The 57,671-nt window shown below is 73.3% G+C and carries 35 protein-coding genes and 4 pseudogenes; 22 read left to right on the top strand and 17 right to left on the bottom strand.

Translation table 11 applies throughout. From position 1 onward, the window contains the following. From LCH29_RS01840 to LCH29_RS01850, 3 genes are all read right to left on the bottom strand, one after another. On the bottom strand, positions 1-9,156 hold a 9,156-nt coding region (locus tag LCH29_RS01840), incomplete at its 3' end, for a type I polyketide synthase (RefSeq protein WP_446459895.1). Between the two features lie 237 nt (positions 9,157-9,393). Beyond that, positions 9,394-12,174, bottom strand: coding sequence for an AAA family ATPase (locus tag LCH29_RS01845; RefSeq protein WP_446459896.1), 2,781 nt, complete (start codon positions 12,172-12,174; stop codon positions 9,394-9,396). A gap of 390 nt (positions 12,175-12,564) precedes the next feature. After that, on the bottom strand, positions 12,565-13,416 hold the full coding sequence (locus LCH29_RS01850) for a calcium-binding protein (RefSeq protein WP_446459897.1): 852 nt from the start codon (positions 13,414-13,416) through the stop codon (positions 12,565-12,567). Between the two features lie 341 nt (positions 13,417-13,757). Here LCH29_RS01850 and LCH29_RS01855 point away from each other — a divergent pair, with 341 nt between their 5' ends. Continuing rightward, positions 13,758-16,163, top strand: coding sequence for an ATP-binding cassette domain-containing protein (locus tag LCH29_RS01855; protein WP_446459898.1), 2,406 nt, complete (start codon positions 13,758-13,760; stop codon positions 16,161-16,163). Positions 16,164-16,183: 20 nt separating this feature from the next. Here the strand turns inward: LCH29_RS01855 and LCH29_RS01860 are convergent. Beyond that, positions 16,184-16,438: pseudogene (locus LCH29_RS01860) on the bottom strand (MFS transporter); the annotation flags it as partial. Position 16,439: 1 nt separating this feature from the next. Between LCH29_RS01860 and LCH29_RS01865 the strand changes: the two are divergent. Further along, positions 16,440-17,099, top strand: a pseudogene (locus tag LCH29_RS01865) (LacI family DNA-binding transcriptional regulator); the annotation flags it as partial. 8 nt (positions 17,100-17,107) lie between these two features. On the opposite strand, the gene LCH29_RS01870 reads toward LCH29_RS01865, so the two are convergent. Beyond that, complete coding sequence (locus tag LCH29_RS01870) at positions 17,108-17,800, bottom strand: haloacid dehalogenase type II (RefSeq protein ID WP_446459899.1); 693 nt, start codon at positions 17,798-17,800, stop codon at positions 17,108-17,110. Positions 17,801-17,898: 98 nt separating this feature from the next. Between LCH29_RS01870 and LCH29_RS01875 the strand changes: the two genes are divergently transcribed. Beyond that, the gene (locus tag LCH29_RS01875) at positions 17,899-18,471 is read left to right on the top strand and encodes a CGNR zinc finger domain-containing protein (protein WP_446459900.1); all 573 of its coding nucleotides are present in this window, start codon (positions 17,899-17,901) and stop codon (positions 18,469-18,471) included. 183 nt (positions 18,472-18,654) lie between these two features. After that, positions 18,655-19,524 (top strand): MBL fold metallo-hydrolase, encoded by an 870-nt coding sequence (locus tag LCH29_RS01880; protein ID WP_446459901.1) that lies wholly within the window; start codon positions 18,655-18,657, stop codon positions 19,522-19,524. Between the two features lie 15 nt (positions 19,525-19,539). Here the strand turns inward: LCH29_RS01880 and LCH29_RS01885 are convergent, their stop codons facing one another. Continuing rightward, entirely contained in the window at positions 19,540-20,412 is an 873-nt protein-coding gene (locus LCH29_RS01885) for an SAM-dependent methyltransferase (protein ID WP_446459902.1), read from the bottom strand. Between the two features lie 164 nt (positions 20,413-20,576). On the opposite strand from LCH29_RS01885, the gene LCH29_RS01890 reads away from it, so the two are divergent. From LCH29_RS01890 to LCH29_RS01905, 4 genes are all read left to right on the top strand, one after another. After that, a complete protein-coding gene (locus tag LCH29_RS01890) occupies positions 20,577-20,966 on the top strand; it encodes a VOC family protein (RefSeq protein ID WP_446459903.1) in 390 nt (129 codons plus the stop codon). 77 nt (positions 20,967-21,043) lie between these two features. Beyond that, positions 21,044-21,172 (top strand): serine hydrolase, encoded by a 129-nt coding sequence (locus LCH29_RS01895; protein WP_446459904.1) that lies wholly within the window; start codon positions 21,044-21,046, stop codon positions 21,170-21,172. Between the two features lie 369 nt (positions 21,173-21,541). Further along, a complete protein-coding gene (locus tag LCH29_RS01900; RefSeq protein ID WP_446459905.1) occupies positions 21,542-21,982 on the top strand; it encodes a DUF6234 family protein in 441 nt (146 codons plus the stop codon). An 87-nt stretch (positions 21,983-22,069) separates the two neighbouring features. After that, positions 22,070-23,005 (top strand): D-alanyl-D-alanine carboxypeptidase family protein, encoded by a 936-nt coding sequence (locus tag LCH29_RS01905; RefSeq protein ID WP_446459906.1) that lies wholly within the window; start codon positions 22,070-22,072, stop codon positions 23,003-23,005. 82 nt (positions 23,006-23,087) lie between these two features. On the opposite strand, the gene LCH29_RS01910 is transcribed toward LCH29_RS01905, so the two are convergent. The 3 genes from LCH29_RS01910 to LCH29_RS01920 all read right to left on the bottom strand — a co-directional run bounded on the left by LCH29_RS01910 (position 23,088) and on the right by LCH29_RS01920 (position 37,293). Continuing rightward, on the bottom strand, positions 23,088-34,997 hold the full coding sequence (locus LCH29_RS01910) for an amino acid adenylation domain-containing protein (protein ID WP_446459907.1): 11,910 nt from the start codon (positions 34,995-34,997) through the stop codon (positions 23,088-23,090). Positions 34,998-35,119: 122 nt separating this feature from the next. Then, positions 35,120-36,382: an MFS transporter gene (locus LCH29_RS01915; protein WP_446459908.1), complete on the bottom strand. Its 1,263-nt coding sequence runs from the start codon at positions 36,380-36,382 to the stop codon at positions 35,120-35,122. A 125-nt stretch (positions 36,383-36,507) separates the two neighbouring features. Continuing rightward, positions 36,508-37,293, bottom strand: coding sequence for a DeoR/GlpR family DNA-binding transcription regulator (locus tag LCH29_RS01920; RefSeq protein WP_179938246.1), 786 nt, complete (start codon positions 37,291-37,293; stop codon positions 36,508-36,510). Between the two features lie 115 nt (positions 37,294-37,408). Here LCH29_RS01920 and LCH29_RS01925 point away from each other — a divergent pair, with 115 nt between their 5' ends. From LCH29_RS01925 to LCH29_RS01945, 5 genes are read left to right on the top strand one after another with little or no spacing between them, the layout of a single operon-like run. After that, positions 37,409-38,077: an HAD family hydrolase gene (locus LCH29_RS01925; RefSeq protein ID WP_446459909.1), complete on the top strand. Its 669-nt coding sequence runs from the start codon at positions 37,409-37,411 to the stop codon at positions 38,075-38,077. A gap of 5 nt (positions 38,078-38,082) precedes the next feature. Further along, positions 38,083-39,153: a 2-hydroxyacid dehydrogenase gene (locus tag LCH29_RS01930; protein ID WP_446459910.1), complete on the top strand. Its 1,071-nt coding sequence runs from the start codon at positions 38,083-38,085 to the stop codon at positions 39,151-39,153. Further along, positions 39,150-40,610, top strand: a complete 1,461-nt coding sequence (locus tag LCH29_RS01935) for an FGGY family carbohydrate kinase (RefSeq protein WP_446459911.1) — start codon at positions 39,150-39,152, stop codon at positions 40,608-40,610. The genes LCH29_RS01930 and LCH29_RS01935 overlap by 4 nt, the downstream gene beginning before the upstream one ends. Beyond that, on the top strand, positions 40,607-42,364 hold the full coding sequence (locus LCH29_RS01940; RefSeq protein ID WP_446459912.1) for a dihydroxyacetone kinase family protein: 1,758 nt from the start codon (positions 40,607-40,609) through the stop codon (positions 42,362-42,364). Before LCH29_RS01935 ends, LCH29_RS01940 begins: the two co-directional genes overlap by 4 nt. Then, the gene (locus LCH29_RS01945) at positions 42,361-42,825 is read left to right on the top strand and encodes a ribose-5-phosphate isomerase (RefSeq protein ID WP_446459913.1); all 465 of its coding nucleotides are present in this window, start codon (positions 42,361-42,363) and stop codon (positions 42,823-42,825) included. The genes LCH29_RS01940 and LCH29_RS01945 overlap by 4 nt, the downstream gene beginning before the upstream one ends. A gap of 94 nt (positions 42,826-42,919) precedes the next feature. Here LCH29_RS01945 and LCH29_RS01950 read toward each other — a convergent pair. After that, a pseudogene (locus LCH29_RS01950) lies at positions 42,920-43,118 on the bottom strand (amidase family protein); the annotation flags it as partial. Between the two features lie 17 nt (positions 43,119-43,135). Between LCH29_RS01950 and LCH29_RS01955 the strand changes: the two are divergent. The 3 genes and pseudogenes from LCH29_RS01955 to LCH29_RS01965 form a co-directional block, all read left to right on the top strand. Continuing rightward, positions 43,136-43,378: pseudogene (locus LCH29_RS01955) on the top strand (YeeE/YedE thiosulfate transporter family protein); the annotation flags it as partial. Positions 43,379-43,470: 92 nt separating this feature from the next. Further along, the gene (locus LCH29_RS01960) at positions 43,471-44,421 is read left to right on the top strand and encodes an NAD-dependent epimerase/dehydratase family protein (protein WP_446459914.1); all 951 of its coding nucleotides are present in this window, start codon (positions 43,471-43,473) and stop codon (positions 44,419-44,421) included. A gap of 62 nt (positions 44,422-44,483) precedes the next feature. Then, positions 44,484-47,885 (top strand): aminotransferase class I/II-fold pyridoxal phosphate-dependent enzyme, encoded by a 3,402-nt coding sequence (locus LCH29_RS01965; RefSeq protein WP_446460274.1) that lies wholly within the window; start codon positions 44,484-44,486, stop codon positions 47,883-47,885. Between the two features lie 10 nt (positions 47,886-47,895). Here the strand turns inward: LCH29_RS01965 and LCH29_RS01970 are convergent, their stop codons facing one another. From LCH29_RS01970 to LCH29_RS01990, 5 genes are all read right to left on the bottom strand, one after another. After that, a complete protein-coding gene (locus tag LCH29_RS01970) occupies positions 47,896-48,474 on the bottom strand; it encodes a toxin (protein ID WP_446459915.1) in 579 nt (192 codons plus the stop codon). Further along, on the bottom strand, positions 48,471-48,941 hold the full coding sequence (locus LCH29_RS01975; RefSeq protein ID WP_446459916.1) for a helix-turn-helix domain-containing protein: 471 nt from the start codon (positions 48,939-48,941) through the stop codon (positions 48,471-48,473). Before LCH29_RS01975 ends, LCH29_RS01970 begins: the two co-directional genes overlap by 4 nt. Before the next feature lie 352 nt (positions 48,942-49,293). After that, positions 49,294-50,454, bottom strand: a complete 1,161-nt coding sequence (locus LCH29_RS01980) for an MAB_1171c family putative transporter (protein ID WP_446459917.1) — start codon at positions 50,452-50,454, stop codon at positions 49,294-49,296. A 54-nt stretch (positions 50,455-50,508) separates the two neighbouring features. Then, positions 50,509-51,246 carry a TetR/AcrR family transcriptional regulator gene (locus LCH29_RS01985; protein ID WP_446459918.1) on the bottom strand — a complete coding sequence of 246 codons (738 nt, stop codon included), beginning with the start codon at positions 51,244-51,246 and terminating at the stop codon, positions 50,509-50,511. A gap of 144 nt (positions 51,247-51,390) precedes the next feature. Further along, positions 51,391-52,329 carry a GlxA family transcriptional regulator gene (locus LCH29_RS01990; RefSeq protein WP_446459919.1) on the bottom strand — a complete coding sequence of 313 codons (939 nt, stop codon included), beginning with the start codon at positions 52,327-52,329 and terminating at the stop codon, positions 51,391-51,393. A gap of 211 nt (positions 52,330-52,540) precedes the next feature. On the opposite strand from LCH29_RS01990, the gene LCH29_RS01995 reads away from it, so the two are divergent. From LCH29_RS01995 to LCH29_RS02015, 5 genes are read left to right on the top strand one after another with little or no spacing between them, the layout of a single operon-like run. Further along, positions 52,541-53,053 carry a DJ-1/PfpI family protein gene (locus LCH29_RS01995; RefSeq protein ID WP_446459920.1) on the top strand — a complete coding sequence of 171 codons (513 nt, stop codon included), beginning with the start codon at positions 52,541-52,543 and terminating at the stop codon, positions 53,051-53,053. A 21-nt stretch (positions 53,054-53,074) separates the two neighbouring features. Continuing rightward, the gene (locus tag LCH29_RS02000) at positions 53,075-53,539 is read left to right on the top strand and encodes a hypothetical protein (RefSeq protein WP_446459921.1); all 465 of its coding nucleotides are present in this window, start codon (positions 53,075-53,077) and stop codon (positions 53,537-53,539) included. Further along, on the top strand, positions 53,536-53,829 hold the full coding sequence (locus LCH29_RS02005) for a hypothetical protein (protein WP_446459922.1): 294 nt from the start codon (positions 53,536-53,538) through the stop codon (positions 53,827-53,829). The genes LCH29_RS02000 and LCH29_RS02005 overlap by 4 nt, the downstream gene beginning before the upstream one ends. Continuing rightward, positions 53,826-54,281 carry a DUF6010 family protein gene (locus tag LCH29_RS02010; protein WP_446459923.1) on the top strand — a complete coding sequence of 152 codons (456 nt, stop codon included), beginning with the start codon at positions 53,826-53,828 and terminating at the stop codon, positions 54,279-54,281. Before LCH29_RS02005 ends, LCH29_RS02010 begins: the two co-directional genes overlap by 4 nt. A 29-nt stretch (positions 54,282-54,310) precedes the next feature. Then, positions 54,311-55,177, top strand: coding sequence for an AraC family transcriptional regulator (locus LCH29_RS02015; RefSeq protein ID WP_446459924.1), 867 nt, complete (start codon positions 54,311-54,313; stop codon positions 55,175-55,177). Positions 55,178-55,181: 4 nt separating this feature from the next. Here LCH29_RS02015 and LCH29_RS02020 read toward each other — a convergent pair whose 3' ends face one another. After that, on the bottom strand, positions 55,182-56,099 hold the full coding sequence (locus LCH29_RS02020; protein ID WP_446459925.1) for a class I SAM-dependent methyltransferase: 918 nt from the start codon (positions 56,097-56,099) through the stop codon (positions 55,182-55,184). Between the two features lie 65 nt (positions 56,100-56,164). Next, positions 56,165-56,698 carry an EF-hand domain-containing protein gene (locus tag LCH29_RS02025; RefSeq protein WP_446459926.1) on the bottom strand — a complete coding sequence of 178 codons (534 nt, stop codon included), beginning with the start codon at positions 56,696-56,698 and terminating at the stop codon, positions 56,165-56,167. A 209-nt stretch (positions 56,699-56,907) separates the two neighbouring features. On the opposite strand from LCH29_RS02025, the gene LCH29_RS02030 reads away from it, so the two are divergent. Continuing rightward, on the top strand, positions 56,908-57,390 hold the full coding sequence (locus LCH29_RS02030; RefSeq protein WP_446459927.1) for a hypothetical protein: 483 nt from the start codon (positions 56,908-56,910) through the stop codon (positions 57,388-57,390). Positions 57,391-57,671: the final 281 nt, after the last annotated feature.

Below are 57,671 nucleotides of genomic sequence, written 5' to 3' on the forward strand. Positions count from 1 at the left end.
GATGACGGCCAGGACGGTGTGTCCGTTGGCCTGGGCGTCGGAGAGGCGTTCGAGGAGCACCATGCCCGCGCCCTCGGCCCAGATCGTGCCGTCGGCGGCCGCGGAGTAGGACTTGGCCCGGCCGTCGGGCGCCAGCCCGCGCTGGCGGCTGAACTCCAGGAACATCCCGGCGTTGGCCATCACGGTGGCGCCACCGGCGAGGGCCATGGAGCATTCGTCGCTCCGCAGCGACTGGCAGGCCATGTGGAGGGCCACCAGCGAGGAGGAGCACGCGGTGTCGACGGTGACCGCCGGGCCCTCGAAGCCGAAGGTGTACGCCACCCGCCCGGACGCCACGCTCGCCGTCGTACCCGTCAGCAGGAAGCCGTCGACGGGCTCGCTGCCCTCGTGGACGAGGGAGCCGTACTCCTGGGTCACGACTCCCGCGAAGATACCGGTGGCGCTGCCGTCCAGGGTGTCGGGGCGCAGCCCCGCGTCCTCGAAGGTCTCCCACGCCGTCTCCAGCAGCAGCCGCTGCTGGGGGTCGAGCGCGAGGGCCTCGCGGGGGCTGATGCCGAAGAACTCGGCGTCGAACTCGGCCGCGTCGTAGAGGAAGCCGCCCTCGCGGGCGTAGGTCTTGCCGCGCACATCGGGGTCGGGGTCGTACAGGTCGTCGAGGTTCCAGCCCCGGTTGTCCGGGAACGCACCGACCGCGTCGCGGCCCTCGGCCACCAGCCGCCACAGCTCCTCCGGTGTGCTCGCCCCACCGGGGAAACGGCACCCCATGCCGATGACCGCGATCGGCTCGCCGTCGTCCGTGGCGGGCGCGGGCGCGGTGCCCTTGGCGGCCGCGGTGTCGGCGGCGCGCGGGGTGCTCGCGGTGTCCGTCGCCTCGGCGGGGGCCACCGGCAGCGGGGCGTCACCGACCAGTTCGTCCCTGAGGTGGGTGATCAGGGCGGCGGGCGTGGGGTGGTCGAACAGCATGGTGGACGGCAGATGCAGCCCCAGCGCCTCGCCCAGGACGATGAGCAGTTCGATGCCCGCGAGCGAGTCGAACCCCAGGTCCTTGAACGACGTTCCGGGGTCGATGGCGGGCGGCGAGCTGTGGCCCAGGACGGTGCCGATGTGCAGGCGGAGGACGTCCAGCAGCAGGTCGCGCTGTTCGGCCTCGGGCAGCCCGGCCAGCCGACCGCGCAGCGAGGTGTCCTGGCCGGTGTCGCCCGCCCGGTCGGCGGGCGCGGGCTGGGCGGGGAGCAGGTCGGCGAGCAGCGGGGACAGCGGGCTCGACGCCCGCTGGGCGCGTGCGCCGGTGAGATCGAGCCCGGTGGGTACGAGCGCCGAGCGCCCGGTCGCGAGGGCCGCGTCGAAGAGCGCGAGCGCCCGTGCGGTGGGCATCGGCGCCAGCCCCTCGCGGCTCATCCGGGCCAGGCCCCGCCGGTCCAGGGTGCCGCCCATGCCGCCGTCCTCCGCCCAGAGACCCCAGGCGAGGGAGATGGCGGGCAGACCCTGTTCGCGGCGGTGGTGGGCGAGCGCGTCGAGGAACGCGTTGGCGGCGGCGTAGTTGGCCTGTCCCGCCGTGCCCAGGGTGCCCGCCACGGAGGAGAACAGCACGAACGCGGTCAGGTCGGCGTCCCGCGTCGCCAGGTGGAGGTTCCAGGCGCCGTCGGCCTTGGGGCGCAGCACCGTACCCAGCCGGTCCCGGTCGAGTTCGGTGACCACGCCGTCGTCCAGGACGCCCGCGCAGTGCACCACCGCGCCGAGCGGATGGTCCTCGGGCAGCGTCGCCAGCAGCGCGGTCAGGGCCTCGCGGTCGCCGACGTCGCAGGCGGCGACGGTAACGTCGGCGCCGAGCGCGGTCAGCTCGTCGGTGAGGGCGCCCGCCGCGTCGGGGCCGCTACGGCTGGTCAGCAGCAGCCTTCTGACACCGTGCCGGGTGACCAGGTGCCGGGCGAGGAGTGCGCCGAGGGCGCCGGTGCCGCCGGTGATGAGCACCGTTCGTCGCGCGTCGAATGCGGCGGCGGGCTGAGGCGGTTCCGACGCGAGCGGGGTGAGGCGGGGGACACGTAACCCGCCTTCCCGTACGGCGAGTTGGGGTTCCCCGGTGGACAGGGCCGCCTCGATGGCCTCGTCGGAGGCACGCGAGCCGTCGACGTCGAGGAGCGTGAACCGGTCGGGGTGCTCGGTCTGGGCCGAGCGGATCAGGCCCCACACCGAGGCCGCGGCCGGATCGGCACCGCTTCCGGTGTCCGGCTCGGTGGACACCGCACCCTCGGTGAGGACCACCAGGCGGGTGTCCGGCGCGCCGTCGGCCAGGACCGTCCGGAGCAGGTCCAGGGCGTGGCGCGTCGCGGCGTGTGCCGCCTCGGCCGGGTCGGCGCCGCCTTCGGCCGCCCCGGCGCACCGGGCGACGACCGTCTCCGGCCGGGCCGCGCCGGACCGCAGCGCCGCGCGCAGGGCGTCGGCGTCCGGGTACGCCTCGGCCGCGGGGCCGAGCGCGGCCAGCGCCGCCGCGACCAGCCGGTCGCCCGCGTCCCCGACCACGGCCCACCCCGCGCCCTCGGCGGACACGGCGGCGTCCGGTGGCGTGGCCACCGCCCGCCAGGTCACCTCGTGGAGCGCGCCGCCGTGGTCGGGCCGGGCCGCGGCGAGCTGCTCGGCGCCGACGGGGCGCAGGACGAGGGAGTCGACGGTCAGGACCGGCGCCCCGGCGGAGTCCATGACCCGCAGCGCGACCGCATCGGGCGCGAGGCGCGCGAGCCGGACCCGCAGGGCGCGTGCGCCGGTCGCGTGGAGGGCCACACCGCTCCACGAGAACGGGACTTGGAGCGTGCCGTCGTCGGAGTCTCCCGCGGCCAGGGCGAGTGGATGGAGCGCCGAGTCGAGCAGCCCGGGGTGGACGCCGTACGGGCCCGGGGCCGTGCCCGCGGGCAGGGTGACCTCGGCGTACAGAGCATCGTCACCGTCCCGCCAGGCGGCCTTGAGCCCCTGGAACAGCGGGCCGTAGCCGAAACCGGCGTCGGCGATCCGCCGGTAGAACCCGTCGGTGGCGAGGGGTTCGGCGGAGGCCGGGGGCCAGGCCGCGTCGTCGGGGGCGCTGAGGGATTCCGTGGTGGCGCCGAGCGCGCCGGTGGCGTGGCAGGTCCAGTCGGTGCCCGGCAGGGCGTCCTCGGGCCGTGAGTGGACGGCGAAGGGCCGCCGCCCCGCGTCGTCCGCCGCCCGGACGAGGACCCGCAGCTGGAGGGCGCCGTGCTCGGGCAGGGCCAGGAAGACGTGGTGGGTGAGCTCCTCGACGCGAGCACACCCCACCTGCCTCGCGGCGTGCAGCAGCATGTCCACGAACGCCACGCCCGGCATGACGGGCGTGCCGAAGACGGCGTGGTCGGCCGCCCAGCCGGGGGTGGTGGCGTTCACCCGGCCGGTCAGGAGCAGACCGCCCGGGTCGGGGAGTTCGGCCGCGGTGGTCAGGATCGGATGGCCGGTCGCCGTCAGCCCCAGGCCGTCGGCGCCCACGGTGGGCTTCGGCGCCTCCAGCCAGTAGCGCTCGCGCTGGAAGGCGTACGTGGGCAGGTCGACGGCCGGGGGCGGGGTGTCGCCGAACAGGCGGGCCCAGTCGAGGGCGACGCCGTGGGTGTGCAGCCGGGCGAGGGCGCCCAGCAGCGCCTGCGACTCGTCGCGGTCGCGGTGGAGGGTGGGGACGAGGACGGCGCCGTCGGGGTCGGTGAGGCTGTGGCGGACCATGGCGGTGAGGACCCGGTCGGGCCCCAACTCCACGTAATGGGTGGCGCCTTCGGCCTCCAGCCGGGTCACCGCGTCGGCGAACCTGACCGTCCCGCGCACATGCCGCACCCAGTACTCCGCGGTGGCCACGTCGCCGTCCGCCACCATCGGGATGCGTGGCTCGGCGTACGTCACCGTCTGGGCGACCCAGCGGAAGTCGTCCAGCATCGGGTCCATCAGCGGCGAGTGGAACGCGTGGGACACCGTCAGGCGGTTCGTCCTGCGCTCACCGAGCCGTTCGAGGACCGCGGCGACGGTGTCCTCGGCGCCCGAGAGCACCACGGAGGTGGGGCCGTTGACGGCGGCCAGGTCCACCCGCTCGGTCAGATACGGCGCCACCTCGTCCTCGGTGGCCTCGACCGCCACCATCGCCCCGCCGGGCGGCAGCGCCCCCATCAGCCGCCCCCGGGCGGTGACCAGCGCGGCGGCGTCATCCAGCGAGAACACCCCGGCGACATGTGCGGCGGCCAGCTCGCCGATCGAGTGACCGGCCACGAAGTCGGGCCGTACGCCCCAGGACTCCAGCAGCCGGAACAGCGCCACCTCCACCGCGAAGATGGCGGGCTGGGTGAACTCGGTGCGGTGCAGCGCCTCCTCGTCGCCCCACATCACCTCGCGCACCGCGGGGTCGAGGATGCCGCACACCTCGTCGAAGGCGCGCGCGAACACCGGGAACGCCTCGTACAGCCCCCGGCCCATGCCGAGGCGCTGGCTGCCCTGCCCCGTGAACAGGAAGGCGGTCCTGCCGGGGCGGGCGGTGCCGCGCACCAGCGCGGGCGACGGCTCACCGCGGGTGAGGGCGTCCAGGGCCTGGTCGAACGCCTCGCGGTCGGCCGCCACCACCGCGGCCCGGTGGGCGAAGTGGGCGCGCGTGGTGGCCAGGGAGCGGCCGATGGCGGCGGGCGGGAGGCCGGGGTGGCCGGCCAGGTGGCCGCGCAGCCGCCGGGCCTGGTCCCGCAGCGCCTGCTCGGACTTGGCGGAGAGCACCCACGGGAGCAGGGTGTCCGGCTCCGACTGGTCCTCTGTGTCCTCGGGCGTGGGCGGGGCTTCGAGGATGAGGTGGGCGTTGGTGCCGCTGATGCCGAACGAGGAGACGGCGGCGCGGCGGGGGTGGCCGCTCTCGGGCCAGGGCCGGGCCTCGGCGAGGAGCTGGATGTTGCCGGTGGTCCAGTCGATGTGCGGGCTGGGCTCGTCGACGTGGAGGGTTCGGGGCAGGGTGGCGTGGCGCATGGCCTGGATCATCTTGATGACGCCGCCGACACCCGCCGCTGCCTGCGCGTGGCCGATGTTGGACTTCAGCGAGCCCAGCCACAGCGGCTCCTCGCGCCCCTGTCCGTAGGTGGCGAGCAGGGCCTGCGCCTCGATGGGGTCGCCGAGCGTCGTGCCGGTGCCGTGGCCTTCGACGGCGTCCACCTGGTCCGGGGTGAGCCCGGCGGCGGCCAGCGCGGCGGTGATGACGCGCTGCTGCGACGGGCCGTTCGGCGCGGTCAGGCCATTGCTGGCACCGTCCTGGTTGACCGCCGAGCCGCGGATGACGGCCAGCACGGGGTGCCCGTTGGCCCGGGCGTCCGAGAGCCGTTCGAGCAGGACCATGCCCGCGCCCTCGGCCCAGATCGTGCCGTCGGCACCGGCCGCGAACGACTTGCACCGGCCGTCCGCGGCCAGCCCGCGCTGCTGCCCGAACTCCACGAACATGCCCGGGGTCGCCATGACCGTGACGCCGCCCGCCACCGCCAGCGAACAGTCCCCGACGCGCAGCGCCTGCACCGCCTGGTGCATCGCGACCAGCGACGACGAGCAGGCCGTGTCGATCGTCACCGCCGGGCCTTCGAGCCCGAAGGTGTAGGCGAGCCGTCCCGAGGCGACACTCGCGGTGTTGCCGGTGAGCAGATAGCCGCCCAGCCCGTCGTCGCCCTCGTGCAGCCGCGGGCCGTACTCCTGGGACATCGCGCCCACGAACACCCCGGTGCGGCTGCCGTGCAGCGTGCCCGGATCGATCCCGGCGCGCTCGAACGCCTCCCAGGTGACCTGCAACAACACTCGCTGCTGCGGGTCCATCGCGGTGGCCTCGCGCGGGCTGATGCCGAAGAACTCCGCGTCGAACTCGGCGGCGTCCTCCAGGAACCCGCCGTGCCGGGTGTAGGTCTTGCCCCGCACACCGGGCTCGGGGTCGTACAGCGCGTCCAGGTCCCAGCCCCGGTCGGAGGGGAACCCCGAGATGGCGTCCACGCCGCCGTCGACCAGCCGCCACAGCTCCTCGGGCGAACCGGCGCCCCCCGGGTAGGAGCAGGCCATGCCGACGACCACGATCGGGTCCTCGGCGTCCACCGCCCGCACAGCGGACGAAACGACGGGCAACACGCTCTCGCCCAGGGCCAGTTCGCACAACTGCCGCGCCAGCCGGGCCGGGCTCGGGTGGTCGAAGACGACGGTCTCCGGCAGCGCCAGCCCGGTGGCGTCCGCCAGGTTCTGGCGCAGCTGGACCGCCATCGTGGAGTCCATACCCAGCTCACGGAACGCCCGGTCGACGTCCACCGTGTCCGTGCTCAGGTGGCCGAGGACGATGGCCGTGCGCAGCCGCACCAGCTCCAGCGCCGTACGGCTCCGCTCGTCCTCCGGCAGCCCGGCGAGCCGCTCCGCCCACGTCGCCGTCCCGGAGTCCGCCGCGGCGCCCCGCGCGCGCTCGACCTCCGCATCGGGGACGGCCGTCCGCGCGGCGGGCTCGAACGCGGCGGACACCTCCGGCCAGTAGCGCTCGCGCTGGAACGCGTACGTCGGCAGCGCCACGCGACGCGGCGCCCGCCCCGCGAAGACGGCGGACCAGTCCACGGACAGCCCGTGCACATGGAGCTCCGCCAGTGAGGTCAGCAGCGGCGGCCACGGCGCCTCGTTCCGCCGCAGCGACCCCACGACCAGCGCCTCCGGCAGCGTCTCCCGCAGCCCGAGCGTGAGCACGGGATGCGGGCTCGACTCCAGATACGTGCCGAACCCCGCCTCCGCCATGGCCCGGAGCGTCGCCTCGAAGAGAACCGGCTGACGGAGGTTGGTGTACCAGTACCCGGCGTCCAGCCCGGCGGTGTCGATGGCGCTTCCGGTGACCGTCGAATAGAACGCGATGTCACACGAACGCGGCGTCACCCCCGCGAGCTCCTCCAGCAACCGCTCCCGGATGGCCTCCATGTGCCGCGAGTGCGACGCGAAGTCCACGGCGGGGACGGCCTTCGCCCGGATCCCGTCCGCCTCGCAGCGGGCCAGGAGCGCGGCCACCCCCTCCGGGGCCCCGGCCACCACCGTGGTGCCGGGCCCGTTGACCGCGGCGATGCTCAGGCCCTCGCCGAAGGGGGCGATGTACGCGGCGACCCGGTCGGCCGGCAGCGGCACCGACGCCATGGCCCCGGTGCCCGCCAGCGTCATGATGGTCCGGCTGCGCAGCGCCACCACCCGGGCGGCGTCCTCCAGGCTGAGCGCTCCCGCGATGTGCGCCGCGGCAACCTCGCCCTGCGAATGCCCGACCACCGCGTCCGGCCGCACGCCCAGCGACTCCCACACCCGGGCCAGCGACACCATCACCGCGAACAGCACCGGCTGGACGACATCCGCGCGCGTCAGGGACGGCGCGCCGGACTCGGCGGTCAGCGTGTCCAGCAGCGACCAGTCGACGTACGGGGCGAGCGCCGCGTCGCACGCCTCGATCGACGCGCGGAACACCGCGGACGTACGCAGCAGCTCGCGCGCCATGCCCTCCCACTGCGAGCCCTGCCCCGGGAACACCAGCGCCACCTTGCCGTGGTCGCCCGTGACCCCCGTGACCAGCCCGGGCAGCTCGGCCCCGGTCCGTAACGCCTCCAGCTGCGCGTCATGGTCGAGCCCGAGGGCCACGGCGCGGTGCTCGAAGTGGGTGCGGGTGCGGGCGAGCGACCAGCCGATGTCGTACGCGTCCACGGCCCCGTCGCCGTCGGCAGCCCGCCGCTCCCGCAGCCGTCCGGCCTGGTCGCGCAGGGCCGCCTCGGTACGTCCGGACACCAGCCACGGCGCCAGCGGGATCCCCGGTTCGTCGCTCTCCGGAGCGTCCGGCGCGCTCTCCTCGGGCCCCTCGCCGAGCACGACGTGGCAGTTCGTTCCGCCCACGCCGAAGGAACTCACCCCGGCCAGCAGCGGCGCGTCCGGCCACGGGCCGCACGCGGTCCGGACGCGCAGGTTCAGCGCCTCGGGGTCGATGCGGGGGTGCGGCTTCTCGTAGTTCAGGCTCGCCGGGATCTCCCGGTGGCGGATGCTCAGCGCCGTCTTGATGAGCCCGACGATGCCCGCCGCGCCCTCCAGGTGCCCCACGTTGGTCTTGGCCGAGCCGACGAGGACCGGCGAGCCCGCGGGCCGTGCGCTGCCGTACGCGGCGCCCACGCCCGCCGCCTCCAGCGGATCGCCCGTCGGCGTGCCCGTCCCGTGCAGCTCCACATAGCGCACCTGCGCCGGGTCCACCCCCGCGTCCTCGCACGCCTGCCGCGCCACCGCCGCCTGCGCCTCCGCGCTGGGCACGGTGAGCCCGTCCGTGGCGCCGTCGTTGTTGACCGCGCTGCCGAGGATGACCCCGTACACCGGGTCCCCGTCGCGCACCGCGTCCACCAGCGGCTTGAGTACGACGACCCCGCCGCCCTCACCGCGCACATAGCCGTTGGCCCGCGCGTCGAAGGTGAAGCAGCGCCCGTCCGGCGACAGCCCGCCGAACCGCCCGGCGACCTCGGCGCTCTCCGGCGCGAAGTTGAGCGCCACACCGCCCGCCAGCGCCAGGGTGCACTCGCCCTTGCGCAGGCTCTCCACCGCCAGGTGCACCGCCACCAGCGACGACGACTGCGCGGTGTCGACCGCCAGGCTCGGGCCGCGCAGACCCAGCGCGTACGAGACCCGGTTGGCGATGACACCGCGGTTCAGCCCGGGCAGCGAGTGCTGGGTGATCGCGCCGCCGCGCTGCGCCAGCGCCGCGTAGTCCGCGGCGATCGCCCCGACCATCACGCCCGTCGCGGTGGAGCGCAGCGTCTCCGGGACGATGCCCGCGTCCTCCAGCGCCTCCCAGGCCAGTTCGGCGAAGAGCCGCTGCTGCGGGTCGATCGCCACCGCCTCGCGCGGGGAGATGCCGAAGAACGCCGCGTCGAACGCGTCCACCCGGTCGAGGAATCCGCCGTGGCGCAGCCCGGCCCGATGCCGTTCGTCCTCGTCCGGCAGCACCGCGTCCGGGTCCCAGCGGTCCGGTGGCACCTCGGTGATCGCACTGCGGCCCGCGCGCAGCAACTCCCAGAAGGCACCGGGGTCGGACGCCTGGGGGAGGCGGCACGACACGCCGGTGATTGCGATGGCATCAGTACCGTGAACAAGATCACTCGTCATGGTGGCGAGTGCCTCCCTCATCGCGCGCTGTCGAAAACGCCGGGCTGGCGTTCGTCCTGAGGGTCGATCGTCGGCTCCGCCACCCGCCCCTAGCTACCCGTAGAGCCCCCTAGGGCCCTTCTGCCCGTGTCCTGGGCGACGACGCACTGGGCGACGGCGGACGCGACGGAACCGACAGCAGTCCGCCCGCCCCGTCGGGAAACGGGGCGGGCGGACGACGGCCCCCGCCGCGGCACGGCGGAGGCATGACGGACGTGATCAGGCGGACTCGTAGCTGACGGCGTGCGCTCCCTGGAGCAGCTGTTCGCGGTTTCTGATGCCCATCTTGCGGTAGACGCGGGTCAGATGCTGCTCCACGGTGCTGACCGTGATGAACAGCCGATCGGCGATCTCACGATTGGCGTACCCCTGGGCGGCCAGCATGGCGACGCGCCGCTCGGATTCGCTCAGCCCGCCGAAACCGCCCTGGTCCGTACGGTCGCCCTCGCGGGCCCCCGCGCCCCCGCGTGTGCCGATGCTCCGTGGCATGGACGTCGGCAGCAACTCCTGGCACAGGGGTTCCGCCTGGCAGCTCTTGGCGAGCCGCCACGCCCGCCGCGCGGTCGGACGGGCCCGCTTGTCCCCCAGCTGCTGGTACGCCCGGCTCAGGTCGGCCAGCACGGCGGCCGCCTCGTACCGTGCGCCACTGCTCTCCAGCAGGCGGAACGCGTCCCGCAGAACGGGGGGCTGCTGAGCGGTCGGCTGGACCAGGGCCAGGCCGTGCAGCGCCATCCCGCGCGACCGGGCGAGCCCGGTGTCCGGCCTCGCGAGCTGCTTCTCGACGAGCCGGGCCGCCCGCTCCCGGTCGCCCAGCCGCAGCCACGCCTCCGCCTCGCCCAGTCGCCAGGGCGCCACGGCGGGCGTGTCGACGTTCCAGCGCCGCATCAGGCTGCCGCACCCCTGGAAGTCGGACAGCGCCAGATACGTGTTGCCGGTGGCGAGGTGGTGGCGGCCGCGCGCGTACAGATAGTGCAGCCCCGCGCGGGTCAGGAACAGCTCCGGCGGCGGCTCCGGCGCCAGGTACCCGGCTGCCGCCTGGTGATCGCCCATCGCGGTGTGCGCCTCGACCAGTATGGCCAGGGCCAGCGCGCTGCTGACGTTCCACCGCGGCCCGGACAGCCGGGCGTACGCCGTCTCCGCCTGGCGCACGGCGTCGGCCAGCCGTCCGCGCCGCAGTGACACGAGCGCGCCGACGCAGGCGATCTGCGCCCGCCACGCCGGGGCGTCATGGCGCCCCGCGTCGCCCGCCAGATGGTCGTGCCACTTGGCCGCGGCGTCGAGCCGATCCGCGTAGCACAGGGCGAGCAGCGCCTTCGGCAGGCTGCTGAGCTGCGAGGTCACCGCGTTCTGCCTGCTCTGGAACACCTGCTCGGCCAGGGCGATGGCGTACTCGTCGGCCCCCCGCTCCAACACCAGGGCCAGGGCGTGTCGGGCGCGCAGCTCCGAGTGGGACATGGCCGGAGCGGCGGTGTCCGGCAGCGGACGGCTCAGCCGGTCGAGCACACCGGGGACCTCGGAGGCCATGAGCATCCGCGTGCCGTGCAGCGCGGTCGCCATCTCCTCGTCGCCGTCGTTGAGATGGTCGACGGCCACCAGCGCCTCGTCGAAGTCGAGGTGGAACAGCATGCCCTCGGCGGCCCACAGCGCGTCGTCACCCGTCAGCTTCCCCTCGACGATGGGTCCCTTGAGCGCCAGGAAGTGCGGGGCCGAGTCGGCGGGGCGCAACTGCCACTGACCGCAGGCGTACTGCGACTTCACCGCCAGCCGCTGCCCCTCGTCCACGCAGCATTCGCGGGCCAGCTCCAGACACCGGATGCCCCGGTGGACGTCCCCCTCGTTCAGGGCCTGGGAGGCGGCGTCCCGCAGCACGTCCAGCACCCAGTCCTCGTGCAGCGGACCGGCGCCGAGCAGTTGCGCGGCGACCGGCTGGGGCGGCGCCCCGCTGTCGTACAGCAGGCGGGCGGCGCGGTACCGCAGCTCCGTCGCCTCGCCGTGGGGCATCTCGCCGAGGACCGCCTGCCGGACGCCCGCGTGCCGCAGCCGCGCGCCGTTCAGCACGCCGATGCCGGTGAGCAACCGGAGGTAGCGCTTGAGAAGTTCCGTGTCGATGCCGCTCAACCGGCTGAGCAGCAGCGGCGTGGCCGCCTCGTCCAGCAGCGCGACACACCGGGCGAGCAGGACCGCGCGCGGGCCGATCCGGTGCAGATACGCGAGGACCGCCTGCTGGAAGACGGGCCCGATCGCCACCCCTCCGTCGGGGAGCGGCGCGGTCGTGTCACCCTCCGACGCGGTCGCTCCCGCCGCGGATTCGGGCGCGGCGCGCAGCCGGTGCTCCTCGATGAGGGCCTGGGCGAGCAGCGGATTGCCACCGCTCAGGGTGTGTATCTCGGCGATGAACCGGTCCGCGGGCGGGGTCGGTGACAGCTCCCTGACGCCCGCCCGCGAGAGCGGTCCCAGGTGGAAGCGGCGCACGCTCGTCCGGTAGAGGAGGTCGTGCAGGATGCGCGGCGGTTGCTCCTCGACGGAGACACCGCGGGTGAACACCAGGGCGAGAGGAAGCCGGTTGAGGCGCTGCGCCACGTAGCGCAGACAGGAGAGGCTGGCCGTGTCGGTGTGCTGGATGTCGTCCACGGTGATCAGCAGCGGACGCCGGGCCGCCAGGTCGGCGACGACCTGGTACGTGTGGTGCGCGACGGCCAGGGAGTCGCCCTGGGCCACCGGCGGGACGGAACGCGCGTCGATCGCGTGGAAGAGCTGGGCGAGCGCGCTGTACGGGACGTCGCGCTCGTGCGGCGAACTCACCACACCGAGCACCGTGCTGCCCGCCGCGGTGGCCCGTTCCGCCAGCGCGTTGAGCACCGTGGTCTTGCCCATCGCCGTCGAACCGCTGACCGCGGCAATGGCCCCCCTGCCCCGCGCGGACTGCATCAGGAGATCGTCGAGCTGTTCCAGTAATTTTCTTCGTTCCACCAACACTGTTGAGCTTCCCCCTGTCGGCATCTTTGATCACGAAGCCGGTCCCGTTTTCCGGCAGGCCGGGAAACGGAACGGACTCGTCAATGCTGGAAGTGCGCGACCTTCATTCGGTCACTATCCGGGCGGTAGGATATTCGGCGTGACGCCGCTGAACACCCCTTGCAGGTATTCCTAGGGAAATCTTAGTGCCAGGATCCTGTGGTTTCCGGGAAGGAGCCCGGTCATGTCTTTGCGGAGCGATGAATTCCTTGTGTCCGATGCTCGGATCACGGAAAGGCCAAAGCCGTAGAGAAACAGGGTATTTTGTTGTAGACACCTGTCACGCACCGGGCCCAGAGGGCATGGTCCTGGGGGGTCATGAACACGGCGAAGGCCGCGGCGGTGACCGCCGCGGCCTCGGTGACGGCTCGTCCGTCAGTCCTGGTACACCTTGTTGGTGCCGGGTCCACCGGAGAGCGTGTCCGTGCCCTTGCCGCCGTACAGGGTGTCGTTGCCGCTGTTGCCGTACATCGTGTCGTTGCCGTCTTCGCCGTACAGCGTGTCGTTGCCCTTGCCGCCGTATACGTAGTCGTCCTCGGACCGGGCGCGCAGGATGTCGTCTCCGTCGTCGCCGTACAGGTTGTCGGCGTCGCCGGTTCCCGTGAGGGTGTCGTTCCCGGCGTCGCCGCGGCACTCGTACGAGCAGGCGCCGGCGATGGTGTCATCGCCCTCGCCGCCCCGGACGCCCATGCCGTCGCCGCCGTCGATGCGGTCGTCGCCGTCCTCGCCCAGGAAACTGTTCTGCCCGGTGCCCTTGAGGACGTCGTCACCGGCGCCGCCGCGGAGCGCGGCGATCGTGCCCGCCTTGCCGTCGACCGTCGCGGTGTCCGCGCCGTCGCCCAGGAAGAGCTCGAAGGTGGTCGAGTCGTCCGAGCCCAGGGGCTCGGCGATGATGCACTGCACGACGGTGTGATCGGCCGCCGAGGGGTACGTGCAGGCGTCCCACTGCGCCGCCGACGCGTCGATGCCCATGCCGGACTGGTCGCGGAAGGTGATGAGGAAGTCGCCGCCGAACTGGGAGGGGTCGACGTCGATGTTCTCGGTGGAGACCGTCACCTGGTTCGTCTGTCCGGCGGCGGCCAGATACGAGAGCACGCCGTCCTCGTGGGAGAGCGTGGCCCGGGTCGCCGCGGCCGCCGTGTCCGCGTGGGCGGCGGGCGCCCAGAGCGTGGCGCCGCCTAACGCGAGGGCGAGCGCGGCGGTGGCGAGGATTCTGTGCTGAGCCATGCGGAGGTAACCCTTCGGGTAACTGGTGGATGATCACCCGCTTAGACGGGGCGCCGGTGGAGGGGGTTGTGCCGGAAATCCCTCGTCAGAGGGCTGGGGCGAACATGTCACCCAGCGGCTTCCCGGTGTTCTCCCGGAGAGCACCGAACGGCAACCCCGAAGCGGAGGTCGGGCCGACCGAGGAACCGATCAGAGGCCGATCAGAGACCGACCAGAGAGCGATCAGAGATGGAGAAGCGCGGTCGCACGAGAGCGCGACATACTGCTCGAAGCCGGTCAGGCCGCGCCAGGCGACGCCGACGGGACCGCGCAGGCGGCCCCGCCCCACAGATGGAGACACGATGAGCATGACCACGAAGACGGACACGCAGTCGCCTGCGCCGCACATCGCCGACAGCCACGACCTGATCCGTGTGCACGGCGCGCGCGAGAACAACCTCAAGGACGTCAGCATCGAGATCCCGAAGCGCCGGCTGACGGTGTTCACCGGTGTCTCCGGCTCGGGCAAGAGCTCGCTGGTGTTCGACACCATCGCCGCCGAGTCCCAGCGGATGATCAACGAGACCTACAGCACCTTCGTCCAGGGGTTCATGCCGACGCTGGCCCGGCCGGAGGTCGACGTGCTCGACGGGCTGACGACCGCGATCATCGTCGACCAGCAGCGGCTGGGGTCCGACCCCCGCTCCACGGTCGGCACCGCCACCGACGCCAACGCGATGCTGCGCATCCTCTTCAGCCGCCTCGGGCAGCCGCACATCGGTCCGCCCGGCGCGTTCGCCTTCAACGTCCCCTCGGTCCGGGCGAGCGGTGCGATCACGGTCGAACGCGGCAACACCAAGGCGGTGAAGGCGACCTTCAGCCGCACCGGCGGCATGTGCCCGCGCTGCGAGGGCCGGGGCGCGGTCTCCGACATCGACCTCACCCAGCTCTACGACGACTCCAAGTCGATCTCCGAGGGCGCGTTCACCATCCCCGGCTGGAAGTCGGACAACGTGTGGACCGTGGGGCTCTACGCCCAGTCGGGCTTCCTCGACCCGGACAAGCCGATCAGCAGGTTCACCAAGAAGGAGATGCAGGCCTTCCTCTACGGCGAGCCGACCAAGGTGAAGGTCAACGGCGTCAACCTCACCTACGAGGGGCTGATCCCCAAGATCCAGAAGTCGTTCCTCGCCAAGGACCGGGAGGCGATGCAGCCGCACATCCGGGCGTTCGTGGACCGGGCGGTCACCTTCACCTCCTGCCCCGAATGCGACGGCACCCGGCTCAACGAGGGGGCCCGGTCCTCACGGATCGGCGGAATCAACATCGCCGACGCCTGCGCGATGCAGATCAGCGACCTGGCCGCATGGGTGCGCGACCTTTCCGAGCCCTCGGTGGCACCGCTGCTCACCGCGCTCCAGCACACCCTCGAATCGTTCGGGGAGATCGGCCTCGGCTATCTCTCGCTCGACCGGCCGTCGGGCACGCTGTCGGGTGGCGAGGCGCAGCGCGTCAAGATGATCCGCCACCTCGGCTCCTCGCTCACCGACGTCACGTACGTCTTCGACGAGCCCACCATCGGGCTGCACCCCCATGACATCCAGCGGATGAACAACCTGCTGCTGCGGCTGCGGGACAAGGGCAACACGGTGCTCGTCGTGGAGCACAAGCCGGAGACCATCGCGATCGCCGACCACGTGGTCGACCTCGGCCCCGGCGCCGGTACGGCAGGCGGCAGCGTCTGCTTCGAGGGCACCGTCGAGGGGCTGCGGACCGGTGGCACCATCACCGGCCGCCACTTCGACGACCGGGCCGCCCTCAAGAAGGCGGTGCGGACACCCACCGGCACGCTGCCGATCCGCGGCGCGACGGCGCACAACCTGCGCGACGTCGACGTCGACATCCCGCTCGGCGTGCTGGTCGCCGTCACCGGCGTGGCGGGCTCGGGCAAGAGCTCGCTCATGCACGGCTCGCTGGTGGGCAGCCCGGAGGCCGCCGAGGCGGGGGTGGTGGCGATCGACCAGGGCGCGATCCGCGGCTCCCGGCGCAGCAACCCGGCGACGTACACCGGGCTGCTCGAGCCGATCCGCAAGGCGTTCGCCAAGGTCAACGGCGTGAAGCCGGGGCTGTTCAGCGCCAACTCCGAGGGCGCCTGCCCCCAGTGCAACGGCGCCGGTGTCATCTTCACCGACCTGGCGATGATGGCCGGTGTCTCCACCACCTGCGAGGAGTGCGAGGGGAAGCGGTTCCAGGCGTCGGTGCTGGACCACCGCCTCGGCGGCCGCGACATCAGCGAGGTGCTGGCGATGTCGGTGGCCGAGGCCGAGGAGTTCTTCGGCGCCGGTGAGGCGCGTACCCCCGCCGCACACCGCATCCTCGGCCGCCTCGCCGACGTCGGGCTCGGTTACCTCAGCCTGGGCCAGCCGCTCACCACGCTGTCCGGCGGTGAGCGGCAGCGGCTCAAGCTGGCCACGCACATGGCCGAGAAGGGCGGCGTCTACGTCCTGGACGAGCCGACCACCGGGCTGCACCTCGCCGACGTCGAGCATCTGCTCGGCCTGCTCGACCGGCTCGTGGACTCCGGCAAGTCGGTCATCGTCATCGAGCACCACCAGGCGGTGATGGCGCATGCCGACTGGATCATCGACCTCGGCCCCGGTGCGGGCCACGACGGCGGCCGGATCGTCTTCGAGGGCACCCCCGCCGACCTCGTCGCCGCCCGCTCCACCCTCACCGGCGAGCACCTGGCGGCCTACGTCGGCGCCTGACGTCAGGTCGGCGCCTGACGTCAGGAGAAGCGGGCGCGCAGTTCCGCTTCGAGGACTTCGAGCGTGCGTCCCCGGGGCTCGGGGACGTAAGCCTTCACGAACGCGAGGGAGAGGACTCCCGCGGCCACGAAGAGGAAGAAGGTGTTGGAGATCCCCAGCGCGGACACCAGCGACGGGAAGACCAGGCCGATCGCGAAGTTGGTCAGCCACAGCACCACGGCCGCGATGCCCATCCCGAACCCGCGCATGCGCGTCGGGAAGATCTCGGAGAGCATCGCGGTGATCCTGCCCGGCCCGGACGCGCCGAGGGCCGACCTGGACGCGCTGGGGCGGCGTACGGTCGCCGTCTCGGTCGGCCGCCGCGTACCGGGCGCCCGGGTCGACAGCGTCCGCAGCTCGGAGGGCAAGGGGGTCCGTCAGGCCTTGGACCACCTGGTGGAGCTCGGCCACCGCCGCATCGTGCACATCGACGGCGGCCGGGGCCCGGGCTCGGCGGAGCGCCGCCGCGCCTACCGCGCCGCGATGCGCCGCCACGGGCTCGACTCCGCGATGCGGGTGATTCCCGGTGCCCCTACGGAGGAGTCGGGCATCGCGGCGGGACCCCTGTTCGTGGCCGAGCGGGACCGCGGGCACCCCCTGCCGACGGCGGTGTTCGCGGGCAACGACCGTTGTGCGATGGGCCTGTTGCTGACGCTGGCGCGGGCGGGCATCGACGTCCCCGGCGAGGTGTCGGTGGTCGGCTACGACGACAGCCATCTGTCGCATGTGATGCCGGTGGGGCTGACGACGGTCCGTCAGGACGCCGTGCGCATGGCCCGGTACGCGGTGCGGTTCGCGGTCGAGCGGTTGGAGGGCGGTGCGTCGGAGAAGCCGCGGGAGGCGGTGCTGGACCCGAAGCTGGTGATACGGGACACCAGCGCGCCACCTCGGCCGTAGGGGGCCGACTACCGCGTCGTCAGCGCGGTGACCAGGTCGTCCAGCCCGCCGAACCGCCCGTCGAAGACATCGGAGCCGGTCGGCGGATCCCCGGCCGGTCGCCGGACGTAGGCGGTCCGCATGCCCGCCGCCCGGGCTCCGCGGAGGTCCCAGGCGTGGGCGGCCACCATCAGCACGCGCTCCGGCGGACATCCGGCGGTGTCGATGGCGAGCCGGTAGACCTCCGGCGCCGGTTTGTACGCCGAGACGGCTTCGGCGGACAGGGCTTGGTGCCAGCGCAGCCCGGCATGTGCGTTGAGCCGCGGCAGAGCGGTGCGGCCGGCGTTGGAGAGCCCGAACACGGGGACGTGTCGCGCGAGCCGTTCGAGCCCGGCGACGGAGTCGCCCCAGGCGGGCAGCCGCTGCCCCGCCGTGGCCAGTCGGGCGATGGTTGCCGGATCCGTGAGTCCGGCATGGTCGGCCACGTGTCCGGCGGCCTCGGTGTCGATGGTCTCGGTGTTGGCGTACGCGCGGTGCCCCTGCGCGATGCGTTGCTGCTCGCGCTCGACGTGCTGCTGCCACATGGTGAGCAGCGCGTCGACAGTGTCGTCGTCGGACGCGGGCAGCGCATCGCGCAGGGCCGCGCGGAGCCCGCCGGGTTCATCGACCAGGGTGCCGAGGACGTCGAAGACGACGACCTCGATGTCGCGGATCTCGGCCATGCGCCCTCCCGTGGTCGTGCTCCTGTGGTCGTGCCGGTGTCACCGGTTCAACAGGTGACGACCTTGTCACCGGCTGCGTCACCGGTCAAGATGGTGACGTGGATTTCGCGTTTGTGAGCGGCGACCCGGCCCTCGATCTGGCAGGCACCGTCCGGTCGCGCCGAGAGGAGCCCGTCGATGTCCTGGCGGCGCCCGCGGATCTCGAACGGTGGGTGGCCCAATGCGATGCGCTCCCCGACCGGGTCACGGTCGACGTCGCAACCTTCGAATCGGCGCTCTCGCTGCGAGAAGCGATCTACCGGCTCGCCCTCGATCGCGTGCTCCGGCGATCCTTCGACCCGGGCAGCCTCGAGATCGTCAACACCACGGCCGCCGGACCGGTGCCCACGCTCGAACTCCGCGACGCCGGACTGCGGATATCGGGAGACCTCCCGGCGGTGCTCTCCCACATCGCCCGGAGCGCCATCGCCGTGCTCGCCGACCCCGACGCCTGCCTCAAGGAGTGCGGGCGCGGTGGCTGTACGCGCATCTACCTCGACCGCTCGCGCGGCACCCGGCGCACCTGGTGCGGGATGGACGAGTGCGGCAACCGCGTCAAGGCGGCGGCGTATCGAGCGCGCAAGCGGGCCGCGGCCACGGCCGAGGGCCGCGAGCCCGGGGGAGTCACCTGACGACGATATCCCGCTGAAGTATCCCAAAACTCCTCCACGCGGTCGGGCCGTGAGAGTGGCCCGGGGGTGGAAATACAAGATCGGCAGGGCCTACCGATTCCGGTTCCGGGTGGGGTACCCCTGAAAGGGACGGCCCCGGTCCGGGCCGTTCCTCCCCTGAACTTCCCCGGAAGGAGTCCCGCCATGGATGGCTGGTTCGTGGACGACCGTTGTACGAACTGCGATGCGGCCCGCCAGCTCGCGCCCGGACTGATCGACGAGCACGAGGGGAAGTCGCGAATCCTGCGGGAGCCGCAGGACGCGGCGGAGACACGGCTCCTCCACGCCGCCGTGTTCGCCTGCCCCACGCGCTCGATCCGCCCGGCGTCCGGACGGCCGGACCCGGCGCTGGACCCCTTCCCGATGGCCCTGGACGACGCCGTCATGATCTGTGGGCACAACTCCCCGCACACCGCCGGGGCCAACTCCTACCTGCTCCTCCGGCCGTCCGGTACGGCCATGATGGTCGACACCCCTCGGTGGAGCCGCGAACTCGCCACGCGGTACGCGGAGTCGGGCCCGATCACCGATGTGCTGCTCACCCATCGCGACCACGCCGCACACGGCCGCCGCTACGCGGACCACTTCGGCGCCCGGCTGTGGATCCACGAGGGCGACCTCGACGCCGCACCGGACGCGGACCAGGTGATCCGGGGGACCGAGCCACGAGAGATCGCCGAGGGCGTCACGGTCCATCCGCTGCCCGGCCACACCCGGGGCAGCGTGCTCTACCTCGCCGATGGCCGGTACTGCTTCAGCGGCGACAGCTTCTACTGGTCGCGCACGACCGGTGATCTGGCCGTGGCGGACAGCGTGACCTGGTACTCCATCGAGGAACTGGCCCGCTCTCTGGACAGGGTGGCCGGGCGGCTGCGTTTCGCATGGGTCCTGCCGGGCCACGGCGACCGCCACCGCCTGACCACCGATCAGATGTCCCTGCGGCTGCGGGCCCTGGCAGGGCGCACCCGACTGCTGCGGCCCCGTCCGGTCGACTTCGCCGCCGTCCGCTGGTGAGGTGGCGGGGGGACGTCAGGCCAGCCCTCGGGGGCGGATCCTGGCGACCCCGGCGTAGGCCCACACCCGCTCCGGGTCGTAGCCCAGCCCGTCCTGGGGCCGTGGCGCGGGGCCGAGTTCGGGATGCCACTCCGGCAGCCGTACGACTCCGGGCTCCACCGGACGCGTGCCGTCGAACAGCTGGAGGACGTCGGCGTAGCCGCGCAGCACCATGGGCGCGGCGACGTTGCGCTCGGCGTAGACGGCTGCCCCGGCGGAGGTGGTGGGGGAGTAGTCGCCGGTCGCGTGGGACATCGCCAGATAGCTGCCCTCCGGCAGAGCGTCGCAGTACGTACGGATGAGGCCCGCGGGGTCCGCCTCGTCCGGGACGAAGTGCATGATCGCGGAGAGGATCAGCGCGATGGGCCGGTCCCAGTCGAAGACGCCCGCCGAGCGCGCCTCGCCGAGCACCGCCGCGGGCTGGTGCAGGTCCCCGTGCCGGTACGCCACGCGGCCCGCGGGTCCGGACGTCAGCAGGGCACCGGCGTGAGCGAGGACGATGGGATCGTTGTCCATGTACAGCACCCGGCACGCCGGATCCACCCGCTGTGCCACCTCGTGCAGATTGGGTGAGGTGGGCACCCCCGTGCCCAGGTCGAGGAACTGCCGCACCCCCGCCGTTTCCGCCAGGTACCGCACCGCACGGTGCATCCACGCCCGGTTCCCCCGTGTGCTGTCGCGCACCTGCGGCGTACGGCGTAACACCTCCTCGGCCGCCTCCGCGTCCACCGAGTAGTGGTCCTTGCCGCCGAGGTAGTAGTCGTACATGCGGGCGGGGTGCGGCCGACCCGTGTTGATCTGCTCGGGCGCGAAGCCGAGTCTCTGCGGGGTCTGGCCATCGGCGGGCATCGGTGTTCTCCTCGAACGTCGAACGGGCAGGGGCGGGCGGTGCGGTCCTGCGTAGGGTATGCGGTCCGTGTCGATCCGAACGCCCGTTCCTCCCGTTCCGTGGGGAGTGCGGCAGACTTCCGGTCAGAGGGCGTGAGCCCGCTACGCGACTGGGAGGTCCCGACGTGGCCAGTAAGTTCACCGAGCTTGCGATCGACTGTGCCGATCCCGACGCCCTCGCCGGGTTCTGGTGCGCGGTTCTCGACTACGTGGTGCAGGACGAGGAGGACGGACTCGTCACCATCGGCTCCCCCGCGGTGCCCGAGGGCAGGAACCGCGGTGGCCCCGTGCCGCCGACGCTGACGTTCGCGCGCGTGCCCGAGGGCAAGACCGCCAAGAACAGGCTCCACATCGACGTCAACCCCACCGACAGGGAGCGGGACGAAGAGGTCCGCCGCCTGCTCGACCTGGGGGCTCGCCACGCCGATGTCGGCCAGACGGGCGAGGAAAGCTGGGTCACGCTGGCCGACCCGGAGGGGAACGAGTTCTGCGTCCTCGCGAGCCGCTGCCCCTGAGCGGTGCCGCGACATCGTTGCGGGCGCGCTGATTTCTCCAGCTTGCCGCCGAGCACCGGATTGGCCTGGGCGCACCGGTGCGGAGGTACGTCCCCCACGCGCTCCCCGAGGCGTACGACCGCGTCACCGTGCGCCAGCTCCTCGACCACACGAGCGGCCTGCCCAAACCACCCCCGGCCCGGCCGACGGATCAGGATGGCAGCTGAAGTCCGTCACGCCCGAAGACTTCCTGTGTGAAGCAAAGGACCACCCGGCCGCCACACCAGCCTGCCCGCCGCCGACGACCCGACGATTCCCTCGCCGCATGTGGAGGTGTACGTCGACGGGCAGAACGTGACCGAGCAGAGCCCGTATCCGTGGGCCGAGGGAGGCATGGTCTCCACCGCCGCCGACCTGGAGCGCTTCATCGCCGCGTTGTTCCGCGGCCGCCTGCTCCCGCTCGCTCGGCAGAACCTGGTGTTCGATCCACGGCGACCGGTGACCGATGTCCGGGCAACCCGGCCAAAACCTCGGCGGTGCAGCACTAGGTACGCGTACTCATGCGGGAGCGCTCTCATGTGGGCAGAGTTACGCGTATGACATCGACCGTGCCACCTCAGGGCTCAGCGGACCGGAGGATCCCCTGGGCCGTCGATCTGCTGCTCGCGGTGCTTCTGCTGGTGTTGGACGCCGCCGTGGCGTTCGCCGCCTTCTTCGCCGCGGGGCTCGCGGCGTGGAGCGATGCCGCGGACGGCGAGGAGGTGAGCGTGGACATGGGCCCGGTCATCGGGCTGGGGATCGTCACCGTCATCGCCGGGCTGATCGCGTTCGGGCTGGTCCGGGGCGGGCGGCTCCCGCTCGCCGCGACGGTCCAGTGCCTGGCGACGCTGGCCCTGCTGGGGGCGACGCTCCTGTGGTGGTCCTCGGAGTACCGCGCCGCGCACCCCGACCCCGCGCCGGGTTCCGGCTACTCCGGCACGTACGGCCAGTGCCGCAGCGGGGGCGACAACTCGGAGTGTGCCCACAGCGGGGGCTGACGGTCCGACACCCCCGGGCTGACCTGGGGCTGCGCACAGTGAGACGATGCGCTCGCCGAATCGATGTTCTACTGAAACGGAGGGCGAATGCATAAACGTCGTGGAACCGTGACCCGTCGCTGGAAGGTGGCGGCGGTCGCGTCCACGGTGGCCGTGGCGATCGTGGTCCCGGTGGCGGTGGCCCAGGCTTCACCCGAACCACCGGAGGTCAGCGCCAAGGGCGCGTATCTGCTCGACACCGGTTCCGGCGAGGAACTGATGGCCAAGGGCGCCGACACCAAGCGTCCGATAGCGAGCACTACGAAGATCATGGCCGCGCTCGTGGTACTCGAGACCAAGAATGTGGATCTCGACAAGCAGGTCACCGTCAAGGAGGACTACCGGGACTACGTGTCCAAGTCCGAAGCCAGCACGGCGGACCTGCAAACCGGCGACAAGCTGACCGTCAATCAGCTGCTGTACGGGATGATGCTCCCGTCGGGCTGTGACGCGGCGATGGCGCTGGCCGACACGTTCGGCAGCGGCGACACCGTGGCCGAGCGCACCAAGTCGTTCGTCTCCAAGATGAACGCCAAGGCGGAGGACCTGGGGCTCACCAACACCCACTACGACTCCTTCGACGGTGTCTCGGCGAGCAGCGGGAACTACTCGACGCCCCGTGAGGTGGCCGAGCTGACGCAGCGGGCGATGAAGAACGCCACCTTCCAGAAGGTCGTCAAGTCGGTGTCCACCGAGCAGGAGGCACCGGCGGCCAACGGCCGCACCCGGTACTACTCCTGGGACAACACCAACCGTCTCCTGGGCTCGTACCAGGGCGCGGTCGGGGTCAAGACCGGGACCACCACCCCTGCCGGTCCCTGTCTGGTGTTCGCCGCCAAGCGCGACGGCCGCACGGTCGTGGGAGTCATCCTCAACGACGCCGCGGACCGCTACCCGGACGCGCAGAAGATGCTCGACTTCGCCTACGACGCCGACACCCAGGTGAAGTGGCGCAAGCTCCCCAAGGACGCTCAGCGGGACTGAGCCGTACGCCCTTGAGGGAGGAGAGCGCGGTGCCCCGGCCGGGTGGTTTCCGGTCGGGGCACCGGTGTGTTCAGCCGGTCCGTCAGCCCTCGTCGCCGACCGTGTGGCCGAGCAGATGAAGGGGCGCGGCCCTCACCCCGGCCGTCTCGACCGCCTCCCAGTAGGCGTGTGCGTGGGACGCGTCGACCAGCCCGTGGACCAGCGGCAGGCCGGACACGGCCGTGTGCAGCAGGGATTCGAGCCGACAGGAGGCGACCGTACCCGGCAGCCAGGTCTGTGCCGCATAGCCGGAGGCGGCGGCCGGTGGCAGATCGTCGGCTATGTGCCGCTCGGTGTCGCCGACCGCGAGCAGCCCGCCCCCGACCGTCAGCACATCGCGCCGCCGGCGCATCCGGTCGAGGGCGCGTGCGGTGTCGAAGCAGTGCGGGAACGAGTCGTCGACCACGACGGTCCCGGCGCGCAACCGGTCGACGTCGAGGACGGCCGTACCCCCGCTGACGGCCGTGACGATCAGATCGGCCTCGTACACCACATCGGGCAGCCCCGGGGCGGACTCGGCCACTTCCACCGACCCCGCCGGCCCGTTGCCGCGCAGCTCCGCGCCGAGCGCGCGCAGACGGGGCGCGCTGCCCGCGACGTCGCACAGCACCAGGCGGGCGGGTGGGCGCGGGGCGCCCGCGAGGAGCAGGTGGAGGGACGAGGTGCCGATCGAGCCGAGTCCGACCATGGCGACGGTGAGGTCCGCGAGGTCGCGTCCCGCCGCCGCGAGCGCGGCATGGACGGTCTTGACCACGGACACGGCGGTGGCCGCGTGGCCGGTGGTGACGGTCGTCGCCCCGCTGGTGGCGCGGACCACCTCGAATCCGTAGCCGGTGTACGCGGGGATCATCCCGGCCAGTGAGACACAGCGCGCGCCGAGGGAGGCGGCATGGGCGACGGCACGGGCGGTGTGGCCGATGAGTGCGTGTCCCGGTGCCAGTTCGTCGGCGAACAGCGGCAGCGATACGAACGCCGAGCGGCCGAGCGGTGTGCTGATCTCCTCCAGCAGGCGGGGCGCGCCGTCCGGGAAGAGCAGCGCCCGCAGGTGGTCACGGGGCAGCGCCGGGGCCGGTACCCCGGCGAGCGCCGCCAGGTGTCCGGGCGCCGGGAGATAGCCGACGAGCGCGGCGTCCGCCTTTGTACGGGGTGAACGCACGGTACGGCGCGGGCGCGGTGCCACGGCCCCCGTCAGCTCGTCCCGCAGGGTACGGGCGAACGCCTCCGTGGCCGCGGCGCCGAGGGCGGCGGCCGAGGCCCGCACGGTGACGCGCAAGCCGTCCCCGATCGGTCGCACGGCCAGGAACACATCGGTGCCCACCGGAGGCGGGGCGAGTTCCGTGTCGTGGTGGTCCCAGTCGAGGGTCAGGGACGTGCCGGTGGACGGGCCGAGGGCGGAGAAGTCGAGGTAGCTGAAGAGGAACTGCGCGGCCCTCGGCAGGCCAAGGCCGTCGCCGCCGTCGGACGGCTCGCCACTGGTGGCGTAGGTGCGTGCGGCGGTGGCCTCCTCGGCGACGCGGCGCAGATCGTCGCGGAACGACGTGGCGGGCGCGGTGTCGGCGCCGGTGCCGGTGTCCGCTTCCGCCACGGCCGGGCGCAGCGGTACGGCGGCGGCCAGCGGGCCGAACAGCCGGCTGATGTCGGGCAGCGCGTGGTCCCGTCCGGTGACCGCGAGCCCGAGGACGAGGTCCCGTCGGCCGGTGAGGTCGGCCAGGGCCCGGTAGTAGGCGGTCAGGACGGGGGCGTACGGCGTGGCCCGGCCGGTGGTGGCGAGGTGGCGCAGCCCGGCCGTCACCTCGGCGTCGAGGGTGAAGCCCGCCGACCTGAACTCCGTCTGGGCCGTGTCGCCGCGCCGCAGGTCGGGCCGCTCGTACGGAGCGTCGTGGCGGGCGCGCCAGGCGGTGGCCGCCGGGTCCGGGGCTGACTGCCGGAGCAGGGAGAGGTAATCGCGGAACGTGCTGCGCAGCGGCGGCAGTTCGGGTTGCTCGCCGCGGACGAGCCGGTCGTAGACGGTGAGCAACTCGCGGCCGAACAGGGCCGCGCTGTAGCCGTCGCCGATGAGGTGGTGGGCGTGGACGATCAGCGTGTGTTCGTCGGGGGCGAGGGTCAGCACCCGCAGGCGCAGCAGCGGCCAGGCCCACGGCTCGAACCGGCGACGCCGTTCGTCGGCGACCCGCTCATCGAGCAGTTCGGGTGACGCCAGCGTCTCGAAGTCCACCGGGAGCCGCAGCGCGGGCGGCAGCTCCTGCTGCACCGGCGGGCGGGCGCCCGCGGGGAAGACGGTGCGCAGCATGGGGTGGCGGACCACGAGCGCGTCGACGGCGCGCTGAAACACCTCGGCCCGCAGCGGGCCGCGCAGCCGCAGCCGGGCCAGCCACGCCGAGCCGGACCCGGGCGCGATGGCCTCCGCGACCAGGAACCCGCGCTGGGTGGGGGTGAGGGGGTAGGGCGTGATGTCCGCCCCGGCGGGGGCGGCGGGGGCCTGTTGCGCGCCGGTGGCCTCATCGATCGCGGTGGCCAGCGCGGAGAGCGTGCTGTGTTCGTAGATGACCGTCGGCCTGGGCAGGGTGGTGTTCGACCGCGACCCGTCGTGCGTCTTCTCCAGCCGGGCGAACACCTCCAGGACGAGGATGGAGTCGCCGCCGAGCGCGAAGAAGTCGTCCTCGCGGCCGACCCGCGCCACCCCCAGCACCGCGGACCAGATACGGGCCAGGGCGTGTTCGGTCGGCGTGGCGGGCGGGGCTTCGGCTGTCGCCGCCGTGGTGTCCGTATCGGGGGCCGATGCGTCGAGTCGGCGCCGGTCCACCTTGCCGGTGCCGGTGAGGGGCAGCGCATCGACGTACCGGAAACGGGCCGGGAGCATGTAGTCCGGCAGCGTGCCGCGCAGATGGGCGCGGAGTCGCGCCGGTTCGGGCCGCGGCGCGCCCGGCAGGGGTTCCACGAACGCGGTCAGGCGGCCGTGCTGGTGCAGTACGGCGGCCTGCGCGACGCCGGGGTGGGTGTGCAGCACCGCCTCGATCTCGCCCGGTTCGACCCGGTGGCCGCGGACCTTCACCTGGTCGTCGAGGCGGCCCAGGAACTCCAGCACGCCGTCGGGCCGCCTGCTCACCCGGTCGCCGCTGCGGTACCAGCGCCTGCCGTCGCGCTCGGTGAACGCCGCCGCCGTCCGCTCGGGATCGCCGAGGTAGCCCGGCGTCAGCCCCGTACCGCCGATGAGCAGTTCCCCGGGTTCGCCCGGGGCGCTGCGGCGACCGTCCTCGGCCACCACCGCCACCTCGGTGCCGGAGATGGGGCGGCCGATCGGCAGTCGGCGCACCTCGTCGCCGGGACGGGCGTCGATGAGGTGGCAGGTGGCGTTGATGGTGGTCTCGGTGGGCCCGTACAGGTTCGCGATGCGGTGGCCGGGCCCGAACAGGTCGTACCAGCGGCGGACATGCGCGGCGGGCAGTGCCTCACCGCCGACGTGGATCCAGCGCAGCGCCGACAGATCGGGCCGCGGCGCACCGCGCCGCACCCGGGTCTCGGCTGCGGTCAGCAGCCGTTCCCAGAGCGTCGGCACCGAGCTCCACACGGTGATCCGGTCCCGTACGACCCGGTCCAGCAGCGCCTCGGGGTCGCGGAGGAGATTCCGCGGCAGGGTGTGCACGGTGGCGCCGACCAGCAGCGGTGCCAGCAGCTGGCGTACGGACGCGTCGAAGCACACGGACGCGGTCTGGGCGAGTCGGTCGCCCGCCCGGTAGCCGAAGGTGTCCACGGCCCAGTCCAGGTAGTTCACCATCGCCCGGTGCGTGACGGGTACGGCCTTGGGGCGGCCGGTGGAGCCGGAGGTGAAGATGGTGTAGGCGATGGCGTCGGGGGCGGGGTCCGCCATCGGCACCGGGTCGGGGGAGGGGGACGGATCGTCGAGGGCGACCGCGGTCACCTCGTCGAACGCGTCGGCCATGGCGCGGGTGGGGGTGTGGCACACCACGGTCCGGGCCGTGGTGCGGTGGAGCTGGTCGGCCAGGCGGGCGGCGGGGTGGGTGGGGTCCAGCGGCACCCACCCGGCCCCGGCCCGCAGGATGCCGACGACTCCGACGACGGTGTCGGCGCCCGGCTCGGTGAGCAGGCCGACCAGATCGCCGGGACCGACGCCGCGGGCGCGCAGTCGGGCGGCCAGGGTGGCGGACGCGCGGTCGAGCGCCGCGTAGGTCAGGGTGGACTCGCCGGTGTCCACCGCGACCTGGTCGGCGGCCGCCCGGAAGCGTGCGCACAGGCGGGCGACGATTCCGCCGCGCTCGGTAGCGGGGGCGGATGTGGTGAGGTCGGTGAGTGCGGTGAGTTCCGCGAGGTGTTCGCGGGCCAGGCGCTCCACGGTGTCCGGGGTGAACAGCCGGGCCGGGACGTTCCAGGAGAAGTGCAGCGCCCCCTCGCTCTCCCAGCACAGCAGCCCCAGACGCGTGGCGGCGGAGGCGGTGCGCGCCGCGGCCGGGCGCACCGCGACCGGACAGTCGGGGTCCGCGGTGACGGGGAAGCGGGCGAAGCTGAACCCCGCCGGGGAGGGCGTGCGCGGCCGGGACCCCGTGGCGGGCAGCAGCCGGGCGATGTCGAGTCCGGTGAGCCGCGCGTGCCGCTCGGCGTCCAGCCAGATGTCGCGCAGCCGCTGCGCCAGGGCGGGCACCGGCTCGTCCGGGTCGACGGTGGCCAGGAGCGGCAGCGTGTCGGCGAGCGGGCCGACCAGCCGGTCGAGCCCGGCGAGCCGCAGCTCACGACGGGCGCGGGCGACGTTGACCGCGATGGCGCGCTGCCCGCTCCAGCGGGCCAGGCAGCGCGCGTACGCGGCCAGCAGCAGGTGGAACAGCGAGACGCCGTGGGCGGCGGCGCAGCTGCGCAGCGCGGCGGTGAGGCCGGGGTCGGTGGCCACCTGGTGTGCGGTGAGTGGCGCGGCGGGGGGTGCGTCGGGGTCGCCGTCCCAGGGCAGGTCCAGGGGCTGTGTGCGGTCGGCGAGGAGGTCGTGCCAGTACCGACGGTCCTCGGCGGCCTCCGGGGAGGACCGTTCCGCGTCGACGGCGGTGGCGTGGTCGGCGAAACCGGCCTGGAGCGGCGGGAGTTCGGGGGTACGGCCGTGCGCGAGCGCGGTGTACACCGACCACAGCTCCTCGCCGAGGACGTTGACGCTGAATCCGTCGGCGGCGGCGTGATGCAGGACGAGCAGCAGATGGGCCAGGTCCGCGCGCTCGCGCACCAGCACGGCACGTACCGGTGCCTCGGTGGCCAGGTCGAAGGGCCGGTTGCACAGCGCCTCCTCCAGGTCGGCCAGCGGGCCGCCGTCGGCGTCGCGCACCTCGTACCAGGGCGGTGTGGTGCCCGGGTCGGACGGCGTCACGCGCTGCGTGGGCGCCGTACCGCCGGGGTCGATCCTGAGGCGCAGCATCGGGTGGCGGTCGGCGAGGAGCGCGAGCGCCCGGCCCAGCAGTCCGGCGTCCACGGCGCCGCTGACGGTCTGGCGTACGTACGCGTACGCGGCGGACCCGGGGTGCAGCCTGCCGCCCGTGTGGAAGGCCAGCTGTACGGGGGTGAGGGGCAGCGGGGCACCGGCGGCGAAGGCGTCGTGTGTGCGGTCGTCGGCGGGGAGCGGCGGGTGCGGCGGGTGCGTGTCTCCGTGACCGGTGGACAGCTGGGCGGCCAGCTCGCGGATCGTCCGGTACTCGAAGAACAGGGTGGGCGGCAGGGCCCGCCCCAACTCCGCCTCCAGCCGCCGGACGAGATCCACGGCGGAGAGCGAGTCCAGCCCCATGGTGAGGAACGGTTCGTCGTCGGCGACGTCGGCGGGCGCCCGGTGCAGCGCCTCGGCGAGGAGGCGGCGCAGGGTGTCGATGATGGCGGGCGGGGCGGTTTCGGGTGCGCGCGGCGTGGCTGTGGCGGGCCGCGGCCGGGAGGGCCCCCGCACCCCGGCGGCCCCCGCCGTGGCCGCTGTCGGCGACGGCGCGGCATCGGCCCCGGGCGGGCACCCACCGGGAGCCGCTCTACCGGCGGCCGACGCGCCGCCCGGCGAGGTGACCGTCGCCGACCCCACCCCCAGCTCGGCCACGACCAGCTGGGCGGCATCGATACCGCAGGCCGTGTGCAGCGCCGCCAGCCCCGCGTCCGTGGCCAGCGGTGCGGGGCCCCGGGCCGCCACGGCGGCGGTCCGGGGCGGCTCACCGGCGGCCATCCCCGTCTCGGCGAACGCGGCGAAGTTCAGCGATTGCCACGGCCGCCCGGCGGCCCGTTCGGCGGCGGCGAACGCGTCGAGGAAGGCGTTGGCCGCGGCGTAGTCACCGAGCGCACCGGCCAGTCCGGGCAGCACGGCCGCGACCGACGAGAACGCCACGCACACCGCCGGGCGGTGGCCGTGCCGCCACAGGGCCCGGGACAGCAACTGGGTCCCGCGCACCTTGGCGGCCGTGACCTCGGCCATCTCCCCCTGCGACTTGGTCCGCAGCGTGCCGGGGCGCACCACGCCCGCCGCGTGGAACACCCCGTCCAACGGCGGCAGATCGGCCATCAGGGCCTCGACATCGGCCTCGGCCGACACATCCGCCACCCGATACTCCGCGGTGGCGCCGAGCGCGCCGAGTTCGGCCGGCAGGCGGCCCGCCGGACGGGCCGAACGGCCCACCAGCACCAGGGCCGGTCGGCCGCGCCCGGCCAGGTCACGCGCGAGCGCGGCGCCGATCCCGCCCGTACCGCCGGTGATCAGGTAGGTGCCGTCGGGCGGCAGGGGCGACGAGGGCGGCGGTCCCGCCGATACCGGGGCGAGCGTACGGACCAGACGGCGGCCCGCCCGCCACGCCACCGCGCCGCCGTCCCCCGACGCGTGCCGCCCGAGCACCTCCCGTTCCAGCGCGTCGAGCCGGGCGTCCAGGGAGTCGTACGAGGACAGGTCGACGCTGTACGCGGTGAGGCCCGGGAACTCCTCCGGGAGCGCGAGCGTCAGGCCGGTCAGCAGCGCCTGGGCGGGGCGGAGCCGTTCGGTGGCGGCGCCGGTGGCGTGCACATCCTCGGTGACCGCCACCAGACGGGCGCCGTCCTGGCTCATCGGGGTGAACAGGTCCCGCAGTGTGGAGTGCACGGCCCGCGTCGCGGAGTCGAGGTCCGCCACCGCCCCACCATCAGCCGCCGCCGGTCCGGCGAGCAGCACGGTGGTCGGCGCGGGTGGCTCGGTGGCGGCGGTGTCCCCGCCCCGTTGCACCGCGATACCGCGCCGCTCCAGCCGCCGGGCCAGCGCGCGGGCGAGTTCCGAGTCGGGCCCGGCCAGCCGGACGGCGCGCGGTGCACCTTCCGCTGATGGAGGCGCGTCACCCCAGGCGAGTCGGTGCAGCAGCGGTGCCGCCACGGGCTCGGGCCAGTATCGACGGCGCTGGAACGGATACGTCGGCACGGTGACGCGGGCCCGCCCCGCGCCCAGTGCCGCATGGTCCAGCTCCACGCCGCGTGTCCACAGCCGTCCCAGGGCCGTCAGCAGCGCCTCCGCGGCGTCGCCGCCCGCGCCCGGGGCGGCCAGCGTGAACGCCTCCGGCGCCGGGTCTACGCCGTCGCGTCCGGCCGCGACCGAGCGGACCGGCCCCGGCAGGGTGGCGCCGGGGCCCAGTTCCACGAAGGTGTCGTACCCGTCGTCCAACAGGCGCTCCACGGCGGAGCCGAACCGCACCGGCCGCAGGGCGTGTTCGCGCCAGTGTGCCGGGTCCAGGGACGGCTGCCACCGGGCCGTCAGCGTGCTCAGCAGGGGCACCGACGGCGAACGGGGATCCAGGGTGGCGGCGGCCGCGGCGGCGAGCGGGTCGGCCACCGGGAGCATCGCGGGGGAGTGGAAACCGTGGGACACCGGGAGGGTGCGGGCCGTCATCCCCTCGGCGGCCAGCCGCGCCACGGCCCGGTCGACGGCGTCCGGGGCCCCGGAGATCACGGTCTGGTCGGGGGCGTTGACCGCGGCCACGCACAGCGCGCCCGCCGATTCGTCCAGCACCCCCGCGAGGGCGTCCGCTCCGCAGCGTACGGCGGCCATCGCGCCCGGGGCGGCCAGGTCGCGCATCAGGCGGCCCCGCTCGGCGGCGAACCGCACCGCCTCGGCCAGGGTGAGCGCCCCGGCCAGGCAGGCGGCGGTGATCTCGCCGACGCTGTGTCCCGCCACCGCGTCCGGGCCCACACCCCAGGCGCGCAACTGCCGGGCGAGCGCCACGCCGTACGCGACGAGCAGGGGCTGTGCGACCTCCGTACGGGCCAGCTCGGCGGGCGTGGCATCCGGGTCCAGGCACCACTGGGCCAGGGTGCGCCCGTACACCGGGCCGATGAGCGCGGACGCCTCGTCCAGCGCGTGGCGGAACGCGGGCGCGGTGCGGTACAGGGCACGGCCCGCCCCCGGCCGGACGGTGCCCTGGCCGGGCAGCAGGAACACCAGCCGGGGCCGGGAGCGGGCCACCGTGGTCGCGGGGAGGGCCGTGAGGCGTTCGGCCAGGTCGCCGCGGGCCACCACCGCCAGACGGTGGTGGCCGTGGTCGCGGGCGGTGTTGACGGTGGCGCACACATCGCCCTCGTCGAGGTCCGGGTGGGCGCGCAGATGGGCCGCGAGGTCGCGGGCCGCGGCTGCCAGGGCGTCGGCACTCCGCGCCGAGAGGGTCAGCAGGTGCGGGCCGTCGTCCTCGCGCTCACGCGAAGTGTCGGGCTCACGTGGTGGCGCCTCCTCGAGGATCGCGTGGGCGTTGGTGCCGCCGAACCCGAAGGCGTTGATGCCCGCCACCAGCGGGCCGGGGGCCGTCCACGCGCGGTGCTCGCCGACCACCGCGAAACCCTCCGCGTCACGGTCCGCCGCGGACGCGTCGTGATGCAAGGAGGCGGGCAACTCCCGGTGGCCCAGGGCCAGGATCACCTTGACCAGGCTCGGCATGGCGGCGGCGTTGAGCAGATGCCCGACGTTGCTCTTCACCGAGCCCAGCAGGCGCGGCTGCCCGTCGGCGCGCGGCCCGAACGCCTGGCGCAGGGAGCGCAGTTCGACGGGGTCGCCGAGGGCCGTGCCGGTGCCGTGAGCCTCGACGTAGGACACACTGTCGGGGTCGACCCCCGCGTCCCGGTACGCCTGGACGATGATCTCCCGCTGGGTGAGCGCGTTGGGGGCCAGCAGACTCAGCGAGCGCCCGTCGTTGTTCACGGCGGTGCCGCGCAGCACGGCCAGGACGGGGTCGTCCGCGCGGTGCGCGTCGTCCAGCCGGGCCAGTACGATCGCCGCGCCGCCCTCACCGGGGACGAAACCGTCGGCCGCGGCGCCGAAGGCGCGGCAGCGCCCGGTCGGCGACAACACTCCCGCCTGCTCCAACAGCCGGTGGCCGGTCGAGGTCAGCGCGAGGTTGACCCCGCCGACGACGGCGAGGTCGCACTCACCGGACCGGAGGCTACGGCGCGCCAGGTGCAGCGCGACCAGCGCCGAGGAGCAGGCGGTGTCGACGGCGAGGGCCGGACCGGTCAGGTCCAGGCTCTGCGCCACCCGGGCGGCGACGAGGTTGGGGAGGTTGCCGGTCAACGCGGCGGGCGGCAGCCCGCCCTCCGGGCCGAACGCCCGCGCCAGCACCTCGCGGTAGCCGCTCTCCCCGGTCGCCGCGAACACGCCCACGCGGCGACCCGCCCGCCGCGCGCCCGCGTAACCGGCGCGCTCCAGGGCCTCGTGGGCCAACTCCAGAAAGATCCGGCCCTGCGGATCGGTCGCGGTCGCCTCCTGCGCGTCGATGCCGAAGTACGCGGCGTCGAAACCGGCCGGATCGGCCAGAAAGGCGCCCCACCGGGCGGTCTCCCCGGGCCGGGTGCTCCACCGGGTGGCCGGTACGGGGCCGACGGCGTCGTGGCCCGCCATGAGCCGGTCCCAGAAGGCGTCCGGGGTGTCGGCCCCGGGAAAACGGCAGGCCATGGAGACCACGGCGACCGCCCTCGAATCGCCCGCAGCAGCGCGTGGACGAGCAGGCTCCGGCTGCTCACCGCTCCGGGCCGCCACCAGGTACTCGGTGAGCGCGGCGACCGTGTCACGGTCGCGCAGCACACCCGGCGGCACGGAGACACCGAAGGTGTCCTCCAGCGCGGCGAGCACCTCCATCGCCTTCAGCGACGAACCGCCGATGGCCAGGAACCGGTCATGTACCCCGATGCCGCCCACGGGCCGCCCCAACACCCGAGCCCAAACCCCCGCGACAACCCTCGCCACCTCCTCCCGAGACCGAACCACCCCGGCACGCGGCCCGGCCGGTGCGGTCGCGGCCGAGGCGCCCGCCATCACATCGGCAGGCGCGGGCGTGCCCACGCACCACCGCGCCTCCACCGTCGCGTACGCCCCCGCCTCGTACCGCTCGCGCATCGTGCGGCGGCGCAGCTTCCCGCTCGTCGTCCGGGCGAACGCGCCCGGTGGCAGGGGCAGTACGCGTACGTCGTCGTGCGCCAGGGCCTGGCGCACCCGGGCCGTCACCTGGGCGAGTACGGGGGCCGCTTCCCGCGGCGGTCGGGGCCACCGTACGAAGACGACCACCCGCTCCGTGCCGTCGGCCGGGCCGGTGGAGCCGACCACCGCGGCCAGCGGGTTCGGCAGGCCGGGGGTGGCGGCCGCTACTTCTTCCAGGTCCGGGGCGTGGAAGGTGCGGCCGTGCACGAACACCACGTCCTTGTCGCGGCCGGTCACGCACAAGCGGCCGTCGGCGAGGAAGCCCAGGTCGCCGGTGCGCAACCAGCCGTCGGCGAAGGCGGTTGCGGTGACCTCCGGGGCCTCGTGGTAGCCGCGTGCCACCTGGGGGCCGCGTACCTGGACGTGGCCGACGCGCCGGTCGCCCAGGGGGTGGCCCGCGTCGTCGGCGATGCGCACCTCGCAGCCCGGCACCGGCAGGCCGACGTCCATCAGCTCCACCGCGTCCGGGCCCGGGGCGGTGTCCACCGCGCGGCCCCGGCTGAGGGCCGTGCGGTCCAGTACGCGGGGCGCCGCCACCTCGCCGAGGGGCGGGAAGGCGACCGCCAAGGTTGCCTCGGCCAGGCCGTAGACGGGTTGCGGGGCCCGGGCGTCGAGCCCGGACAACCGGCCCTTGGCCACGAACCGCCGCCACACCGCCGGAGCGATCGGCTCGGCGCCCACCAGCATCAACCGCACGGCGGACAGGTCGAGTCGGCCGTACACCTCATCGGGGATCCGCCGTGCGGCCAGCGCGAGGGCGAAGTTGGCCGCGGACAGGACCGTGGCCCGGTGCCGGGCCGCCGTCTCCAGCCACAGCGCGGGCCGTTTGGCGAACGACAGCGGCTCCAGCCGCACCTGCTTGGCGCGGGCGGCGAGCGGGGCCAGATGGGTGCCGATGAGCCCCATGTCGTGGAAGTACGGCATCCAGCTCGCCACCACATCGCCGGAGGTGAGGGCCGCGGCGGTACGGATCTGCGCCAGGTTGGCCAGGACGCAGGCGTGGGTCAGTTCCACGCCCTTGGGCGCCCCGGTGCTGCCCGACGAGAACTGGAGGAAGGCCACGTCACCGGGGGCGACCTCCGGCAGGAGGCCGGGCGGGCGCCCCTGCCGCAGCGTTGCCAGCCTCAAAGGCCGGACGTCGGAGGGGAGTTCGGCCAGCAGGGAAGCGGTGGTCTCGTCGACGGCCACCGGCGGGCGGCCGAGCAGTTCCCACACCGGCAGCACCCGCTCCGCACGGGCCGCCAGTGGCACCGGGACGAGTCCCGCCGCCAGCGAGCCCCAGAACATCGCCTGGAAGTCGTCACCGCGGTCGGCGAGTACGGGGACGCAGGTGCCGGGGGCCACACCGGCCGCGCGATAGCCCCCGGCCACGCGCAGCGCGTCGTCCCGCAGCTGCGCGTAGGTGACGGTCCGCTCGCCACCGTCGCCCCGCACATGCACCAGCACCTGGTCGGGAGCCACCTCGGCGGCGTCCAGCAAGACGCGCAGGAGCGTGGTCTCGCCATTCGGTCCGGACATCAAGGCTCTCCTCGTTCGCTCGCTTCCACCCTGAGGGAGGGGCGAAGGGGAGCACCAGGTTCCGGCCATGGACGACCGGCCGGACCGGGCGGAGAGCTACGACGGCGTGCTACGACGGCGTGCTACGACGGCGTCGCGGCCGCGTCCGTCCGGGCCGCGGCGGGCACCACCGGCTCGTCGCCCCGCTCCTCCGGCAGCTTCAGCAGCAGCGTCAGCACGAAGGCCACCAGGTACAGGGCGAGGAAGACGAGCGTGACCCCGCCCGCGCCGACGAGGGGGAAGAACAGGCTGGCGAGCGCCGGGCCGACGAAGGCCGCGCCGCCCGCGCCCAGGTTGAGCAGGGCCATCGAACCGCCCTTGTTCTCCGGGGCCATCGACGGGATGAGCGCCGAGATGGGCACGAATCCCGCGAGGGTCGCCCCGTAGAACATGCCCGCGAGCACCGCGACCCAGAAGTAGTCCGGGCCGAGCCACACCGGTACGAAGTACAGCGTCGTGACGCTGATCGCGCAGCCCAGGGCGCCGAAACCGGCGATGGTCGTGCGCCAGCCGATGCGGTCGGAGAGCACACCGAAGATGAGGTTGAAGAAGATGTTCGTGCCGTAGATGATCGCCAGCAGCTGGAGCCACTTGTCCTCGCCGAACCCGATGTCGTCGGAGAAGATCCGCGGCAGGTACACCAGCATGCCGAACTCGGGGGCCGTGTTGATGACCCGGACCAGGCAGCCCACCAGGACGCGCGGATGGGTCCAGATGATGGAGACCGAGTTGAGCAGGCTCTGCCCGGTGGTGACCTCCGGCGGCGCCATCCGGTCGCCGCCGGGCCTCCGCCGCGCGCCGACCAGGGCGATGGCGCCGCCGAGGAGGATGAGCCCGAGCGCGGACCACAGTGTGCCGAGGCGGCCGAACCAGGGGATGGTCAGGCTCGACCACAGTGAGCCGAGGGTGGGCAGGCCGCCCGTGAAGGCGAAGTAGAACCAGCCGACCGCGGTGCCCAGCCGGGCCTTCGGCGCCGTGTTGGTGATCCATACGAGGAAGCCGAACGCGAAGAGCGGGTAGCCGAAGCCCCGGATGCCGTAGAACACCAGCATCAGCGGGTAGTTCTCGGTGCCCAGCGCGAAGAGCAGATACGCCGCGTCGAAGACGGCCCAGATGACCAGGCCGATCCACATCACCCGGCGCGGCCCCCACACCTGGCAGAGCGCACCGGAGAACCAGGACGCCAGCATGACGGCGATGCCGTACACCGTGATGACGTACCCGGCCCGTACGTCCGTCGCGGCGCCGTGGTCGGCCATGTACGGGGCGATGAAGCCGGATTCGACACCATCGCCGATCATGAACAACAGCACGCCCACATAGCCCAGGATCAAGGCTTTCGGCATCGCTACCTCCACTCTGAGGTGTGTCTGAGGTGTCTCTGAGGTGTGACGGAGTACGACCGCAGATACTCAAGCGCGCCGAGAGAAATATCAAGAGCCTTGGTAAGAATAACGAGTGGCGATGTTAATTACCCCGCCTCGATCACCCGCACATCGGTCAGCTCCCGCATCTCCCGCAGCAGCTCCTCGTCCACCGGCCCGGTCAGCAGCACATGGTCGAAGGAGTCCACGCTCTCCAGTCGGTGCAGCGCCCGGCGGCCCACCTTGCTGTGGTCCATGAGCAGCACGCTCGTCGCGCCCGCCTGCCGGGCCGCCCGCTTGATGCTGACGATCTCCTGCTCCTGGTGGAACGTCATGCCCGCGGTCATCCCGGAGGTGGACAGCACGGTGAGGTCGACGGACACGCCGCTGATCATGTCGATGGCCGGCAGCCCGATCCACGAGTCATGGGTGCGCGAGTACTCGCCGCCCACGCAGATCAGCCGGATGCCCTCGGCGCCCCTCAGCTCCTCCGTGATCAGACGGTAGTTGGTCACCACGGTCAGCGGCCCCACCTCGGGCAACAGCCGCGCCAGGGCCAGTGCCGTGGTCGAGTCGTCCAGCATCACCGACATCCCCGGGGCCACGAACGACAGCGCGGCACGGGCCAGCGCCTGCTTCTCGTCGGTGTGCGCGTGCAGCCGGAAGTCCGAACTGGACTCGAAGACCATCGAGGGCTGCGCGGAGACACCGCCGTGGTACTTGCGCAGAATGCCGCGGTCCGCCAGCTCGGCGATGTCCCGGTGGACCGTCATCAGGCTGACGCCGGTCAGCTCGGCGAGCTCGGCCACGGTGGCGTCCCCCCGGGCCAGGACGTGGTCGACGATCAGTTGGTGTCGCTGTTGGCGCGCACCGCGCGAAGACGGGAGAGTCATGGGTCCATCCTGCCGTGCCAATTTCTCACATGTAACCAGTGACAAGTCACACGGAGACTGTTAATTTCGCTGGGACGCAACGACGCAATCATCAGCCAGGGGATCAGGGGTACGCATGGCCGACGCAGTGGTCTTCGACATGGACGGCGTCCTGGTGGAGAGCGAGCATCTGTGGGAGGAGCTGTGGACCGCGTACGCCGCGGGACACGGCCGTTCCTGGGGCCCGGACCAGACCCGTGACGTGCAGGGGATGAGCGCCCCCGAGTGGGCGGCCTACCTCACCCGGTTCTGCGGGGCGGGCGAGCCCGCGGAAACCACCGAACGGACCGTCGTCGACGGCATGGTCCAGGCGCTGGCCGACGGGCGCATCGAGCTGCTGCCCGGGGCCCGCGAGATGATCACCGCCACAGCCGAGCGCGGGCCCGTCGCGCTCGCCTCGTCCGCGCCGCGCCGGGTCATCGACGCCGTCCTCGTCCACCACGGCGTCGACCACCACTTCAAGGCGACCGTCTCCAGCGCCGAGGTGCCGCGCGGAAAGCCGAGCCCGGACGTCTACCTCGCCGCCGCGAGCGCACTCGGCGTGGCCCCGGAGCGCTGTCTCGCGGTCGAGGACTCCAGCAACGGACTGCGCGCCGCCGCGGCCGCCGGGATGACCGTCGTGGCCATCCCCAATCCGCAGTACCCACCCGCCGATGACGCCCTCGCGGCCGCCGCCTTCCGCTCCCCGGACCATGGCGCCGTACGCGACTTCCTGCTCGGCAAGCTCGACGCGCGAGGGGAGTGACCGGCATGACCACGGTCCTGGTGGCAGGCGACGACTTCATCGCCCCCGACCTCTTCTCCGCCGCCCTCGGCGAGGCCCTGCCCTCCGCCGGGCTGACCTTCCGCACGCTGCGCACCCGCTGGCCGAACGAACCCTTCGGCCCGGTCGGCGCCGACGCCCACGGAAGCGGCGGCGTCAAGGAGGCCAGCGGCACCGAGGACCAGGTGCTGGAGGCGCTCGGTGACGCGAGCGTCGCCCTCACCCAGATGGCCCCCTTCACCGCCCGCGTCATCCGCGAGGCGCCCGGGCTGAAGTTCATCGGCGTGGCCCGCGGCGGCCCCGTCAACGTGGACGTGGCCGCCGCCACCGCCGCCGGGATCCCCGTCACGTTCACCCCCGGGCGCAACGCCGCCGCGGCCGCCGAATTCGCCGTCGGCCTGATCCTCGCCGCCCTGCGCCGCATCACCTTCGCCGACGCCGCCCTCAAGGACGGCGTGTGGCGCGGCGACTACTACGCCTACGAGAACGCCGGCCTGGAACTCGACGGCGCCACCGTCGGCCTCGTCGGCTACGGGGCCATCGGCGCGATCGTCGCCCGCGTGCTGCGCGCCTTCGGCGCCCACGTCCTCGTGTCCGACCCGTACGCGGACAAGGCCCGGGCACAGGCCGACGGCGTCGAACTGACCACCCTGGACGACCTGTTGCGGCGCAGCTCGGTGGTGAGCCTGCACGCCCGGGTCACCCCCGAGACGCGGCATCTGCTCAACGCCGACAACCTCGCCCTGCTGCCCGAGGGCGCCGTCCTCGTCAACTCGGCCCGCGGCGATCTGCTCGACTACGCCCCGCTGCCCGGCCTGCTGGAGTCCGGCCGCCTCGGCGCACTCGCCCTCGATGTCTACGACGTCGAACCGCCCCCGGCCGACTGGCCGCTGCACCGCGCGCCCAACGTCATCACCACACCGCATCTGGCGGGCGCCACCCGGCAGACCGCCGACCGGGCCGCCATGATCACCGCCGCCGAGGCCGCCCGTTTCCTGCGCGGCGACCCGCTGCGGCACGTCGCCAACCCGGAGGTGCTGACCGGAGGCCGATCATGATCGTCGGAGTCGACATCGGTACGTCGGTCACCAAGGCCCAGCTGATCTCCCGCGACGGCCGCACCACCCCCGCCCACGAGGCCCGCAGCACCGTCTACACCCTGCCCGGACAGCGCGTCGAGCAGGACCTGGACAACGTCGTGGGCACCGTGGAGACCGTCGTACGGGCGGCCCTCGCCGACGCCGCCGAGATGGGCGGCGAACTCGTCGAGGCCCTCGCCCTCACCGGGCAGGGCGACGGCCTGTGGCTGCGCGACGCCACCGGCGCCCCCGTCGGCCGCGCGCTGTCCTGGATGGACGGCCGGGCCGCGGACCGGCTCGACCGGTGGACCGCCGACGGCACCCTGCGCGCCCTGCACGAGCGCACCGGCGTCGGCCTGTTCCCCGGCTCCGCCGCGCCCCTGCTGGCCCATCTCGCCGAACACGAGCCGGAGCGGCTGGAGGCGGCCCACGTCGCCGGGTACTGCGTGGACGCCGTCGTCCAGCGGCTGACCGGCGCCGTGACCGTCGACGCCTCCGACGCCTCGCAGCCGTTCCTCGACGTCGCCACCCGTACGTACGACGAGACCGCCCTCGACCTGTGCGGACTGTCCGACCACCGACGGCTGCTGCCGGACCCGGCCCCGCCCGGCACCCTGCACCGGCTGCTGCCCGACGCCGCCCGGCGGCTCGGCCTGCCCGCCGGACTGCCGGTCTCCGCCGGCCCGTTCGACATCCCCGCCTGCGCCTTCGGCTCGGGGGTCGCCGAACCCGGCGAGGGCAACCTCATCATCGGCACCACCCTCGCCGCCCAGATCCTCGACAGCGAGCCGCGCCCGGCCGCCGCCGACGAACCGGCCGGAATGGTCCTGGCCACCCCGTACGAGGGCCGGTTCCTGCGCGTCATGCCCGCCATGATCGGCACCGCGGGCCTGGACTGGCTGCTGAAGCTGCTCGACGTGAAGATCGAGGCGCTGGACGCGCTGCTCGTCCAGTCCCCGCCCGGCGCCTCCGGCGTCACCGCATTGCCGTTCCTGTCCGCCAGCGGCGAGCGCGCCCCCTTCGTCGACGCGCGGGCCCGCGGCCGCTTCGACGGACTCTCCCCGCTGGCCGGGCGCGCCGACCTGGTGCGGGCCCTGTGCGAGGCCGTTGCGTACTCGGCCCGGCACTGCATGGACACCCTCGGCGTCTGCGGCTCCATCACCGCGTGCGGCGGCGGCGCGCGCTCCGGGGAATGGGCGCGCATCTTCGCCGGAGTCCTCGGCCGCGACCTGGACGTCTGCGACGACGCCGTGGGCATCCGCGGCGCCGCCCAGACCGCCTGGCACTCCCTGGGCACGCCCGTCGATGCCGCCGCCTGGCGCGCCCCGCGCCGCACCGTGCCCGCTGAAGCCGGGCTGATCGACCACTACGCCGAGGGCTACGCGGACTACCGCCTCGCCCTCGATGCCGCACGCGACGGCTGGAGCACACGATGACCAGGCTCTTCAACGACCCCGCCCGGTTCACCGACGACATGATCACCGGGTTCGCCGCCGCCCACCCCGAGCACGTGCGGGCCGTGCCCGGCGGGGTGGTGCGCGCCCGCCCCACCCCCGCGGGGAAGGTGGCGGTCCTCACCGGCGGCGGCTCCGGCCACTACCCCGCCTTCTGCGGCGTCGTCGGCCCCGGATTCGCCGACGGCTCCGTCATCGGCGACGTGTTCACCTCCCCGTCGGCCGCCCGCGCCCGCTCGGTCGCCGAGGCGGCGGAGGCGGGCGGCGGAGTCCTCTTCCTCTTCGGCAACTACGCCGGTGACGTGATGAACTTCGGCCTCGCGGCACGGCAGCTCACGGGCGACGGCATACCCGCCCGCTGCTTCGCCGTCACCGACGACATCGCCTCGGCGCCCGCCGACCAGACGGCGCGGCGCCGGGGCATCGCGGGCGGCTTCGTCGTCTTCAAGACCGCGTCGGCGGCGGCCGAGGAGGGCGCCCCGCTGGAGGACGTCATCCGCGTCGCCGAGCACACCAACGCCCGTACCCGCACCCTCGGCGTGGCCTTCGACGGCTGCACCCTTCCGGGCGGCGAGGCACCCCTGTTCACCGTCCCCGAGGGACGTCTCGGGCTCGGCCTCGGCATCCACGGCGAACCGGGCGTGAGCGAGGATGCCCTGGGCACGGCGGAGGAGCTGGCCCGCGCCCTGGTGACCGGGCTGCTGGCCGACCGGCCCGCCGACGCGGGCGACGGCGGGCGCGTCGCCGTCGTCCTCAATGGTCTCGGCGCCACCAAGTACGAGGAGCTGTACGTGCTGTGGGGCGCCGTGGCCCGGCTGCTGGACGACGCCGGGCTCACCCCCGTACGCCCCGAGGTCGGCGAACTCGTCACCAGCCTCGACATGGCGGGCTGCTCCCTGACCCTGACCTGGCTGGACGACGAGCTGGACCGGCTGTGGCGCGCCCCCGCCGACACCCCGGCCTTCCGCCGCGGCGCCCTGCCCGAACCCCCGGCGGAGACCGCAGCCGACGACCCCGCCGTACGGCCCGCCGCGGCCCCGCGCCGCCGGGACCGGTCCGCCGCCACCGCGTCCGGCGCGGCCGTCGAGGTCGCGGAGGTGGCCGTCCACGCCCTGCGCGCCGCCCGCGACGTGCTGCACCGGGACGCGGAGGCGCTGGGGCGGCTGGACGCGGTCGCGGGCGACGGCGACCACGGACGCGGCATGTGCAAGGGCGTCGACGCGGCACTCGCCGCCGCCGAGAAGGCGCACGCCGAACGGCTCGCCCCCGCAGCGCTGCTCACCGCCGCGGGCGACGCCTGGGCGGCCGAGGCCGGGGGCACCTCGGGCGCCCTGTGGGGCGCGGCGCTGCGCGCCCTCGGCGCCGTCCTCCCTGCGGACCGGGTGCCCGGACGCGAGGAGCTGGCGTCCGCCGCCACGGAGGCGCTCACCGCCGTCACCTCGCTCGGCGGGGCCGAGGTGGGCGACAAGACCCTGGTCGACGCCCTCGCCCCGTTCGCCACCGCCTTCGCCGGACAACTGCGCGCCGGGGCCCCGGTGGCCGAGGCGTACGCGGCCGCCGCGGCCGAAGCCCGTACGGCCGCCGAACACACCGCCACCCTGCGCCCCCGCCTCGGCCGCGCCCGCCCGCTCGCCGACCGCAGCGTGGGCACCCCCGACCCCGGAGCCACCTCACTCGCCGCGGTGCTGACCGCGGTCGCCACCCCTCCCACGACGACAGGAAGCGATGCCGTATGACCACCGCGACTCCGTTCCGGATCGTCGTCGGCTGTGACGACGCCGGATACGGCTACAAGGAAGCCCTCAAGCAGGACCTGCTGGACGACCCCCGGGTCGCCGAGGTCATCGACGTCGGCGTGGGCAGCGACGAGCACACCGCCTACCCGCACGTCGCGGTCGAGGCGGCCCGCCGCGTCGCCGACGGCACCGCCGACCGCGCCCTCCTGGTGTGCGGCACCGGCCTCGGCGTGGCCATCAGCGCCAACAAGGTCCCCGGCATCCGCGCGGTCACCGCCCACGACAGCTACTCCGTGCGCCGCTCCGTCCTCAGCAACAACGCCCAAGTGCTCTGCTTCGGCCAGCGCGTCATAGGGCTCGAACTCGCCCGCGCGCTCACCGACGACTGGCTCGCCCAGCGCTTCGACGAAACCTCCCCCTCGGCGGAGAAGGTCGCCGCCATCCGCGCCTACGAGACCTGACACCCCCTGAGGCGTGACCGAGGGCAGGTAGCGCGGTGCCCGCCAGGCGTGGAGCCGCCGCTCCACCGCGGCCCCCAGCGTGAGGAGCGCGCCGTCCTCTCGCCACCTGCGCCAGCGACGCGGCGAGCGCGGCGCCCGATCCGGAGGAGGAGCCGCACGGATTCCGGTCCGATACATAGGGCTGGTTGGTCTGCCCGCCCACCGCCGACCACCCGACGTCGGCTTCTCCGCACGGAAGTTCGCCGGACGTCGCCGCGCCGGTGCCGGGCATCGCTGGCTGCGGCCTGGCGCAGGGCGGTCCGATCGGTGCGCAACACCGCGCGGCGTGCCCTGGCGGACGGGCGTCGCGGCGGTGCTCGGCGGGGTGCTGATGGGCATCGGCGCCCGGCTGGCGGGCGGCTGCAACATCGGCGCGTACCTCGCGGGCATCGCCTCCGGCAGCCTGCACGGCTGGCTCTGGGGTGCCTTCGCTCTCCTCGGCACCTGGGCCGGGCTCACGCTGCGGCCGCTCTTCGGGCTCGGGAATCCGAAGCCCGGCGACGGCGTCTGCTGAGGTACCGAGCGGTGCCGAGGGGTGCCGAGGGTGTCAGCACGCTTCTGACTCTCCAGTACAAGAGCACCGCACGCACGCGCTAATGTGCGCGCGTGAGCTTACAAGTCGTCATGGGATACGGGCCCGCCGGGGCGGCAACTGCCCGGCTGCTGGCCGAACAGGGGCATACCGTACGGGTCGTCACCAGGTCGGGCCGCGGCGCGGAACCCGGCATCGAGCACGTCGCGCTGGACGCGACCAACAGCAAGGAACTGATCGCGGCGGCGCGGGGAGCCGCCGCGATCCACAGTTGTGCCGCACCGCCCTACCACCGCTGGCCGAGCGAATGGCCCCCGCTGATCTCGTCGGCCTGCGCGGCCGCCGAGGCGACCGGGGCCGTGCTGGTCATGCTGGGCAACCTCTACGGCTACGGACCGGTGGACGGCCCCCTGACCGAGAAGCTGCCGCTCGCGGCGACCGGCCCCAAGGGGCGGGTGCGCGCGGCGGGGTGGGAGCGGGCGCGGAACCTGCACGAGCAGGGCCGTATCAAGGCGGTCGAGGTGCGGGCGTCGGACTTCTTCGGGCCCGGCGTGACCGACGGCGGACACCTGGCCGGGCGGGTCATGCCGCGCCTGCTGCGCGGCAAGCCGGTCTCCACGATCGGGGACCCGGACGCCCCGCACAGCTGGACCTACCTCCCCGATGTGGCCAGGGCCCTGGTCGAGGTGGCGGGCGAGGAGCGGGCGTGGGGACGGGCCTGGCACGTTCCGACCGGGCCCGCGCTGTCCACCCGGGAGATGGTCGACCGCCTGGCCGCCGAGGCGGGAACGGGACCGGTCGCGGTGCGTGGGCTGCCGCCGGCCGTGCTGGGCGCCGCGTCGGTCTTCTCCCCGCTGATCCGTGCGCTGCGGGAGATCCGCTATCAGTTCGACCGGCCGTTCGTGGTCGATGCGAGCGCGTACGAAGCCGAGTTCGCGGTGCGCGCCACCCCCGTCGACGAGCAGATCAAGGCGACGGTGGACTGGTGGCGCGAGCGCCTGGACGGTACGGGGGGACGCGGGTGACAGCGACAGACTCCCCCGTGGGGTTAGCCGGGGCACGCCGCGATGACATCGCGATCGTGGGGATGGCCTGCCGGTTTCCCGGGGCGCGGAACGTCAACCAGTACTGGCGGCTCCTCACCGCCCCGAAGGCGCAGTTCGCCACCGTCCCGGACTCGCGGTGGCGCAGCGCCGCCTTCCTGAGCGACAACATCCGCGACTCGTCCGCCGCCTATACGGACACCATGGCCCTGCTGCCGGACGTCGGCCACTTCGACGCCGTGCACTACGGCATCCCGCCGCGGCGGGCCAAATCCATGGATCCGCAGGCCCGGCTGCTGATCGACCTCGCCCGAGAGGCACTCCAGGACGCGGGATGGGAGGCCGAGGGCTTCGACCGCGAGGAGACCTCGGTGATCACGGCGCTCACCGAGAGCGGCTACCGCGAGATCAGCACCATGCACCTGCGGATGCGTCAGCTGACCGGCGGCGAGTTCGGGGCGCGGGCGACCGATCCGCAGTGGCCGGAGACGGTCCGCGCGGTCAGTGGGCTCCAGGGCACCTCGGTGGCCGGGCTGCTGCTCAACATGGGGCCGAACACGGTCAGTTCCATCTTCGATCTGCACGGCGAGAGCTACGCGCTGGACGCGGCGTGCTCCGGCGGACTCATGGCCGTGGCCAACGCGGTGTTCGCGCTGCGCGCGGGACGGTGCCGCATCGCCCTCGCCGGTGGCGCCCAACTCCTCCTCACCCCCGACCTGTTGGTCGGGCTGTGCCGGATCGGCGCCATCTCGCGCAGCGGCAGATGCCTGCCGTTCGGCGCGGAGGCCGACGGCTTCGTCCTGGGGGAGGGCGCCGGGGTCCTGGTGCTGCGGCCCCTGGCCGACGCGCTGGCCGCGGGCGACCGGGTCTACGCGGTGGTCCGCGGCGTCGGAACGGCCAACGACGGGACCGTGAAGGGCGGAATGCACCCACAGGCGGCCGGGCAGCTCCGGGCGCTGCGCCGGGCCTACCGCGACGCGGACCTGCCCCCGGACGCGGTGGGCTATCTCGAAGCGCACGGCACCGGGACCACGGTCGGCGATCCGGTCGAGATCGGGGTGCTGGGCGAACTGCGCGGGGAGCGGGGCGCCCCCGCCTTCCTCGGCGCGGTGAAGGCGGTCGTCGGGCACGCGCTCAACGCCGCTGGCATCGCCGGGCTCATCAAGTCCGTCCTCGCCGTGCAGCGGGGCGTGATACCGCCGCAGCCCGCGTTCGACCTGGCCGACCGCTCCGGGCTCGACGCCGCCCGGCTGACCATCCCGACCGCGCCCACCCCCTGGCCGGAGTCCGGGCAGCCGCGCCGGGCGGGGGTGAGCGCCTTCGGCTTCGGCGGCACCGGTGTCCACCTGGTGGTGGAGGAGTGCACCACGGCACCGGCCCGCCCGGCACCCGACGAGGGGCCGCAGCTGCTGGTGCTCAGCGCCCGCGACCGGGAAGGGCTGGCCCGTTACGCCCGCGAACTGGCGCACACCATCGCCGGGGACGGGCCGCCGCTGGACGAGGTGGCCGACACCCTGGCCCGCCGGACCCCGTTCGCGGAACGCCTCGCCCTGGTGGCGGAGGACGCCGCCGACGCCGCCACCCGGCTGACCGCGGCGGCCGACGCCGTGGCCGCGGGCCGCACCGGCACCATCGGGCCGGGGCAGGTGGTCGGCACCGTGCCACCCGGTGAGCTGCCGCAGCCCGCGGTGCCCCGGCCCGGGCCGGCATCCGGGTCGCCGTCCGGTGAGCCACGCACGGCCGCCGCGCTGGCCCGGCTCGCGGAGCGCGCGGTCACCGGCGCGGGGCTTCGCCCCGAGGGGCAGCGCATCCCTCCGTGCACCCTGCCGCCGAGTCCGCTCGCCCCGCGCCACCACTGGGTGGTGGACGAGACGGCCCGCGACCGCGCGGACACCTCCCTCGCGGACCTGGGGGAGGAGCGGCCCGCCGCCACCGCGTCCGCCGCGTCCATCGTGCTCGAAGAGCTGTCGCGGACCGGCGTCTACCCGCTGTCCGATCTGCACGAGCGGATGGCGCTGGTGGCCGATCTCGGCTTCGACTCCCTGATGTTGCAGGAGCTGGAAACCAACATCGGCAAGCGAATACCCGGCTTCCGCACCGATGAGATCTTCTCGCCCGAACTCACCGTCGCGCAGCTCATCGCGCTGACCGGTCCCCACCTCACGGAGGATCCCGCGCCCGGTGCGCCCCAGCCCCGGGAAACACCGGTGCCCCGGGAGGCACCGGCGGAGTGGAGCACGGCGACCGCGACCGTCGACGCGTTCCCGGAGGTGCGGCAGTTCGAGGAGCGCCTGGACGAGATCAAGGGCAGCGGTGCGGATTTCCCGTACTTCCGGGTCCATCAGGGCACCATCCGCGACACGACCCGGATCGGCGACCGGGCGTATCTGTCCTTCGGCAGCTACAACTACCTGGGGCTCTCCGGCCATCCGGCGGTCAACGAGGCCGTGCACCGGGCGGTGGACCGCTATGGGACCTCGGTCTCCGCGAGCCGGCCGCTCTCCGGCGAACGGGAGCTGACCGTCACGCTGGAACGGGCGCTCGCCGACTTCCTCGGCGTCGGGGACTGCCTGGCGCTGGTGAGCGGCCATGCCACCAATGTCACCGCGATAGGACACCTCATCGGGCCGGGCGACCTGGTGCTCCACGACGCTCTCGCCCACGACAGCATCCTTCAGGGCTGCGCCTTGTCCGGGGCGGCCAGACGCCCGTTCGCCCACAACGACACCGACCGGCTGGAACACCTGCTGCGGGTCAACCGCTCCAGGTTCCGACGGGTCCTGATCGCCGTGGAGGGCGCGTACAGCATGGACGGCGACCTCGTCGACCTGCCCGCCGTGATCGAGCTGAAGCGGCGCTACGGTGCCCTGCTGATGGTCGACGAGGCGCACAGCATCGGCACCGTGGGCGACGGCGGCCGCGGCGTCGGCGAGTTCTTCGGCGTCGACCGCTCCGGCGTGGATCTGTGGATGGGCACCCTCTCCAAGGCCTTCGCCAGCTGCGGCGGCTACCTCGGCGGCTCGGCCCGGATGGTGCGGTGGCTGCGGCACACGCTGCCCGGCTTCGTCTACAGCGTCGGCCTGACCCCGGCCAACGCGGCCGCGGCGCTGGCGGCCACCGAGCTGATCGTCGCGGAACCGCACCGGGTGGGCGCCCTGCGGCGGAACGCGGAGCTGTTCCTCGGCCTCGCCACCGCGGCCGGTCTGCCGACGGGCTCCAGCGCCGACACCCCGATCGTGCCGTGTGTCATCGGTGACTCGGCGAGGACGCTGCGGGTCGCGGACCGGTTGTACGAACGGGGCGTCATCGCCGACCCGATCTTCCACCCCGCGGTGGAGGAGGGGCTGGCCCGGCTGCGGTTCTTCGTCACCAGCGAACACCGGGAGGACGACATCCGCCGGGCCGTGGCGATCCTGGCCGAGGAGGTGGCGTCCGCCGGTGGCTGAGTGACTCATGTCAGATCAGCGTGCGTTCTATCCGGCTGAGCGTGGCGTCCCGTCCTGACGCGGCGCCGTCGGCGGCTTCCTCGGCGGGCGGCGTGCCGTGCGCTTCCGCGCCGCCGCCCAGCCGCTGGGAGAGCAGATAGGCGATGATCTCCGCTTCCTGTTCCTGGACGTCGTCATAGGTGGCGCGCAGGAGCATGTCACGCACGATGTCGGGGTCGAGGTTGGGGAAGAGGAGGCGGGCGCTCGCCTCATCCAGCCAACCCGCCCCGCGATGGCAGCAGATGATGTGGCCCAGCTCGTGCAAGATGATGTGCTCCTGATGCGCGCTGGTCGTGTTGGCGTCGAAGAAGATGAGGTCCTCGTCGCGTGCGGCGACCCACATGCCACACGGGTGCGACGTGGGGATCGGCATCGGGACCAGCGTGATCGGACGTTCGCGGATCTCGCCGAGGTAGCGGCAGAGTTCGGCCACATCGGCCACCTCCGGCAGATCGAGGTCGGCGATCCGCTGCGCACCGGCCTTCCGGAGCCTCTTGAGCCGGCTGCGGCGGTCCTGGTCGGCCGACCGCCCGGACCTGAGGCCCCTCACCCGGGGTCCGTGGTGTCGGCGCCCCCGGAGTCGGAGTCCGAGGCATCGGTGACGGGCGGAAGGCCCTGCATCTGCCGGTACTGATCCATGATGGTCGTGATGGCCTGGAGGTTCTCCTTCTTCATCCCGGCCGCCCGCATCGCCACGGCCCGGACGCCCGCCTGGCGCAGCGCCTCGATGGCGGCGACCTCGCTGAGCACCGACTCGGCGACCTTGTCGTCGAAGAAGTAGGCCACCGAGACGCCGAAGAAACGCGCCAGGGCGGCCAGGAGGTCAGGTGAGGGATTGGAGCGCTTCCCCGTCCGCAACTGCGACAGATACACACCCCCGACCTTCAGCTCGGGGTTGGCCCGCTTCAGCTCCTCCGCCACTTCGGCGTTGGTCCAGTGCTTGCCCTTGGGACGAACCGTCTTGAAGAGGTTGTCCAGGCGCACCGCCAGCATGGGCCGGTCGTCGGTCTCGGACATGCGATCTCCTCCCCTCACCTCCTCGGATCTTTGCCCTCGGCTAATCGTCAGTTTCGCAGATTAGCGGTCAGTTGACAATCTGCGCCGACTCCGCCAACGTTGGACCTCGCCGATAGCTGTCAGCTAACTCCGCTTGCGGGGGTAGTCGAGTTGATGGACGGTCTGTCGGCCTGGCCCACACGGGGGAGGGCCAGGTCCGGCCGGGCGGGGACACCCGCCCGGCCGGACGAGGAAAAACGGGGGAACCACGGGGGAAAGTACGGGGGAATCACGGGGGAAACGGGGGAGCACAACGGGGGAACGGGGGAAATCCCGCCCGGTCTGGCTACGGGGGCAGTCCGGGCGGGAGCTCTCACCTCGCGCTGTCGAGCTTGCGGTAGGCGGACGCCACCTTGGTGAGCCAGGCGACCTCGGCGGTGAAGTTGTCCGTGTCGCGGTCGTGGAAGTCGCCCGCGTCCTCGGTGTCATCGGGGAGGGTGCCGGTGCGCTTCGCGTGCAGGGCCTGCCGGATCTGCGCCGCTTCGGCGAACGCCTGCCGGAACTCCTCGCTCGCACCGGTATCCGCGGCGCCGCCGTCGGCGGTGCGGTCGATGTAGGGGCGCAAGTCCCGCCAGCCGTCCCGGATTTCGATGACCCGCCGGTGGAGGCGGTAGTTGAGGTCCGAGGCATCGGAGACCGCGGCACCGGGCGGGTCCAGCACGATGTCCGGGGAGGACTCGTACAGATCCCGCCAGAGCGGGTACAGGGCCCGGTACGAGCGGTAACTGTGCGCCCAGTTGAGCAACTTGGCGGCCGAGTCGCCCCACGAGGAGATGGTCAGGCTGACCGAGAGGATGGCGATGCCCGCCGCGCTGAACAGGGACGCGAGGACCGTCCAGGCGCCGATGTCGATCCCGGCCGCGGCGGTGAGGATGTTGACCGTCCTGGCCGTGCAGTAGAGGAAGAGCACCACCGCGGCGACGGACAGCAGCCGCAGCGCCTGCCGTAGCGACGCCTTGTCGGTCATCCGGGCGTAGGGCCGGCACTGCCGGAAGATGGTCACGCACGGCACCGCCTGGGAGGTGATGAAGACCAGGAGGTAGGTGAGGATCAGCGGCTGGCCGCTGCCGGTGTTGAAGTCCGACGCCGGACGGCCCGGGCCGTCGGCGATGAAGAACAGGGCGATCAGCAGCGCGGTGACGGCGATGCCGGTGACCAGCCAGTAGCGGGTCTTCCGTATCGCCTCCTCATCGGCGGTCGACCAGTGCAACAGGATGATCTGCGCGGTCACGCAGACGGCGACCGCCGACAGGTGCATCAGCAGGATGGCGAGGTTGCCGACGCCGAGGAAGCGGTCGCCCCCCATGGCGACGACACCCATCGTGAAGGTGACGCACTGGAGCAGCAGTGTGATGACCAGTGCCCGGTAGGCGTTGTCCCGCCAGCTGCGCCTGACCTGGCACAGCCGGTAGATGAGCGCGGCATACGACGAGAGTGCCGCGATGGCGAAGCAGAGGGTCTTGGTGGTGGTCACGGCCCGATTCCCTGCCAGTGCCGCGCACGCGGCGAACGGTGTCGGTGAGGTATGTCAGCCAGCGGTCTCAGCGGTGCCGTCCAGGGGGACGACGAGGCCGATCCCCTCGGCCGCCACGGCGACGGCGTAGTCGAAGAACGCGGCCTCGTCCCGGACGCTGTCGTGGGTGCGGCTGAAGACCTGGAACACCAGGAGCCCGATCAGACTGCTCCACAGCACGATGCCGCGCTCGATGACATCCGAGAACGGACCCTCGGGCGCGCCGCCGAACAGCGCCACGGCCTCCGGCAGAAGCAGCGGGGGCCCGGGCACCGCCCGCCGGGGCGGGGTGAGTTCACCGGCCTCCAGCGCCGTACGCACGATCCCGGCCAGCACCGCGGGGGTGCGCGAGGCGGGCGGGACCGTGTCCTGCGGGGCGTGGTAGCCCGGAACGGGCGAGCCGTAGATCAGCGTGAACTCGGCCGGGTTGGCGAACGACCACTGCCGCAGCGCGCGGGTGACGGCGAGGAGCCGCGCCCCCGCCGACCCTCCGGCCTCCGCGGCGGCGTGATCGGCCTGTTCCATGGCGGCGCCGGAGGCGTTGTAGGCGTCGATGACCAGGGCGGTCAGCAGGTCGTCCCGATGCGGGAAGACGGCCTCCACCTCGGTGACGGCAAGCCCGCCGCCGCGGGCGACGGCCTCCGGTGACAGTCCTCCGGCTCCCTGTTTCACCAGGAGTTGGCGTGCGGCGGCCTTGATCGCCGTCTGCGGCCCGGAGTTCTCGTCGGCGGTGCTCGTTCCGGAAACATCCATGGCCAAACGGTACCTGTCGGCCGCAACGGTCATAAGCGCAGTTGCCCGAGCTGCACGGCCTTGTGCTGTGATCCCCGCCACACTGTCCGCGGGCCGGCAAGGCCGCGGCGGGCGGGCGGAGTTGGGCCGGGCGCGGTGCCGGTGTCAGCTGAAGGTGCGGCGGTAGGTGTGCGGGCTGACGCCGGTGGTGCGCTTGAAGCGGTCACGGAAGGCGGTGGGGGAGCCGAACCCGACCTGGGCGCCGATGCGTTCGACGGAGTGGGGCGTGGTCTCCAGCAGGTGCTGGGCCTGGCGGATCCGGGCGCGGTGCAGCCACTGGAGCGGGGTGGTGCCGGTCTGCTCGCGGAAGCGGCGTATCAGGGTGCGGGTGCTGGTCCCGGCGTGGGCGGCGATGTCGGCGAGCGTGAGATCGCGGCCCAGGTTGTCCTGGAGCCAGGTCAGCAGGGGTTCGAGGACGGAGCCCTGCGGGGTGGGCGCGTAGTCGTGGACGATGAACTGCGCCTGCCCGCCTTCGCGTTCGAGCGGCATGACGGACAGCCGGGCCGCGTGGGCGGCGACGGCCGAGCCGTAGTCGCGGCGGATCATGTGCAGGCACAGGTCCAGGCCCGCGGCGGCGCCCGCGGAGGTGAGGACCTGGCCGTTGTCGACGTACAGGACGTCCGGGTCCACCTCGATGTCCGGGTAGGCGGTGGCCAGCAGACCGGCCGCGATCCAGTGGGTGGTGGCCCGCAGCCCGTCGAGCAGCCCGGCGGCGGCCAGGATGAAGGTGCCCGAACAGATGGAGGCGATCCGCGTGCCGTTCGCGGCCGCCGCCCGCAGGGCGTCGCGGACCTCCGGCGCGAGCGGGGCTGCGGGGTCGGCGGTGCCGGGCACGATGATCGTGTCCGCCCCTTCGAGACCGTCGAGGCCCCGGGGCGCGCGCAGGGCGAAGGTGCCGGTGTCGATCTCCCGGCGCTCGGCGCACACCCGGATCTGGTAGCCGGGGCGCCCGTCCGGCAGACGGGTGCGGGTGAAGACCTCGATCGGCGTGGACAGGTCGAACGGGATCACCTGGTCCAGGGCGAGAACGGCGATGGTGTGCATGGCCGGAAGATACCCCCTCGCGGGACGGCCCGGAGCGGCCCGGAGCACACGGTTTTCGACGTCACCGCACGTCAGGGGCGCTCCCCTCGGTGTTGGCACTATCCCGTTGAAAGGTGGCACTCATGCCACTGGGAGGGGAGGCGACAGCCGATTACGTTCGGTGGCGTTCCCGGCACGGACCGGACCTCCCGCCTCGGAAAGAGAGCCCTCCATGCACGTCCAGGTAGTCCTGCTCGACGGTTTCGACCCGCTCGATGTCATCGCCCCCTACGAGGTGCTGTACGCCGGTGGCGTCGCCTCGGCGGGCGCGGTGAGCGTGGCACTGGTCTCCGCCGAGGGGCCGCGCGAAGTGCCCAGCGGTGCCGGGAGCCTGACCCTGCGGGCCACGGGCGCCCTCGACCCCGAGCGGGCCCCGGTCGCCACGGTGTGCGGCGGGTCGGTCATCCTGGCCATGGCCGGTCAGCTGGCAGGGCGCCAGGCCACCACCCACCACCAGGGTCTGGACGCGCTCGACGCCAGTGGCGCCCACGCGGTGCGCGCCCGCGTCGTCGACGACGGCGACCTCGTCACGGGTGCCGGTGTCACCTCCGGTCTCGACCTGGGCCTGTATCTGCTGGAGCGCGCGAGGGGCCCGCGGATCGCCCACGCCGTGGAAGAGCTGTTCGCCCATGAGCGCACGGGCGTCGTGTGGCGCGCCCAGGGCCTGGCGCCCGTCGGCTTCTGACCCCGATCGGCCACCCCGACCATGACGAAACTCTTCCTCTCCCTCCACGTCCTGGCCGCCGTGATCGCCATCGGCCCCGTCACCGTCGCCGCCAGCATGTTCCCGCCCGCCCTGCGCCGCGCCCACGGCGACCCGCAGGACCGCGAGGCGCTCACCACCCTGCGGATGCTGCACCGCATCTGCCGCGTCTACGCCGCCATCGGGATCGCCGTACCCCTCTTCGGATTCGCCACCGCCAGCAGCCTCGGCGTCCTCGGCAGCGCATGGCTGATCACCTCGATCGTCCTGACCGCCGCGGCCGCCGCCATCCTGGTCCTGCTGATCCTGCCCGCCCAGGACGGGGCCCTCACCGCGGCCCGGGCACCCGGCGCCACGGCCACCCGTGCCCCGGCCCGCCTCGCCATGCTCACCGGCGTGTTCAATCTGCTGTGGGCCACGGTCACGATCCTGATGATCATCCGCCCCGGCTCCACCACGGGAGCATGACCGTGCACCTGCGTTCCCTGCGCATCGCGGCACGCGCCGAACTCATCTCGCTGGTCATCCTGCTGGCCAACCTCGCCAGCGCCCACCTGAAGCCCATCTCCTCCCTGACGGGCCCCACCCACGGCTGTGCCTACCTGTTCGTCATCGGCGCCACCTGGCGCCTCCGCCAGGCCACGAACACCACCAGGGCCACCGCCGTCATCCCCGGCATCGGCGGCCTCCTCGCGCTGCGGCACCTCAGCCGCGCCGGGACCGTCCCTCCGCACCCCGAGAAGGCCATCCCGTCATGATCCCCTCCCTCATGGCCATCCTGGTCGGCGTCGTCTACGCCCTGCTGATGTCGCTGATCCGCGAACCGCACCGACGCCGTTTCAACGCCATCATGGTGGCGGGCGCAGGAGCGGCCTACCTCAGCGGCGGTGGCATGGGCGGCTGGGAGTTCGTCGCCACCGCCGCCATCACCTACGTCGCCTACCGCGGGCTGGAGTCCTGGACGTTCATCGGCATCGCATGGCTGATGCACACCGGCTGGGACATCGTGCACCACGTCAAGGGCACCCCGATCATCCCCTTCGCCCATGACTCCTCCCTCGGCTGCGCCATCTGCGACCCCGTCATCGCCCTGTGGTGTTTCCGGGGCGGCCCCTCGCTGATCGCCCTCGTCCGCGGCGGGGGCGGGGGCGGGCCGACCCGATCGGACCGGGCACAGGATGTCGGGTCGGGCAGGGTGCGATCTTCCTAACGTGAAGGTCGTCAGGGAAGGAGACCGAGGTGCTGGAGCGGCTGAACGAGGCCCTGGACCACATCGAGTCGCATCTCGCTCAGCGGATCGAGGTGACCGAGCTGGCACGGATCGCGATGACGTCGGAATACCACTTCCGCCGGATGTTCTCCGCGCTGGCGGGGCTGTCGCTGTCGGAGTACATCCGGCGCAGACGGCTCACCGTCGCGGGGGCCGAAGTGCTGGCCGGGGAGCGGATGCTGCTGGAGATCGCGGTGCGCTACGGCTACGGGTCGGGGGAGGCGTTCGCGCGAGCGTTCCGCACCCAGCACGGGGTGGGGCCGGGCGAGGCGCGGCGCAGTGGCGCCGCGCTGAACTCCCAGCCACGGATGTCCTTCCGCCTCATCGTCGAAGGGAGGAGCGCCATGCGATACCGGGTCGTGGAGAGGGAGCAGTTCCACGTGGTCGGCAAGAAGGCCACGGTTCCGCTCGTCCACGAGGGGATGAACCCGGCCATCGCCGACTTCATCCGCGGCATCGACAAGGAGACGATGCGGCGCGTCAGCGCCCTGTCCGATCAGGAGCCGGAGGGGATCGTCGGGGTCAGCGACAAGATCGACCCGAGCCGGGCGGAGGGGACCGAACTCGACTACTACCACGGCGTGGTGAGCCGGTCGACCGGGCCCGAGGACCTGGACACGCTCACCGTCCCGGCGGGGACGTGGGCCGTGTTCGAGACCTCCGGATCGTTCCCGCAGGCGCTCCAGTACCTGTGGCGCGACGTGTTCACGCAGTGGTTCCCGTCCAATCCGTACCAGAGCAGGCCGGGGCCCGAGATCCTGCGCACTCAGGTGTCGCAGGACGGGGCGGAGGCGGACGCGGAGCTGTGGATTCCGGTGGAACGCACCGCGGTCTGAGCCGTCACCGGTCCGGAGCGTGCCACGGGTCCGGAGCGCGCGCGAACACCCACCGGTTGGCGGCCAGGGCGTCGTGCGGCTCCGGGCGCGGGCCGCGTCCGTAACGGCTCGTGAAGTCGAACGGGGTGCGGACCGTCGTGGACCAGCCCCGTGCGGCCAGGTCTCCGGCGGTGTCGGGCCGTGGCTCGCCGTCGAACAGGGCGAGCAGGTCGACACCGATCCGGAGCCGGGCCGCGGCGTAGACGGGGCTGTCGCGGACCGCCGCCGACTCCGTGCCGAGCTTCACCTCGTACGCGAGGGCGCTCCCCGCCGCGCTCAGCCCGGTCACCGTTTCCATGAGCAGCTGTTCGGCGGCGGAGGGCAGATAGAGCAGGAGCCCCTCCGCCAGCCAGGCGGTCGGCCGGGCCGGATCGAAGCGCGCGGCGGTGAGCGCCCCGGCCCAGTCGTGCCGCAGATCCGCGGCGATCGTGACGCGCTCCGCCCGGGGCGCGGCGCGCAGTCCGTCGAGCACCCCGTGCTTGAACGCGAGGACCGGCCCCACGTCGACCTCGAACACCGTGCAGCCGGGCGGCCAGTCGAGCCGGTACGCCCGCGAGTCGAGCCCCGCCCCGAGCAGGACCACCTGGCGGGTGCCCGCGTGCGCCCGGGCCAGGAGGAAGTCGTCGAGGACCCGGGTCCGCAGACCGAAGTAGCGTCCCAGCCGCCCCCAGAGGGGATCGGCGTCTCCGCCCGGCACCTGCTGAGGCCGCACCGGCCAGTGCGCGAACGCCCGCCCCGCGGCGCGCACGAAGTGCTCCGCGTACGGGTCCCGCGCGAGCGCGTCGGGCCGGTGGGTTTCGATCGCCCGCGCCGCGGCGACCAGGAGAGCGGTCCGCCCGACGCCTCCTGCCACGCCGGTGCTCTCGCGCGTCGCCTCCGTCATACGACCCCCCTCCCGGGCGTGCCCTCCCCGGTGCGCCATGCCCGCCCGGCCGCCGTCGTCCGTGGTCAGACCGCCGTGCCCGCGACCAGGTGATCGCCGGGGATTCCGGCCTTGCCCGGAGCGTAGTAGTCCTTGATCCCGTCCACCCAGGTCGCCACCTGGATCCGGTCCGCGTCCGAGGGGCCGAAGGCGTCGAAGAGGGCGTCGATGTTGACGCGTTCGAAGCCGATGGCGGTCATCAGCGCCACGAACGCGGGGCGTTCCACGGTCCCGTCGCCGCCCGGGTCCCCGAGCGCGGCCAGCGCCTCGGCGAACGCGTCGACCGTCGCGTCGAAACGCTCGGGCGAGAGCACGCAGGCGGCGTACTCCTCGAAGGTGATCTCGCCGTCCCCGTTGGCGTCCGCTTCCCTGCGCAGCGTCGTCCAGTACCGGCGGAACGCCGTGCGCATCGCGTCCTTCGCCGCCTCGTCCGCGTCGGGCGCCGCCTCGACGACGCGGCCCGCCATCAGCTCGAAGTCATCGGCTTCCAGGACGCCGTTGCCATCGGCGTCGAGCAGCGAGAAGACGAGCGCGACCCGCTTGGTGGCCTCTGTGCCCATGAACCGTGTCCCCTTCCGGTCGGTGACCGGAGCTGTGTGTCCGGCCGCCGGCTCACTATCGGTTCGGCGGGGCGCACGGACGGCGGCAACCGATCGCCGTTCACTCGAACGAATGGAACTGGCCTCGAAAGGGCCGCGCGACGGCCACGGGACCTCACCGGAATCTCCATGCCTTGTTTGCATCGGCCGGATCGGGCAATTCGTGCAGCATGGCTAACGCACGAGCGAACAACGAATCGACCGACCGGGCGACCAAGGCCACCAAGGCGACAGCCGCCAAGGCCAAGGAGACCTCCGCGAAGGCGGCGGGGAAGACGGCGGCGAAGGCGGAGTCCGCAGGCCAGTCGACCGCCGATGCCGCCAAGTCCGCCGGGACCGGCGCGGCACGCGCCGCGGCCGGTGCGGGCAGCGCCGTCGGCAACGCCGTGACCTCGGTGGGGGCCACGGCGGGGAAGGCGGCCGAGTCGGCCGGCACCGCCGTGACCAGCACACTGAAGGACATGACCTCGGCGGCCGGGCAGGTGACGTCTGCCGCCTCGACCGCCTGGACCGCCCTGAAGCACCGCAAGCTCATCGCGGCCGGTGCCGCGGCCGGGGTCACCGCCCTCAGCGCGGCGTCCTACGCCGTGGGCCGCGCTGCGGAGCGCAGCGGCCACGGTCCCGTCACGCGGATGACGGGCGGCCGCATCTGACGGGCCGCCCGATCGCCCGACCGACCCCACGAACCCGCCCGACCCCACCGACCCGACCGCCCGCCGAGGCCACCCCGATGTGGCCCTCGGCGGGCGGTTTCGTGCGGACACGCCTCGTACCGCGTTTGCGGATGGGACGGTTGCTCAACGCGGGGTGATGCGAGCGGGTGTTCAGGGAGCGCCGCACGGGCAGACAGGGGAGGGAGTGACGGCCGAAGGTCCCGGATTGCTCGATCGCACGGGTTCCGAATCGGCCATTCTCGTGGCCGAGTTGCTACTCC

The organism is Streptomyces sp. BRA346 (assembly GCF_052851135.1).

Bases quoted from the DNA above. Each gene is read 5' to 3' on its own strand.
- LCH29_RS01905 (WP_446459906.1), top strand. From the start codon at position 22,070: ATGCATAAACGTCGTGGAACCGTGACCCGTCGCTGGAAGGTGGCGGCG.
- LCH29_RS01975 (WP_446459916.1), bottom strand. From the start codon at position 48,941: ATGTCCGAGACCGACGACCGGCCCATGCTGGCGGTGCGCCTGGACAAC.
- LCH29_RS01915 (WP_446459908.1), bottom strand. From the start codon at position 36,382: ATGCCGAAAGCCTTGATCCTGGGCTATGTGGGCGTGCTGTTGTTCATG.
- LCH29_RS01925 (WP_446459909.1), top strand. From the start codon at position 37,409: ATGGCCGACGCAGTGGTCTTCGACATGGACGGCGTCCTGGTGGAGAGC.
- LCH29_RS02005 (WP_446459922.1), top strand. From the start codon at position 53,536: ATGACCGTGCACCTGCGTTCCCTGCGCATCGCGGCACGCGCCGAACTC.
- LCH29_RS01940 (WP_446459912.1), top strand. From the start codon at position 40,607: ATGACCAGGCTCTTCAACGACCCCGCCCGGTTCACCGACGACATGATC.
- LCH29_RS01845 (WP_446459896.1), bottom strand. From the start codon at position 12,174: ATGCCGACAGGGGGAAGCTCAACAGTGTTGGTGGAACGAAGAAAATTA.
- LCH29_RS01945 (WP_446459913.1), top strand. From the start codon at position 42,361: ATGACCACCGCGACTCCGTTCCGGATCGTCGTCGGCTGTGACGACGCC.
- LCH29_RS01920 (WP_179938246.1), bottom strand. From the start codon at position 37,293: ATGACTCTCCCGTCTTCGCGCGGTGCGCGCCAACAGCGACACCAACTG.
- LCH29_RS01930 (WP_446459910.1), top strand. From the start codon at position 38,083: ATGACCACGGTCCTGGTGGCAGGCGACGACTTCATCGCCCCCGACCTC.
- LCH29_RS02020 (WP_446459925.1), bottom strand. From the start codon at position 56,099: ATGACGGAGGCGACGCGCGAGAGCACCGGCGTGGCAGGAGGCGTCGGG.
- LCH29_RS01995 (WP_446459920.1), top strand. From the start codon at position 52,541: ATGCACGTCCAGGTAGTCCTGCTCGACGGTTTCGACCCGCTCGATGTC.
- LCH29_RS01935 (WP_446459911.1), top strand. From the start codon at position 39,150: ATGATCGTCGGAGTCGACATCGGTACGTCGGTCACCAAGGCCCAGCTG.
- LCH29_RS02000 (WP_446459921.1), top strand. From the start codon at position 53,075: ATGACGAAACTCTTCCTCTCCCTCCACGTCCTGGCCGCCGTGATCGCC.
- LCH29_RS01965 (WP_446460274.1), top strand. From the start codon at position 44,484: ATGGCCTGCCGGTTTCCCGGGGCGCGGAACGTCAACCAGTACTGGCGG.
- LCH29_RS01870 (WP_446459899.1), bottom strand. From the start codon at position 17,800: ATGGCCGAGATCCGCGACATCGAGGTCGTCGTCTTCGACGTCCTCGGC.
- LCH29_RS02030 (WP_446459927.1), top strand. From the start codon at position 56,908: ATGGCTAACGCACGAGCGAACAACGAATCGACCGACCGGGCGACCAAG.
- LCH29_RS01900 (WP_446459905.1), top strand. From the start codon at position 21,542: ATGACATCGACCGTGCCACCTCAGGGCTCAGCGGACCGGAGGATCCCC.
- LCH29_RS01985 (WP_446459918.1), bottom strand. From the start codon at position 51,246: ATGGATGTTTCCGGAACGAGCACCGCCGACGAGAACTCCGGGCCGCAG.
- LCH29_RS01850 (WP_446459897.1), bottom strand. From the start codon at position 13,416: ATGGCTCAGCACAGAATCCTCGCCACCGCCGCGCTCGCCCTCGCGTTA.
- LCH29_RS02025 (WP_446459926.1), bottom strand. From the start codon at position 56,698: ATGGGCACAGAGGCCACCAAGCGGGTCGCGCTCGTCTTCTCGCTGCTC.
- LCH29_RS01855 (WP_446459898.1), top strand. From the start codon at position 13,758: ATGAGCATGACCACGAAGACGGACACGCAGTCGCCTGCGCCGCACATC.
- LCH29_RS02010 (WP_446459923.1), top strand. From the start codon at position 53,826: ATGATCCCCTCCCTCATGGCCATCCTGGTCGGCGTCGTCTACGCCCTG.
- LCH29_RS01885 (WP_446459902.1), bottom strand. From the start codon at position 20,412: ATGCCCGCCGATGGCCAGACCCCGCAGAGACTCGGCTTCGCGCCCGAG.
- LCH29_RS01910 (WP_446459907.1), bottom strand. From the start codon at position 34,997: ATGTCCGGACCGAATGGCGAGACCACGCTCCTGCGCGTCTTGCTGGAC.
- LCH29_RS01880 (WP_446459901.1), top strand. From the start codon at position 18,655: ATGGATGGCTGGTTCGTGGACGACCGTTGTACGAACTGCGATGCGGCC.
- LCH29_RS01990 (WP_446459919.1), bottom strand. From the start codon at position 52,329: ATGCACACCATCGCCGTTCTCGCCCTGGACCAGGTGATCCCGTTCGAC.